The following is a 57671-nucleotide window of genomic DNA, read 5'->3' as shown; positions in this document are numbered from 1 at the left end:
GCAGTAAGTAATCACATAACAGACACAAATGAAGCTGATGGAATCGGAAAATTTTTAGAATCTTACTTAAACCTTGAAGCAAAATCCGTTTGATTCGCAAAATTTTCCTACTATAGAATTCAACGATTGCTGCCATACTAGAAGTGAACGCAAAATGCGTTCGCTTTTTTAACTTCTTATTAAGAGCATGAATCAAAGGATTATGGCCATAGTCCGACCAATACGCTAATTAAACTTTCGATAATGCAGCATGATTCTTTCGAATTGAGGGGGAAGTATCGTGGGAAAAGGAAGTAAATCGAAGCGTTTTAGTCAACAAAGTGCAGATTCAGTAAAAAAACATGATGAACGTTTTCCGTACCGTGATCGATTCTCCGAAGCAGAACGAAAGCGTGCAGAAACAGATACCCATACAGTAGGAGGTTTTTAGGTTGCAAAATAACACAAATAATAACAACAATTTATTCCAACAAGCTAAAAATGCTGTATCCAATTTTATGAATCAGCAAGGAAATACAGCGAATGCACAAGATAAGCAAGCTGCCCAAAATGCGATTCAAGCTGCATATAATGAAGCAACTGCTCAAGAAAAACAGCAATTGCAGCAATTGGAAAATCAATTAAAGCAGCATAATCAATTACAGTAACCTCTGCTAATTTTGTCAACGTAATTTCTATAAAGAACTATGTGAAACAAATAACTACTTCTAGCCTCATGTGACTAGGAGTGGTTATTACATAATTATTTTAAATACGATTATTCGACAAAATGCTTTTGTATGCCTGCTATTTCTGCTAATATAGATGATAAGTATGATCTAGGAGGGATGACGAATGGGAATTCGAGTAGAAGCCACCCCAAACCCAAATGCACTGAAATTCACTACAGACAAATTGATTTTTGAAGGAACAAATAGTGTATCTGTAATGCCAGGACAAACGAGTGATCATGAAATTCTTAACGATCTTATGCACTTAGAAGGTGTCGATAATGTATTTGGATATCAGAATTTCATTACGGTTAACAAACAATTCGATGCTGAATGGGATGATGTGACCCCTAAGGTAACTGAAGTTTTAGAAAAACATGGTTATTAATAGATAATGTATAAAAAAAGGTCAGCAATTTAAATGCATGACCTTTTTGTTTACATCGCTTATTTTCACATATCCACAGGAATATAGTTCGCGTTCACTTTTTCTCCTTGATCATTCTTACCATAAAATGTAATAATAGGAGGCTCGTCTCTCGAAGTCGAATCCTCTGGAAGCTTCATTTTAATGGAGAAGTCTTGCCATTTTTCATCCATATTCTCTAGCTCAACTTCTTGCTCCTCTATCGTTGTTTGATTGTTATATTCAAGTATATAGTAAACATTCGTATTGCTCGCTTGAACTTCACCATTAATGACAGCATTGCCGTTTTCCACTTTTACATCCACATTACGTAAGCTAACTGCCGTTGTATGTTGTATTGTTTCATCTTGTTGATTTTCCGTCTGCGTCGACTTTTCTGATTCTTGGTTACTGCATGCCACCATAATACATGCCAATATTATTACGAAACCAAAATATTTCATTGTAATCCCCTTTATCTTTCATTTAATCTCTACGGAAAAAGCCAAAAATCCCTGTAGTTTGGACGATATTTGTAAACGCATTTGGATCAACTTCATTAATAATTCGTTCCAAATCATATAATTCATATCTGGTAACAACTAAATACATCATATGCTTGTCTGTTTTTGTGTAAGCTCCCTTAGCTGGAAGTATCGTGATTCCCCGAACCATTGTTTTATGAATTTCAGCCTGTAATTCATCTGCTTTATGTGTAATAATCATTGCTGTCACTTTCTCATGTCGAGTATGAAGTGCATCAATTACTCTTGTCGTTACATATAATGTTAATAGAGTATAAAGCGCATTTTCCGGTTGATAAAGAACGCCAGCCATAGCAATAATAACAGCGTTTAGCATTAAGAAATACGTTCCAATTGGTTTATCCTTCATTCTCGACAGCACCATGGCAACAATATCCATCCCACCAGTAGATGCGCCGACTTTTAATGTAAGCCCGACACCTGTACCTGCAATAACACCACCAAACACCGCATTTAATATAATATCTTCCGAAATGACTAACATTGGAGTAAGTTCTAGAAATATAGTAGTAAAGAGCACCGAAATAATACTGTAAACAGTAAATCCTCTTCCGACTTTAAACCAACCTAAGATAGCGACTGGAATATTAAGTAATGCTAGCAAAATACCTGTACTGACTCCAATGCCTAGAAAGTCATTAAATACACTGGAAATTAACTGTGCAGCTCCAGTAAAGCCACTAGCATAAACATTTGCTCCTTCTAAGAAAAAGTTCAAAGATAATGCATTTAATAGTGCACCAAAAATTACAACAATTATCCGTTTAGCTTCAAATATAAACAAAGGTGTCCCTCCTTCGATTGTGACAATCATCAATTATTTTTCCATTTTTAGAAATTTTACATCAATATACTTTGACTATCTTAACAAATCGCTTTAAACTAAAAACAAGACTAGTTTATGAAATGCAGGTGAAATTTATGGCGATTAAAATACTTGCGGATTCCGCATGTGATTTATCCAAAGATTATTACAACAAATACGATATAGAAATGGTATCTTTGACTGTTCATTTAGATAACGAGGACTATGAAGATGGAAAATCCATTAGCCCTAAAACAGTTTATCATGCAATGCGTGAAGGGAAAAGCCCTAAAACTTCACAGGTTTCCCCTCAAACGTTTAAATCTATTTTCACATCATACGCTGAAACGAATCAAACACTTATTTATCTTGCTTTTTCATCCGAATTATCAGGTACATATCAAACAGCTAAAATGATGGAACAGGAAGTAAAAGAAAGTTATCCGGATGCCCCCATTCATGTAGTTGATACAAAATGTGCATCCCTAGGTTATGGTCTTGTTGTTTTACACGCTGCTGAACTTGCTAAGCAAAGCGATGATCCCAAAGAAATCATTGCATCGAGTCATAACTATGCGTCGAAGATGGAACACATCTTTACTGTTGATGATTTGGAATACTTATATCGCGGTGGACGTGTCAGTCGTACCGCAGCGTTTGTTGGATCCTTATTAAAAATCAAACCAATTCTTCATGTAGAAGATGGAAAACTAATCCCCTTAGAAAAAATACGGGGCTCAAAAAAATTGTTTAATCGTATGCTTGAAATCATGGAAGAACGCGGTGGTGATTTTTCCAATCATACCATTGGAATTTCCCATGGAGATGATCTCAAGCGAGCAGAACAGTTAGCCTCCATGATTAAGGAACGATTGAATGTAAATGAAGTCGTCATTGAAATGGTAGGTTCAGCGATTGGATCACATTCCGGCCCTGGAACAATCGCTCTTTTCTTTATTAATAAGCAATACGAAGCTTAACCATTTGGGTTAAGCTTTTTTATTATGATATTGTAACCTACTTCTTTCCTTTTCGTCTAACTGACTACGCAAATGAAAATTGGAAGGATTCTATAAAAATACGTGTTTATACCGAAATAAACCTCGAATTATCCATCAATTTTCTAAAGAGAAATTTATCCCCAACAAAATACATACAAGGTCGATCCCTTATTAGTATAGGCCATCGTTCCAAACCAATACGTAAATCAAGTAAAGCAAATTGAAAAAGGACTTTTAATATTCTGCCCTATACTCCAGTTGTACTTCCATTTTCATTGCTGATACCTCCAACAAAATGGATTGAAAATAAGTCTGGGTAAGAGCCACTCGTACAAACCGATGGACTGAACATAAGCCTGTTTTCATTCAAAACCAACCAAGCAAATAGAAAATGGATATAGAAATTATTGGTTTTACTTTTTCTAACATGAATTCTAACAATAACTCATAAACTGATATTAGTAGGTTGTACACTTATTATGAGGAGAGGATGACATGTACATCGATCAGCTCATTCAAATGTATCATCATGAAAAAAATCAACTACCCAATTCGATGAATGATATTCTAGATCATTACCAAAAAAAGTATATAACGGGTGAAATCGATATTGTGAAATATCGGGAAATTTATTCATTTTTAAAAATTCAAGGAGCAATATCTGCCCACGAATTTTCGTATGAGTCACCAAAACAGATATTTCCTACCTCTTTTCACTAACATATTCTAGCGCTTATCAGTTTGTAGAGATTGATTTTCTACAAGCTCTTTTTTTGTTTCTAAGTGAGTACAGGTCTGCTTGCTGTTCAGTCAATTTTACCTTTCCATCTAAATTATAAAGGATTGAATTCCATCATTAGGGGAATATAAAACCAAACATTTCTTGTTGAGGAGGAAGAGAAAAATGAAGATGGACAAAGAAAATGGGAAGTTAACCCCCCCTGCCCAACACCAAACTAAACAACCTGGGATAGAATCTAAAATGGTGCCAGAACCAACATATATACGTCCGAATTACAATGGAAGTAATAAATTACATGGCAAAGTAGCGCTAATAACAGGAGGAGATAGCGGAATAGGACGAGCTGTTAGTGTTCATTTTGCACGGGAAGGTGCAGATGTCGCAATTATTTATCTAAATGAGCATGAAGATGCACAAGCAACCAAACGTCTCGTAGAACAAGAAGGGCAAAAGTGTCTTCTAATGGATGGCGACGTTGGGAATCAATCATTCTGTGAAGCTGCTGTCACGGAGGCCTTAGAAAAATTCAGCAAAATTGATATTTTAGTTAATAATGCTGCAGAACAACACCCACAGGCAAACTTCTTAGACATAACAAGCACTCAATTGGAAAAGACATTCCGCACCAATATTTTCAGTATGTTTTATCTTACAAAAGCTGTTCTCCCTAACTTTAAAAAAGGCAATTCGATTATTAATACATCTTCTATAACCGCATATAAAGGAAATAAAGATTTAATTGATTATTCAGCAACCAAAGGGGCGATTACTTCATTCACGCGTTCATTAGCGGAACAGCTTGCGGACAAAGGTATACGTGTCAATGGTGTCGCGCCAGGTCCAATTTGGACACCACTTATTCCTTCTACATTCACAGAGGACAAGGTCGACAATTTCGGGGGAGATACACCTATGAAGCGTCCAGGACAGCCAGAAGAGCTAGCTCCCGCTTATGTCTACTTAGCTTGTGCTGACTCTAGTTATGTAACGGGGCAAATGATTCACGTAAATGGTGGAACCATAATAAATGGTTGATGATACGTTTAATTTTGTAATTTACATGTTTGCTTCCAATCCTAGGAGTTTTTTCTAATAAAACTTTGTAATTGATTAATTATTTCATTCTTTACTCTGCGATTTACTCTGCAATATAAATAAAAGCTGCTGTCGTGACTTTCGTGACAGCAGCTTTTTATGGTTATCTCCGTGGACGTGGGTGATGATAAACATATTCTGGAAAGTCTGTAATTATCCCATCAACCCCAAGCTTCAATAATCGGTCAGCTTGTTCCTGCTCCCTTACTGTGTAAGGCCAGATTTTTAGTTTCTTATCATGAATTCGCTCAACTAACTCAGGGTTTAAAATGTTTTGATTTGGATTAAAATAATCCGCATATGTAGCAAACTCCTCTAGCTCTTCATCTGTTACATCCTGCCAACTCATCCCTGCTAATACACCTAAAGGAACCCTCGGTAAAAGTGATTTTGTTTTGATTACCGAGTCATGGTTAAACGATTGAATAATAATTTTATTATTTCTAGGTTTATCCATATTTCTATCTTTCAGTGCTTCTGCTACTTTTTCCTCAATACCTGGATAAAGCTCAGGTGACTTCAATTCAATAAGAATTCCAATCTTCCCACGAAATTCATCCAACACTTCTTCCAATGTAGGAATTTTTTCTCCAGCATATTCATTACTAAACCAACTTCCAGCATCTAACTGCTTCATTTCTTCTAACGTATGCTCACTAACTAGTCCAGATCCATCTGTTGTACGATCTAAAGTAGTATCATGAATAATTACTAATTCCCCGTCTTTTGACATTTGGACATCTACCTCGATGTAGTCTGCCTTCATCCAAAAAGCCTTATGAAAAGCAGCCATCGTGTTTTCTGGAGCATGCCCTGATGCTCCTCGATGTGCGATGTTTTCTACATGATGTCTCTTCCCCATTGAATTACTAGCTGCAGACATAGATACGGTGTACATCGCCATCATTACCAATACCATAACAAAAATTAAAAACATGCGTTTCATTCAATCTCCCTCTCCTTTGCAATGTATTTAATTCTATTGTATGGAAACATTATTAATTCGAACTAAAGGCGAGATTAAGAGATTGTAAGGAAAAACACATCGATAGTAATAGGAAAATTTTCATCATTACCATTGGCACGATAAAAAGAGCGATAAAATAAAAAATACTTGCGGTATCTCTTCACAAGTATTTTTTATCGATTATCGATTATTTTGTTTTTCGATGTTTCTGTTTGGCACTAAGTACAATTACTCCGATAATAAATAGAATAAATATCCCAACAACAAATCCGATAAACAGCCAATTCAAACCGTTATCTTCTTCGACAGTATATACTTCAGCAGTTTCTCGTGCCAAACCAAGTTTATATATTCCATCTTCGTCTTCCCTAACTGTGTTGTCACCTAAATATCCTCGTAATTCTACACCCGATGGCAAATCAGATATAGAAACAGATTGAGATTCCTCATCATTGTTAATTGCAATATACATGGATTCCCCTTCATAACTACGTTTAAATACCGTCATGGCTCCCTTCGAAGCTACCATTTGGTAATCACCATGCGTCAGTACTGGAAACTGGATGCGCAGAGAGGATATACGATTATGAAACTCTGTTAAGTCAGGATTTCCACTATTAAATTGAACAAGTTGCTGGACTTCTTCTAAACCTGTTCCATACATAGGTAGTTCGGTTCCTTGATATATTTCAGGTACGCCTGGCAATGTATACATATAGGTTAATGCAAGCTTCCACGTAGTCAGTGCATTCCTCCCATTTTCGGCTAAGGCTTGGGTAAAGCGTTCTGTTGTCTTGTCATCGATAAATATCATCTGAGAAGCATTCCCAGTCCCCAATGATTGGTTTAAATCCGATACAGGGGTTCCTGCTTTAGAAAAAACTTTCGCCATCTTCTCTTGCAAGGAGTAATTATCAACTGCATCGATATGATTATTTTCCTGTAATGACGTCGTATCAGCATGTTGATGTAGCACATCTGCAAGTAAATAAAAATCCTCATTTTTAGCTTTAATTGCCCGCGTTAAGTTCGTAATAAATTCCTGAGATGACTGATCAGCTGCATGTAATTTAAAGCCATCAATATCTGTTTCACTCATCCAATAATTGGCTACATCGATTAAGTATTGTTGAACAGCAGCATTACGTTGATTTAATCTGACTGCCTTTTCTCCCCAAGCTGTATTTATTTGATTATCTTCGTCGATCCAATCTGTTTTGTCACTATCTTCTATAATCGGGTGACTTTCTGCAACATAATTTGTTACGAATTCCATAATTACTTTTATATCCCGTTTATGCGCTTCTTCAATTAGGGTATGTAAATCTTCCATATTTCCGAATTGCTCTTCCACACTATAAAAATCTTCAATCCAATACCCATGATATCCTCCAGACGCATTATTCATTAGCGGGGAAAGAACCAACGTTGTATAGCCAAGTTCCTCAAAAGAATCGAGTTTCGCTGTAATCCCTTCCAAATCTCCACCATGATAAGCGTTTGGATCATCTAATTGAACTTGTTTGTCACGATCATGATCCAGGTTATTATACCGATCAATGATGATACTATATAAGATTTCTTCTTCTATTTCACTAGTTTGAGCTTGAGCATAACTTGGTGAATGAACGAAGAGCACAAATACAGCAATAAATAGTATACCAATTGTTCTTTTCATATTTACTTCCTCCATCATTCCATAATACCTCTTGTACTATTATCAATCTTTCATCTAATTAGTCAACATGGGATAAAGCTTTGTTAGAAATCATTCATAATTTTGAGGCCCTTCACTTCCTTCCAATGATAGCTATTCATTAATTGCTATCATAAGAAATCGTAGCAATGCAATCGGTCATACCTCGTTCTATAGAAAAAAAGATTGCCCTTGTTACGGACAACCTTACACTTCTTGTTCATTTAATTAAGCCCCATTGGTAATCTAAAGAAACCTAATGCTAGCAGAATAATAATTGCGATAACAAACTGCACCCATAACCCCTTTAATGGTTTTTGTTTTGGCAATCTAACGAGCAGCATTTCCATTATGGCAATCATCCAAATTCCAGCTAATCCTTTAACGATTGCTTCAGGCATAAGCGGACTCCCGTTGAAATAAGGAGTGATTAGGCTTCCACCCGTATACAGAATAAATAAGTAATCTAATCGGAGAATCATGTGCGTAATTTTTCCAGGTTTCATCTTTCCTTGTTTGTACATGACGTATGCAATTGCAAATAAAATAAATCCAAGTGCCCATGCAGTGATATGCATATGTGTATTCATTTCTTTACCTCCTGTCCAATATCAGTGACTACAGCTATCATACCATGTTACATCTCATAAATCATTCGAAAAAATCGTGACAAATTTCTGTATCAATTTCTGAATAAAAACTGTTATACTGTTTTTGTAGATTATTTTTAAAATTCGGAGGGATCATATGGTACAGACTAGTCAAGAAATTATTGATCAGACACAGGAATACGGTGCAAAAAACTATCATCCCCTTCCCGTTGTCATTTCAAAAGCGGAAGGTGTTTGGGTAGAAGATCCAGAAGGAAACCGATTTATGGACATGCTCAGTGCCTATTCTGCAGTAAATCAAGGACATCGTCATCCTAAAATTATAGAAGCACTAAAGAAACAAGCTGATAAGTTAACATTAACTTCACGTGCCTTCCATAACGATCAACTTGGCCCTTGGTTTGAAAAGATTTGTAAATTAACGAATAAAGACATGGTCCTACCTATGAATACAGGGGCTGAAGCAGTGGAAACTGCAATTAAGGCAGCAAGACGCTGGGCATATGATGTAAAAGGTGTAGATGAAAACAAAGCAGAAATTATCGCTTGTGAAGGTAATTTCCATGGTCGTACGATGACTGCAGTATCTTTATCATCAGAGGCAGAATATAAGCGCGGCTTTGGTCCAATGCTTCCAGGCATTAAGACAATTCCTTATGGAGATATTGAGGCGTTAAAGGGCGCTATTACCGAAAATACGGCAGGCTTTCTTTTTGAACCAATTCAAGGAGAAGCTGGCATCATTATTCCACCAGAGGGATTTTTGAAGGAAGCTTACGAAGTATGTAAAGAAAATAATGTATTATATATTGCTGATGAGATTCAAGCAGGACTTGCTCGAACTGGAAAAATGTTCGCATGTGACTGGGAACATGTTACCCCAGATGTCCAAATACTTGGAAAGGCATTAGGTGGAGGCGTATTTCCAATATCCTGTGTAGTTGCTAATAAAGATATACTTGGTGTATTTAACCCCGGCTCACACGGTTCAACATTTGGCGGAAATCCACTAGCGTGCGCTGTATCAATTGCTGCTTTAGAAGTGTTAGAAGAAGAAAATTTAGCCGACCGTTCACTAGAACTAGGAAACTATATGATGGATGAATTAAACGCAATTTCCAATCCATTAATTAAAGAGGTACGTGGCAAAGGATTATTTATTGGAGTAGAATTGCATGAGGCTGCTCGCCCTTATTGTGAGGCATTAAAAGAAAAAGGACTTCTTTGTAAAGAAACCCATGAAAATGTGATTCGCTTTGCGCCACCACTAATCATTGATAAAGAAGATTTAGATTGGGCAATCGACCAAATTCGTGAAGTACTAAGCGCATAGACGTAAAGCAGCTTGACTATTTCAAGCTGCTTTTATTTCGTCTTCTAAAAGTCTGTTTCTTTTTATACGTAAGACTTCGCCATACCCATTCTAGTGGACCAAATTGATAGTGTGTAAACCACCATTTGCTATAGACTACCTGTAAGCTGTAAATAACTATAGCCATTACAATCCCTAAAATAGGTGACACTTTTCCATATAATCCAATTCCTATCCCATAAAACAATAAAAAACAAATAACGGATTGTGAAATATAATTGGATAGTGCCATTCTCCCTACATAAACAAAAGGTCTCATACACCATTCACCTACGGATGTTTGAGCTATTAAGGTAACCGATGTAATATAAAATAATGCCGAAAAGGTTCCACCGATATTATCTTGAATCATGGAGAACCAAGCAGGATTCCCGTAAAAGTATGGTCCCAATTTAAGTATCAAAAATAAAATGGATGAATAAAACCATAGTTTAAATAATATCGAACGATGCTGTGTTGGTTGATGCAGCCAACGTTTTCTAGCTACATACATCCCAAATAAGAATAACGGCAAGATAGTTGAAATAGAAAGAATGAGGCCTATGCCTCCATTTGCATACATCCAATCCTGGTAGTTTTGCGATAGGATGGCTGCCATAGATGAGCTTTGATAATTTTCAAAGGCTTGACTTATTAACATTTGATCATACGTATCTAAAAACTGACGGGAACTATATAACATGACTGTGAAAAGGCCGACAATAATTACAAGTAAACTAATTCCAAACCGCCGTATGGTCTTATCCCTTTGGTTTAAAAATAGTAAAGATATTAATCCTATTATGCCATAAGTTAGTAAGATATCACCATGCCAAATCAAAAAAGCATGAACCAATCCAATTCCTGTTAATATAAGCATCCTTCTAATTAAAATTGGATATACGGATACATGTCGGGATGTTAAACGATCCTTCATTAATTGTAATCCAAAACCAAATAAAAAAGAAAATAAGGTGTAAAAGCTAGCTTGAAAAAATATATCAATTACCGCTTGTGCCAAACGATCGATGCTAGAATTCCAAACGATCCCTTCTCCTCCGTAAATAAAAAATGGAGCACTAAATGCGCCGATATTTACAACAAGAATTCCAAATAAGGCAAATCCACGAGCAGCATCGATCCAACGAAGTCGGTCTTTCTCATTAACTGGTGTCATTGTAGTCATTTCCTTAATTCCTTTCTGTATTTTTTCTACCCTTTATTCTAGAAAAATTGCATTATTCCTGCCAAACGTTTCAACAAAAAACCTTATATACATAAACTAACATAAAGGGGGAATCTATATGCCCGCAAAAGTCGGTGCAGTGAAAGTAATTAACTTATCTTCCTCCAGTATTTTTAATATTGGGGATGTCTATTCTATGTCCCCAGATAGCTCTGCAAAAACTTATGCTGGTGGTGGATCATTTAACACAGGAGACGGAATTCGCGTCCACCTTGGAAATTCTAAAACATATGTGTATGATCCAGACAAAGTCGACCAGCCAGTGAACTAGCTATTGGAGGGAAAAACATGAATTTAACTGTCCATCAATCCATTAGTATATATATGATTAAAGTTGGAGCAATCACCAATTCATCTGTATTACAAATAGGAAGTACTGGAAGCCTTCAATCCCAATCAGATATTTATAACACAGGTGGATATGCAGAGCCTGTAGAAGAAGCTGAAGCAATTGGTGATACAACTCCGCTTGTCCCACTAGCCCCTTAACACGCACATTTTGGGTAGAAGTGCATAAATTAAACATAGGCATTCGTCTACCATCCATGGGAGGGGGTTTATTTTCATGAATTCAACTAATTGGTCTAATTATCTTAACGATATACATGAGTATATGAAGCAACAGGAAACCATTATCCAAACATTGATGTCACGAGTAAATCAACTTGAAGAGAGCCTACAACATACTAATTCGAATAAGATTGAAAAAGTGGAATACCATTTTGATCAATTAAAAATCGAACATTTAGATGGAACACTTCATATTGGTTTGTCGCCACAGGATTTAGTAAATCTAGAAGAAAATGGATTCCCTAACCAACCAGGTACGCCGCCTAATTATCAACCACCTCTAAAACAAACCTTGCAATCAGAATTAAGCAGTTATTTAAATGATTCAGGACCAACTATTATTCGTCAACTCGCTTCAGATCATAATGTAACCTTGGATGATGGTTATCCTTCTATTCTCATTAAGGATATCGAAAAACAACTACCCGGACGGATTGCCTATCATGAAAATGAAGCAACAAAGCACAGAAAAATACAATCAAGAGAAGAACTTCATGCCTATATAACAAATAAGATAAAGAGCGAAATTAATCAATCACTAGCAAGTTACATGCAATCTAGTAATCAAAAAGGAGAATAAGTATGAACATGGAAGTTCATAATTGGGGTTTAAATGTTGAAAATGTATCCATTGATAATGTTTCTGCATCATCTGTTTTCTTAATTGGGGATAACGACGAGATTAGCCTGTCATCCTTCTTTGATACCCCCCCAGAAGCATTTACAATCAGCAATATTGTACCTTTGGGACCTACGTAAGGAGTAAAACGTATGAATAAACGAACAGCAGATGTATGTGATATCTATACGAATTCTGTTTCCTTTAGTGGGATTGTAGCGATTGGAGATACCGTCGATGCAAACTTGGAATCAAGAGGAATCGCTGTACAAAAAGAAGGTGCAAGATTTACCAGAGAAGATGAAAAGTACTTTAACAATTATGCTTTATTTACACAGCAAGCCAATTGGATCCCTTCTTCAAAGAAAGTAAATAAAACTACCTTTCACCATGATGATAGCATTCAAGTAAACCATGTACGTACAATAGGTATAAGCTCCTCTTCCTTAATGCAAATAGGGAGTGTCAGTCATATTAACGCAGACGCAAGAATTAAACATTTTAGGGAATTAAGAGATTAGGATCTACACACCATTAGCTTACTTTAAACATAAGCTAATGTATGAAATACTTTTGTTAGAAGGTGGTAAAATGCCCGCGATTGTCGGACCGATAAAGATTGTTAGTGTAGGGGGAGGGGTCGTTAACTTCGGAGACTCCTTTTATTTATCTCCGAAGGATACAGCAAAAACAAATGCTGGATCAGGTTCATTAAATACTGGTGACTTTATCTGTACAAATAATGGAATTAGCTCAACAAATCCATTCGACCCTGATGGCTATGATCAAAATATTACAGCAAACGCATAAGACAAAAGGCAAGACCACAATCGTAATGGATTGTGGTCTTCGTCCCTTTCCTATAAACAACGCATTCAAAATTACTATTTGTTTCGGTTTACTTCCACCATGAGGTAGTAGTCTATTCATTTGACTTGTTAACATCGTTCTTGCATCGCACTTTTATCCAAGTATCACTCATTTGGAACTTCTACAAGCGCATTTTTAGCGAAAAAGTATAGATATGTCGCCTTGACAGGCTGCTTCCAAATTACTTCAATTGCATATCGGTATAACTTCATCTGTGTATAATACCGGTCAAGCATTTTTTGTTTTGTTTCTTCAGTCCAAGCTTCTTCGATAGCATCCGTCTTATAATCAATGATTATCCAACCCTCATCTTTCGGTATAATCCCATCAATAACCCCTTGAATTAACACATTCTCTTCTTGATTGCTCTGCCATGACGGATAAACTTCACTGGCCGGCAGTGCTAAACTGAATGGAACCTCACGATACAAGTTTGGTACTTCCCTCATATATTCGGCTAACTCTGTATCATAAAATTGTTCAATTGTTTGGAGATCAATACGTTCTACTTCTTCTTTGCTTAGAATCTCTTTCTCTACCATTTTTTCTAATTCTTCTTCGATTTCAATTAGAGTCAATCGGCGATTCATAGGCAAATGTTGCATAGCAGTATGGATAATCGTTCCTTTTTCCGCAGATGTGATTGTTTTTTCTCGCTGCATGAAAGCTGGTCGTTTAACGATCGGCTTTTGAAAAGGTGTTACGAGCTGTTCAGCACTATATTCATCTTTTAATTCCTGTTGCCGTTTTATTTCGGTAACTGTCTGTTTTGCTCTGGATATAGCTGCTTCCTTATAAGGATATATAAAACGCAGACGGTGATTCACTAGCTTACTAAGTTCGTTGTCTTTTAGTCCCTCCATTGGCTGCCATGTAGAGATATGGTTGAATAATTGTTCATCTTCATGTTCTTGTAACTGATCGGTATTTACCAATTCGCTTCCATGAATAAGCGTTACATCCCAATGTGAAGAATCATGTTGTACTGCAGAACTAATTATTTCCTGGAATTCATCTGTTCGAAGCAACTGATTTTCACGATGACGAAGCAATGCAGGGCCAACCCAGTCAAGATATGTTTTGGACTCCATTCGAAAATAAGCGGGAAGAACCCATTCTTGATGGTCACGAATTTTTTCCCATTTGTCAATTTTTTTTGTGAATGAAGCAACATTCCCGACCATAACCAGCTTTTCCTTAGCACGAGTTAAAGCAACATACAGGACACGCATTTCCTCAGCTAACTGCTCGCGTAATTTTTCCCTTTTTAAGGCATGATAGAAAAGCGTCGGATAGGTAATTCGTTTAACTGGATCAATATATTTACTAGCAAATCCGTAATCTTTGTGTAGTAAATACTTCTGATTGAGATCCATGAGATTAAATTGTTTGTCCATTCCCCCTAACAGGACGACTGGAAATTCTAGGCCCTTACTTTTATGAATCGTCATAATTCGTACGACATCCTCCTGCTCACTTAAGGCACGTGCTGCCCCAAGATCATCTCCTCTTTCTTCCATTCGTTCAATAAACCGAAGGAAGCGGAATAACCCACGGAATGAAGTTGTTTCATACGTTCTTGCTCGATCATAAAGTGCTCGTAAATTAGCTTGACGCTGCCTCCCGCCTGGCATCCCTCCAACAAAATCATAGTACCCAGTCTCTCTATAAATTTGCCAAATCAGTTCCGACAACGCCCCTTGTCTAGAGGAGATTCGATACGTTTCTCGTTTATCTATAAACCGTTGTATTTTTTCAGCCGTTGTATTTATATGTTGTTTAACGTATTCCTTTAACGCATCATAAAAAGCAAAATTTTTACCAGCAAGTCGAATAGCAGCTAATTCCTCCTCATTTAACCCTACAATTGGGGATCGCAGTACAGAGGCCAGCGGAATATCTTGTCTTGGGTTATCCACGACTTTCAATAGACTTATCATGACTTTTACTTCAATTGCTTCGAAGTAACCTGAAGTTAACTCGGCATAAACAGGAATTCCTTGTTTCTTTAATTCATCACTAATTGCAGGTGCCCATGTCATCGAGCGTAATAAAATGACAACATCGCGATATTGCATATCTCGCTGCATTTGTGTTTCCTTATCGACAACTTGTAATGGCGCATCTCCTTTCTGTCCAATCCACTTTTTAATCTTATCTGCATATGCCCTAGCTTCCAATTCTGCTTTTTCTAAATCTCGAAAGTCCTCTTCCTCTAGCGTCTCTTGTTCTTCACTATCTCGATCAATAATCAATAATTCTGGATTTGGTTCAGAATAGGGTAATTCATCATACATCTTATTCCCATAAATCAGCTCCGCATTTTCGTCATAACTAATTTCACCCAGTGTTTCATCTAAAATTTGTCTAAATATATAATTAGTACCAGTTAAAACGGGTGCTCTGCTACGAAAATTACGAGCTAAATCAATTCGTTTCCCAGGATGATTCATCTGTTGAAACCTTTTGTATTTTCCTATAAATAACGTTGGTTCTGCATGACGAAATCGATATATACTTTGTTTTACATCCCCTACCATGAACCGATTCCCCGAACCAACCTGGTCACTGATCAATTGGAGAATTGTCTCTTGAACTAGGTTGGTATCCTGATATTCATCGATCAATAACTCAGAGAACTGCTGCTGGAAGCCTTTAGCAACTTTTGACGGTACAGGCGACTTGAAATCAAAACCATTTGTTTCATCAATTAATAGTTGAAGACAGTAATGTTCCAAATCCGTAAAGTCGACCATGGCTCGCTCACGTTTCTCGTCAATAAAGTGCTGTTTGAATTCCTTAACCAGCTCAACTAATTTTTTAATAACCGGTGTCATTTCCTGCATATCTTCTACATGGCTAGTTAAATCTCGGCTAAACCATTCTTGTTTCATATCATTCCAGCGTTTTTTATAATTGTTTCGTAGCTTTTGAACCTGCTTTTTTTTATCTTCATTGACATCAGACTTTTTACTAGGAAGCTTTCCAAAAGCGAGACTATTCATCATCTCATGTAATTGATTCCAGTCATGAACCGCATCCAATGCCTGCTGTAATAAATGCATATCATTTTCAACGGTTTCCACATATTGATAAGGGCCATCATTTTCCTTTGCAATGTTCCATGCCATTGCCATTTCTTGTTGAATCGCTTCAAACTTATGTTGAACTTCCCGCTTTAAAATGTCTAACCAAAATAAATCCTCTTGTTGATAGTCTTCCGGTATATAATACGCTTCAGCTAATTGGTCAAGCCATTGATCAGGCCATGGATTCTGTACAGCAAATGAATAAAGGGAAAGAATTAAATCCTCTACTTCTGCATCACTTCGGTCACTAGAGAAGCGATCAACGACTTGGAAGAATAATTCCTGCTCTTCTCCTTGCGAACCATACCAATTCTCAAATAATTCATCCATTACTTCCTGCTTAATTAAATCAGCTTCCATATCATTTGCAATTCGAAAAGCTGGATCGATATCTAATAGATAAGCATATTGTTTTACTACATCTAAACAGAATGAATGTAAGGTTGAAATCGAAGCACGCTGCAATAAAGATAATTGCTTTTTCAAATGAAGGGAAGAAGGATCATTTGCCAAAGCTTTTTCTAAAGCTGTACCAACTCGATTTCGCATTTCCTGTGCAGCAGCGTTCGTAAAGGTAACAACAAGTAAGGAATCAATATCTACTGGATGATCTTTATCTAATAACTTTTGAATAATCCGCTCTACCAAGACTGCCGTTTTTCCGGATCCCGCTGCTGCCGCTACGAGCACATCACTTCCACTAGTATAAATTGCTTCCTCTTGCTCCTTTGTCCAATTTACCATCCGTTCCCCTCCTCTTCTCGTAAATACTGTAATATCTCTTCTTCTTTCATATCCGTTAACTTTCGATAATCATTCGTTATCAAATCTGGATCAAATTGGCAAACGGAATGAAACGGACAATATGTGCAAGCTACGTGCTGTTTATATTGATATGGATTTAAATGGACTCCTCCGTTAGTAATATCCATTCCTGCTCCTGCCATCAGCTGATGCATATGGCTTTGTAAACTTGCAAAGGTTTGCTCATCTGCAATTTTTGAATAACTATAGAATCCTCCTTTTTTCTTCACACCAGCAGGTACAATTTGGCTTGATCCAGAATCTAATGCTGTATCCATCCATCTGACAATCTCTTCATCAGATAATAACAATCCCTGCATCTTATACTTTTTAAACAATTCTTCTTGAATCGTGACATCATCCATTTTTTCTTTTCCAGCTATCATTGGGTTGTGCACGTGGAAATATAAGACTCCAGCTGGTGTGGCCTTTACACCTAACCAGTTTTCAGAATGAGTTAACACTACATCTAAATACGTAAGCATCTGTAATGCTAATCCATAATAAACTTCGATTAGATTCAGTCCTTTTGCACTTGATTTATAATCAATAATTCGAAGGAACAAGGAGTCGTCTTTTAAGGCACGATCAACTCGATCTATCCGTCCACGCAGCATTAATTCGAACCCATTGTCTAATGGAATTGTTAATGGCGGTAGTTTTTGGTTTTGTCCAAATCCCAGTTCCAAGCCAACTGGTGAGAAATTACTTTGCCTGGCTTGCTCGCTAAGTACAAAGGCAGCACGTGCAATTACTTCTTCCAATTTTTGTTGAATGTATTTATATCGGTTTGAACTGTGTAATATTTGATGTTGTAAAACCGGCGCTAAGGATTTCACTGCTTTAGATGCATAGTTATTTGCATCCGTCTGGTTTAATTGTGCATAATCTTTTCCGTCTGATTGAATCCATTCCGTAATTGTTTTTAATGCCTCATGGAATAATTGTCCAATATCTGGAGCATCTAATTTATATGTTCTGCGCTCTTCCAGTCCTAAACTATATTTAGCAAAATGCTGATAAGAACAGCGGTAATAGGTTTCCAGACGAGAAACACTTGCTCTCACCTGTTTAGGATAAAGCTCTTCAACCGTTTCTTCTGATAGATTGATAGGTAAATTTTTGTAATATAAGCTTTGTAATACTTGATAAGTTGTATGATACTTCGGATCATGCTCAATATACCAATTCAGAACATACCACCAAATGGATTTAACTGGATAGCCTTTGCGATGCCTTGCTAATTGAGCAGTTAAGGCTGCCCTCGTTTTCGTAGGCGTTGTAATAAACCGATCTGCATCCAATAATTCATCTGGATCTTGCAAAAATAGATGATTACTGCAACTTGGGAATAAGTCTTCCATTCGTTTGATTAACTGAGATGGCATTTTTGTTTTGCCTTCTTCATCACTAAGAGCATAGCTAATCCATAATCTATCTCTTGGCACTGTAAAGGCAATATACATGTAGAACCAATCGTCTAGAAGCTGTCGTCTACTACTTTCTGCTAATTGCAGACCGTGACCTGCCAATATTTCTCTTTCATGTTCATTAATGAGTCCGTCTGAAGCAGGTTTCATTGGCCATACTCCTTCGTTAACTCCGAGAAGAAATGCGCAAGCAATTCCACTTATACGTGAACGATCGATAGAACCAACAATCACATGATCAATACTAGGAGGTACATGCGCAAATGTTAATGTTTCAAACCCGGCATCCAATGTTTTTCGGAATGTTGTTAGGGATATTGTTTCATCTCCAGCCATTTCAACCATTTCATCAAACAATTGGATTACAGCTTCCCAAACTTGCTCCTGTTCTCTCCCTTTTTCTAGCTCATTATTTTCATCGAAATCTGCACGCATTTGTTCCAAACGGGCCGGAACTTGTAACTCTTCTAATAATAAGTAAATAACTTCACATTTTTCTTGAATCGTATTCGCTTGTCTAATCCTGTTATCAAATGATCCTAATGCCTGTACAACTTGTTTACGATATTGATTTATTCTTATTTGTGCTGTTTTCTCTGCATCGGTTTGTGCTGATTGTTCAAAACCACGAAATCGCTGAAACACCCACTCTTCATCACTAAGCCAGCGCTCTCGTGAGCGAATACCATATTCTAAGACATAATTCTCTAGCTCATCAATGGCATCTGCAGTTAATGGATATTCGTTATTCTGAATGGGAATAAAACCTGTTTTTAATACACGAAAAACAGCATCATAACGCCAATTGCCTTCCACTATATCTAGCACTGATCGGATAAATTCAATTAATGCATGGTTCAACATGGTACGCTTTTCATCAATAAATACCGGAATTTCGTAATCACTAAAAATGGTTGTAATCAAATCATGGTACGTATCCGTTTGTCGAATAAAAACTGCGATATCCTGATATCTATAGCCTTCATCACGAACAAGCCGAGTAATTTCCTGTGCAGCTCCTTCGACCTCCGCACGAGGGTGGACAGCTTCAGCAATTTGTAAAGGAACCTCTCCGCGATATTCCGGTACAGGGCGAATATCAAAATTCCGTTCTAAATGAGCAAAATGAGGGCGATCTCGAAACCTCCCATTTTCCGGATCTAATTCAATATTCGCTTCAATATTCACTTGATTTACTTCTGCTGTCTGTTTCAGCATAAAATATGTCTCGGTTGTTTGATAAAATAAATCTAATTCAGAAGCCTCGTATTCTTCTGGCTTTTCCACTGTTAAAGCTACCGTGACCGTTTTACATTTTTTCATAAGCGCTTCTACTACCATCATTTCTGTTGGTGTAAAACGGTGAAAACCATCGAAGTAAATTTCGGCTTCACTTAATAAAGAAGACGCTGGGATTTTATCTGCTAATAATTGCAGTTGATCTTCTCCATCTATATATTTCCCTTGCAAGGCAAATAATAGCTTTTCATATATATAGACTAAATCTTCTAGCTTATTTACCAGACCTACTTCCCCAGGTTCTTTATGTACATAGTGCTCAATTTCTTCAATTTGCATATGCAACGTCTCAGGGGTGATTGTATAACGTTTAAACTCAGTTATCATCGTTTCCAGCTGCTGGAGAAATCCTTGTTTCTCCATCGCTTTTTGAAATACACGCCAATCTCCCTGCTTTTCTTCAATTATCTTACGAAGCATCATTTGGATTCCGATGGTACTAATAAATTGTTTCGTTCCCCCACCTGTTTCCTGCAGTACTCTCCAAGCTAATCGAGAGAAACTTGCAACTTGTGCGCGAATACTTCCGGTAATCTCACTATTATTAAACAGGGTATACTCCTGTTGAAATGTCATCTGATCTGGTACAATATAAAAAATTGGTGGACCTTGTGGATCCTCCAGTAGTTTTGCTTTTATTTCGTCTAAGGAACGACCACTCTTCCCCGTTCCTGCTCGTCCTGTAATAAAACGGAGTCCCATTCTGTTTCCTCCATTCAGTTATTAAACAATTATTAATAAGATATATTTACTGCATAAAGAAGCTCTTATCTTTTATTTTATCAAAGATAAGAGCTTCTACATAACTATTTGCCAAGGCTTAAACTTGCTTGTGAAAGCGGCCAATACTTCACATCTACTTTGCCAACGAGCTGTGTCTGTGAGATAAAACCAAAAGACCTGCTATCTAAACTATCTCCGCGATTATCGCCCATTACGAATAGCTTTCCATTCGGCACGGTTTTTTTACCAGTAACCTCTTTTAAATTGAAATTCTCTGTATATGGTTTTTCTCCAGTTGTCGCTTTTGCATAATCATTTAGAAATTCTTCCTCTACATATTTCCCATTGATATATAATTTATCGTCTCTATATTCTATTTCATCACCTGGTATTCCAATAACTCGCTTAACATAGTCTTCTTGTTTATTCGCATGAAACACAATGACATCAAAACGATCAACATCTGCTAAATCATATACTACTTTATTAACCATTAGCAAATTACCATCATTTAATGTCGGTTCCATCGATTCTCCATCTACCACATAGCTTGCAAATATAGCTGTACGGAATACAATTGCAAGAATGACTCCAAGTAAAATAACTGGAACCACTTTCCGATATTTTATTTTCTTCATGTTCATCTTCCTCCAGAGTAAGTTCTCTTAACATCTTACCCTGGTTTATCCCGTCTTAATCGTTCTCAGAGCCCATTTTATCCTTTAACAGCGCCTTTTTTTGCAACCGTTTTTCAATATATTTACCAATCATCCAAAATAAGACAATACATCCACCAACTACAATCGTCTTAACTGGATTTTTGGCGAACTCCATAATACTTGAACCTACATAAGCAATTGAAAAAATCATTACTGATTTCCCCATGATCACAGCCAATATAAACTGTTGCGTGCTTACCTTTGATAAACCAGCAACAACATTAATCACTGCCGATGGAGAAAATGGAAAGCACATAAGCAAAAATAAGGGTCCAAAACCATGTCTCTCTAACCAGCTAGTTACTCTCTTCACTTGTTTATTTTCCCGAACCGCTCTAAACACTTTCCTATTACCAAGCTTACGAATAACTAGAAAAACAAGGATAGCTCCAAGTCCAGCTCCTAACCAAGATAATAAAAATCCCTCCATTAGTCCATAAGCAGCCGCATTCGCAAATACAAATACAACCAGTGGGAGAAATGGCAGAAATGCTTCCACAAACGGTAACAATATCCCTGGAAGCGGTCCTAGATTCTCATAGTTATTTAGTAATTGCATGATATATTCATCAAAAGTGTCATTTTCAATCATCGTTTTCCAATCTGATAGTTGAACGTCTAATAAAAACATGCAGTAAATCTCCTCAATATGTAAAAGATCAAGATATTAGATATATGTATATTTTAATGTAATCCAATAGATATGCATAGTAATATCACTATTTTGCCACTTTCTTTTCATTTTTAAGCCTTGTCTATTGAATATTTTATATGATTTAGCATATACTAGATAAAGAACAAATGTTCTGTTTAAGGAGGGAATTATCATGCGCTATCTAAATGAAGAGGAATTTACCATTGCCTCACGTTTTCTATTTCTATCGATGGCCATGGTCGTGATACAACAAGATATCCAGCATATCCAAAACGGAGGATTTAAAATAAAAGAGCCATATATGGAACTGTTAAAGAAAATGGAAACAGAAGCATTAAATGAACGAAGAAGCTTGCGCAAAACAATGCAAACCATGCAATTAAAAGTAGTTACCTTAGAAAAAAATGATTCCTTTTCTTCTTATCTGTTCCTTTGCCGAGGGCGTGAAGAAAAACGAAATTATTTTAATCCTGCTATTCGCAAAAAAGTACAGCTTATTATTCGGGAATTGATGCGAAAAACTCTGCAGTCCGACCCCCAATTTGCTTTTGTAGAAACTTAATCCGATTGTCCAACAAGTAGCGAAATTGAGCTGTTCGCTGAATCTGATTTAAAGCAGATCCATATGATATATCAATCAATATACGTTTTCCATTTTTAAATAGGATTTCTGTACCATAGTTATCTGCTTTTAAAACTTGATCAATATGGGAATGGGCAATCCATGAACAATTTGAGCTTGTGGGAGAAGTGGTAGGGAAGAAATACATACCACTAATTGGATCAATCGTAATTGGAGCTTTATGGGTGATGCCGCAAATGTCTTTTGTCCCTTCTTGCCTGCCTTTTAGACTTGAACCGAAAAACTTGCACGCATGATCAACAATTTTACTAGGAGAATAATTAACAGGATACTCTGCTTCTTCTTCCAATACCATAGTAATTGGTTTATTGCTAGAATTACGTTGAGCTACAAGTGCTACGGTTAGAGGAGTAACTTCTGGAGATTGCATATAAAGATTTATCAAAAATTTTCATCCTTTCTATAAAAATAGAAAAGAAAGTGGCTTATTTACTAATTTAACAAATTTATAGGTAAAATGGAATATAAAATCTATATTTTCTAAAAATTAGATGATGTAGTGTCTTTTTCTTTTTCCGTTATGACGTCCCCTTCGCTGCTATACAATCTTTCTTTATGTTCGAATACATCAAATTGCGGGTTTAACAAAGTAAATGTATCTAGTTCTTTTGTTGAACGGTTAGATTCAAAGCCCATTTTTATCCCTCCTTCTTCTACTCATTCTCCCCCAGGATTAATATGTTATTCATACACAAAAAAGCTTTAAGGTGTAGTTAATACCTCAAAGCTTTAGGGAAGTTAATAGCGAACTTTATCTCTTAAATTTTTACGCAGAATCTTACCTGTTGTGTTTTTTGGTAATTCCTCTAAGAAATCAATGGACGTAGGGACTTTATATTTCACTAAATGGGCTTGGCAATATTCAATTAAGTCTTCTTCTGTCAGTGAGGGCTTATCGATGACTACAAAACTATGTACCGCTTCACCAGTCTGTGGATCTGGGACACCAATAACCGCAACTTCAGTCACATTCGGATGAGCATATAGTACCTCTTCTACTTCACGTGGATAAACATTATACCCGCCGACAAGAACCATATCTTTTTTTCGATCTACTATATAAAAATAGTTTTCATCATCCATACGAGCCATATCACCAGTATAAAGCCAACCATCCTTTAAAGCAGCCGCTGTTTCTTCTGGCATTTTATAGTATCCCAACATGACATTTGGTCCACGCACAATTAGTTCGCCTATTTCTCCAATAGGAACTTCTTGACCTAGCTCATCCACGACTTTATTTTCAACATTTAAAATGCTACATCCAATTGATCCTGGCTTTCGCGGACGATCCAGCGGATTAAAACAAGTGACAGGAGAAGCTTCTGATAATCCATAGCCTTCGGAAACTTTAACATGAAATGCTTCTTCAAACGCTTTTAATAATGAAACGGGCATAGAAGCGCCCCCAGAGATGCACAAGCGAATACTTGAAAAATAATCGACTTTCGCCTTCCCACCTCGCAATAAATAGTTATACATTGTCGGCACACCAGCAAAAATGGTTGCTTCATTCTGTTTGCTTATTTTAAATACTTCTGTTGGAGAAAACTTAGGTAAGATAAGCACTGTTCCCCCGTTCATTAACGGCGCATTAAGCGATACGGTCAAACAGAACACATGAAACATTGGCAACGCAGCAATAACGCGATCATGTTCGTTTATCTGCAAATAATCTGCTGTATCTTTAGCATTGGAGTATAGGTTCTTGTGGGAAAGCATAGCACCCTTAGGTGTTCCTGTCGTCCCTGATGTGTATAGAATAATTGCCATTGAATCCTCTTCTAATACTGGACCGGTAAAGTGGGGAGATCCTAATTTTAAAACCGCTGTGAATGATTTTGAATTTTCTTGGAGAAAGGAAACAGGTTGTTGATTAGAATGAGAATCACAAACGATGTAATGGTTAACCTTTGAAAATTGGTCATTGATCGTCTTAAATTTCTCAAGTAAATTATCCATGGTAATAATGGCTTTGACATCTCCATTTTTAATAATATAGCTCATTTCAGTTGATGTATATAACGGATTGATTGGAATGACAACTAACCCAAGCCGTAACGCGCCGTATAATCCAACAATATAATAAGGACTATTTCCGACAATCAAAGCAACATGGTCACCTTTTTGATAACCTAAAGACATCAAACCAGAAGCAAACTGCGTGATAGCACGATCCAACTCAGCATAGCTTGTTTCTTTTCCTTGATATACATAAGCTATCTTTTCCGGATACTGTTTAGCAGTCTCACTTAATTGATCACTTACATTCACTATTATTCCTCCCTGAAAAAATATGAATGAATGATCATTCATATTTTAAGATTTAAAAGAAGATGTACACGAAACAATCTTCTATCCGTCAAAACCATATGAATTATTTTACTATTCCAAGTATAAAGTACTGGTATCTTCTTTTCAAGTGGAAGCGCTGCCAAAATAATTATATAAACCTAATCAAAAAGCAGCCCCAAATAAAAGGCTGCTTTTACTTAATATATCAAGTTGACAAAATCCTCTTTTGAAATCCTTCCTAGATAGTGTGGAACATCCACACCAGCAAGTGCTTCTTCTATTGCTTGTCGATTATGGCGGACTCCAGTTAGCTTGTCCTCAATAACACTAATTTCTCCAACTCCAAAGAAATCCCCGTAAATTTTGCAATTCTCAATAATTCCTTTTTTGACATCAAGGCGAACATCTACAAAGCCAGCATCAAACTTATAAGATTCTTGAATATTAAAGGATGGAGACTTCCCATAGTTCCATTCCCAATTTTGATAGCGCTCTCTGGAAATTTGATGGACATTTTCCCAATCTTCTTCGGATAGTTCATAACGAGGTACGTCTATTATATCGTCTACATGGAAGACATATTGCAATATAATTTCTTTAAACTGCTCTACTGTAATTTTATTTTCTAGAAACTCCGAAATGTTTGCGACACGGCTACGAATGGATTTGATTCCTTTAGATTCTATTTTTTCTTTTCTTACATTCAATGCAGAAACAACGTTCTCAATTTCAGAATCAAGCATGAGTGTGCCATGACTAAACATTTTACCTTTTGTAGAATACATGGCATTTCCAGAAATTTTCCTGCCTTCCACAGTAAGATCATTCCTCCCTTTTAATTCGGCAGGTACCCCAAGTTTATTTAATGCATCTACCATTGGTTGTGTAAACTTAGCAAAATTTTGAAAGCTATTCCCGTCATCCTTCGTTATAAAGCTAAAATTCAAGTTTCCTTCATCATGGTAAACAGCGCCTCCACCGGAAAGACGACGCACTACCTTTATTCCATTCTCATCCACATATTGCGTATTGATTTCTTCTACAGTATTTTGGTTACGCCCAATAATAATAGATGGTTCATTCACGTAGAATAGTAAATATGTATCCTGTTCGCCAAAATTTTTCAACACATATTCTTCTAAAGCAAGATTAATTGCTGGATCAGTAATACCTTTATTATCAATAAACTTCATACGTTTTTACTCCCTTCAATATAAATAGGTCTTTTGTATAGTTTAAGTTTAATGTAAATTAAAGGAGTAATCAAAAGATAAACCTAGCTTTCCCAAATAAAACCGGCATGAGCTAATTGAACCGTTCTAGAAAAGACTTCCTTCGTCTCTTCAATTAATTGGTTACGATCTCCATATTGTGGTAAGTGGCTAAGCAGTAATTGCTTTACATTTGCTTCCTCTGCAATCTTACCACCTTGTTTACTTGTCATATGTCCAGCATTTTCTCCATCTTGATCGGCATAAAAATTACAATCCGTGATTAATAAATCTGCATTTTTTGCAAATGGTATCCACTCCTTTCGGTAACTTGTATCAGCCGTATAGACAATACAATTTGTTCCATCAGTAATACGCATTCCATAACAAGGTACGGGATGTTTTGTCTTTAAAAAAGAAATGGTAAAGGCTCCCACTTCCAAAGATTCTTTTGGATCATATGCCACTCCCTTTGTATATGTATGCGTCAAAGATTGAAATCCAGCTTCATCTTCCTCATGTCCATAAATTGGTAATACTTTATCCTTTCCTGTTATATAATAGGTAACTAATCGGGCATATTGCAAAACACCAATATCAGCAACATGATCAAAATGATAATGAGAAAGAATGACTGCATCAATCTCGGTAACTGTCTTATATTGCTGTAATTTTGCCAAGGCACCACTCCCCATATCAATGACAAGGGAAAAGCCACCTGATTCAAGTAAATAACAGGAAGTCGCTTCATTTGGAGCAGGATAACCTCCCCAATAACCAATAACCGTAAACTTCATAGGTACACACTCCTAATTTTAGTTTTTGTTGTAACACAGTATTGACTGATTGAATACTGTTATATTACAATAAAAATAATTCAAACTAGAGGAGGAGAAATCACATGATGAACGTCATCGAATTTTTTCGTAATTTACCTAAGAAAAAGTGTAGTAAATGCGGAAATGAAATGATAGAGAAAGCCGATTGCTATGGTAATTTATGTGACGATTGTGATCATCCAGCTAGGTAACACCTTCTTTATTCTTCTTTCTACTGTACTATACGCATATCCAATGTTCTACCAACAGCTATCCATTGATAGCTGTTTTTTTCTGAAAAAACATACCATTATTACTATTTTTATATTATAATTACTTAGAGTTACGAAATAGTTAAGAGAAAGGGGTATACATACGTGGTAACAAGACCTAAACGTTCGGAAGTGCCAATGGAACTTACCTGGGATCTACATGACTTATTTCCAACTTATCAAGCATGGGAAACAGAATTAGAAGCTATTCAGCAAGATGTACATAAAGTCACCCGTTTTAAAGGTAATTTAGGAGAGAATGCTGAGACATTAGATCACTGTTTAACTACGTTTGAGGATTTTCAAAAGCGTGTTATTCGAGTAGCAGTATATGCTAATTTACGCTCAAATGCAGATGGAACAAACCCAATCAATCAACGTGATTCTTCACGCGTTGCGAAGGCGATAGCCTTGATTAATACAGAACTTGCATTTATAGAATCTGAATTATTAGATCTTCCTGCACACACCATTGATTTATTTTTACAAGAGCAGCGTTCCCTGCAACCCTATCTAAAGATGCTCAAAGATGTGATGGAAAAGAAACCATATGCACTTGCACCGATCGTAGAGAAAACCATTGCTGCTTTATCAGAAATTCATGATGCTCCTTATATGATTTACCAACGAAGCAAATCCTCTGATCTGACATTTGATTCGATAACGGATGATGCAGGAAATGAACTTCCCATGTCAGCTGCTTTATATGAAGACCGATATGAGCTTGCCGCAGAAGAAAATACACGAAGGAAAGCATATAAATCCTTTGTCAGGACATTAGATCAGTATAAACATACTTACGCAGCTGTATATGCAACAGAGGTTACGAAGCAGGTAACCATGGCCAAACTAAGAAACTACTCATCTGTTACTGAAATGCTGCTTCATCCACAACAAGTAACATTTGAAATGTATGAAAACCAGCTCCAACTATTACAACAAGAGTTAGCTCCTCACATGCGCCGGTTTGCTAGGCTAAAACAAGAGAAGTTAGGTTTACCTGAATTACATTACTATGATCTCAAAGCACCTTTGGATCCTGACTTTAATCCAGTAACAACATACGCAGAAGCCACTTCTACTATTTTAGATGCTCTAACGATTATGGGAGAAGAATATCGTGGCATTACCAAACAAGCTATTGATAATCGCTGGGTAGATTTAGCTGATAATGTTGGGAAAGCAACAGGCGCTTTTTGCTCTAGTCCATATGGGGTACATCCCTATATTCTCATTACATGGACAGATACGATGAGAGGAGCCTTCGTCTTAGCCCATGAATTAGGCCATGCAGGACATTTTTATTTGGCGGGAAAGAATCAATCCCTTTTGAATACACGTCCATCTACTTACTTTGTGGAAGCTCCATCCACCTTGAATGAATTACTCCTAGCCAACCATTTATTAGGTAACACAAACGATAAACGAATGAAACGTTGGATTATTACCCAACTACTTGGAACATATTATCATAATTTTGTTACGCATCTTTTAGAAGCAGAATTTCAAAAAAATGTATATCAATCAGCAGAAACAGGTACTCCACTAACTGCTGATGTATTATCTGAATTAAAAAGAGGAGCGCTTAAAAATTTTTGGCAAGACACTGTCACTTTCGACGATGGTGCAGGACTAACTTGGATGCGACAACCTCATTATTATATGGGATTATATCCATACACCTATTCTGCAGGGTTAACAGTATCTACGGCTGTTGCAAAACAAATTCAAGAAGAAGGGCAGCCTGCAGTCAATCGCTGGCTTGACGTGCTAAAATCAGGTGGAACGATGAAACCATTGGATCTGATTCAAAAGGCAGGTGTTGATATGTCAAAACCAGATGCAATTAAAGATGCTGTTGCTTTCGTCGGTTCACTGATTGATCAGCTCGAAGAAAGCTACAACTAAATTATTAAGCACCTGTTATTTCATCCATGTTTGAAGTTATAAAGTTTTAAAAAGCTTGAGAATCATTTTCTCAAGCTTTTTTAAGGGTCTTTTTAGTTAAGCTTTAGCGTTAGGTTTCATAAATTAATCTTGTAAAAAACGCAATACTTCGCTTACCGTATTCTCCCCTTGTTCAATACAATCAGGGATGCCTGCACCATCATAAGAGCAACCTGTTAAGAAGACACCTGGAAGATATCTTTCGGTCTTTCTTCTTACTTCAGCTAGCCGTTCGACATGACCGACAGTGTACTGTGGTCTTGCATTTTTCCAACGCGTTATGACACAAAACTCAGGATCATCCTTGATTTTCATTATTTTATTCAAGTCATTAAGTACAATATCTGTCAGCTCATCGTCTGATAAGTCTACTATATCTTCGTTTCCAGGTCTGCCAACATAACAACGCAATAAAATTTTTCCTTCAGGAGAAGTCGTTGGCCACTTTTTATGGGTCCACGTACATGCAGTAATTTGATAATTACTATTTCTGGAAACAAGGAAACCAGTACCATCTATATCATTTTTTATCGCCGATTGGTCAAATGCTAAGACCACATTTGCGGTTGATGTTGCTGGGACACCTTTAAACACATGGAAGAAATCATATTGACTAAAAATTTTTGGAACAGTAAGGTGAGGAGTCGACACAATAACGGCATCTGCCTGCAAAACATTTCCATCACTTAATAGAAGATGATAACCATGATTCTTTTTCTCAATATGATCAACTGCCGTTCCCTTATGAAGCATTCCTAGATCTAATTTATCCTCAAGCCGGTGTATTAATGTCTCCAATCCATTTTTAAATGAGAAGAAGGCTCCAGAAGATGGTTGGTTACGCTTCGTTTTCGTCGGCTTCGGCATTGTCTTGGATAACCCTTTCATTACACTGCCATAGGTTTGTTCTAGTTCTAAAAAGGTTGGATATGTTGCTTTCAAGCTCATCTGATCAATATTTCCAGAATGAATCCCAGATAACAGTGCTTCCACTTGGTTCACTAACAATTCATTACCAAAACGACGTCGAAAGAAAGCGCCTAATGATTGATCCGTATCTGCTTTTCCTTTTGACACCATGATATCAGCTAAAGCACGTATTTTACCTTTAGAAGATAAAACTGTTGATGATAAAAGGGAACGAACATTTTTCGGGACTCCCATATACGTTCCTTTTGGCATCTTATGTAATTTATTATCAACTAAAAGATAAGATTGGCCAGTTGCATTACGAATAACTTGATCTTCTAGACCTAATTCTTTCACCAATTTCATAGCTGTAGGTTTGCGGGATAATAACGAATCAGGACCTTGTTCAATCGTAAACCCATCACGCTTTAAGGTTTTTATTTTTCCGCCTAAGCGTTCACTTGCTTCTACCAGCTTTACTGTATAAGGAAGCTTTTTTGCTTTTATTTCTCTTTGTATGTAATAGGCTGCGGATAACCCAGTTATTCCGCCACCTATAATCACTATTTGTTTGCTCGGTTTCATCTAACCTCACGCTTTACCTTTTTCATAACCACTTCAGCTAATGTTTTAATAAATTGTGGATGAACATTTGGCATTTCCGGACGATAATACGACGCACCTAATTCATCACATACCACTTTGCATTCATAATCATTGTCATATAATACTTCCAAATGATCTGCAATAAAACCAACTGGGGCATAGACAAATGCACGATATCCTTTTTGCTCAAACAGTTCTCTTGTTAGATCCTGAACATCAGGTCCTAACCATGGATCTGGCGTATTGCCTTCACTTTGCCAACCAATTTCATAATGCGTAATACCCGTTGCCTCAGAGATTAGCTGTGCCGTTTCTGCCAATTGTTGTGGATAAGGGTCGCCATTTTGCAATATTTTCTCCGGAAGACTGTGAGCAGATACTATTAATACTGCTTTTTCTCTATCTTCATTGGGCATTCCATTATAAACAGCATTAATCTGATCAGCCCAGTATTGAATAAATCTAGGCTCATTATACCAGCTTTCTACGGATGTGATAGAAGTTACACCATACTTCGCCGCCTCATCATTCGCTCGTTGGTTATAAGATTTTACACTAAACGTAGAATAATGTGGAGCTAACACAATAGACACAGCTTCCTCGATTCCGTCCTCAGCCATTTGTGCAACTGCATCTTCAATAAACGGCTCAATATGTTTCAGTCCGATATATGCTTTAAATTCGATTTCATTCTGTACTTCATTTAATGTTGCTTCTAAGGTTTCAGCTTGCTGTTCTGTGATTTGGGCTAATGGAGAAATTCCACCGATTGCTTTATAACGATCTTTTAAATCTTGCAATGCTTCTTCATCTGGTTTCCTTCCATGGCGAATATGTGTATAATAACGCTCAATATCTTCTTCCTTATATGGTGTTCCATATGCCATTACTAATAATCCCATTTTTTGTTTTGCCATTTTCAAAGCACCTCTTCACTTAATAATTTATTAATCTTTCCCTGTGTATTCATGAATAAAGGCTGTTAATCTTTTAAGTGTAGCTGGTGTAATATCTGGTGTAACACCATGCCCCAAATTAAATACATGATTTCCATCTGCACGACCTTCATCCAGAATGGACGTTGTGCGTTTCTCAATTGTCTCCCAATTTGTAAGTAATATCGTTGGGTCTAAGTTTCCTTGAATTACTTTAGTTACACCCATTTGTCTTGCTTCCATAATAGATGTACGCCAATCCAGGCCGATCACATCTACTGGCAGGTCATTCCATTCCAGAAGAAGATGTCTTGCTCCTACACCAAAGATGATTAACGGAACATCATGTCGTCTTAATTCAGAAAAAATGCGGGTCATGACAGGCTTAATAAAGATACGATAGTCCATAACATTTAAATTTCCTACCCACGAATCGAAGATTTGAATAGCTTTCGCACCAGCTTCGACTTGTGCATCCACATACGAAATGATCATATCAGCTAGCTTATCCATTAACGCAAACCAAGCTTCAGACTGTCGATACATAAATGCTTTTGTTTTGTTGTAATTCTTAGAAGGACCACCTTCAATCATATAACTTGCTAATGTAAATGGTGCACCACTAAAGCCAATTAACGGTACTTTCAATTGTTCTTCTGTCAGCAAGCGAATGGTATCGAGAACATAAGGAACATCCGATTGTGGATGAATGGTTCCCAATTTCTCAACATCCTGTAGGGAAGTAATTGGATTATGAATTACTGGACCGATACCAGATTTAATCTCCACATCAACTCCGATGGAAGGTAATGGCGACATTATGTCCTTGTACAAAATCGCGGCATCAACATCATAATTTTCAACAGGAAGCCTTGTTACATAAGCACATAATTCCGGTTCATGCGTAATTTCAAATAACGAATACTTTTCTTTTAGCTCACGATATTCTGGCTGCGATCTACCTGCCTGCCTCATAAACCAAGTGGGTGTATAATTAGTAGTTCCTCCTTTATATGCTCGAATTATCGTATCATTTAGTTGCTTTGACATACCATCCATCCTTTTCACGTACTACTTTTGCCACTAATAACTATATCGATTTCAATAGAAACTGTATAGTAATGGTTATTGATTGTCATGAATTTGTCTAAATTACCAAGAAAGCTTGACAGATTCTGAGCGCTTTCCTTCTGTTTTGGTTAATGGATTGTAAGGAACGATATAATAGCTCTTTGAATGAAATAGAGCATTATCGATTACAAACTCTCTCTTTCCTTCGACCTCTCCAATGCGTTCATCAATCCCCTCTTTCTCTCGGTAAATACGATAGATGACACGCTCGTCATTGGATCCCTGCCAGGTTAATTTTCCTTTTCCAAAAGGTAGGCTTCCAAACTGATAACTTACTTGTACGTTTTTTATTTCTGGAAGTTGAATTGGTTTTGGTAAGGCCGATACCGCTTCAGGTTTAGCAAATGTCTCTGTTAGGGCTTGTTCTTTATCTACCTCTGTTAAAATCGATTTTACTAACCTAGTTGGATATTCACTTCCTCCTGTTAGAAAATGCGCTTTATCCGATGTATCGTATCCCATCCACAATGTCATTACATATTGTGGTGTGTATCCAGCGAACCAAGCATCCTTGGTTTGCCCTTCTACTTGCGGGTGTTGTGTTGAACCTGTTTTTCCTGCTAATGCTTTTGAATAGTTTCCTGAACTTGCAGTCCCACTTGCAACGGTTTCCTCAAGCATTTCTGTCATATTCCAAGCCACCTGGGGGGTGAACACTTCTTTCATCTCTGGATTAGCTTTGAAAAGGGTTTGTCCATTTTGTACGATTCGTTCAATTGAATGCGATTCAACCATATTACCATTTGTAGCAAAAGAACTATAACTTTCCATTAATTTAGCAGGGGTAACACCTTTTGATAATCCACCTAAAGCAATTGCTAATCCATCATCTTCTACTGATAAATTCATATTATCTAAGTATGCCTTTCCAGTTGAGATTCCAATCTCATTTAATAACCATACAGCTGGAGCGTTTTTCGAATGAACAATCGCTTCATAAATTGAAACCGCTCCTGTATATTCGTTATCATAATTTTCGGCTGTATAACCATCATAATCAATTTTCTGATCTGGTATAAGTGTGTAAGGCTGATATTTTTCATTTTCCATCATTGCGGGCCCATAAACCGCTAATGGTTTCATGGTTGAACCTGGTTGTCTTGCAACGGTAGCCCGGTTTAAATCACCTAATTGGAAATCCCTACCACCGATCACCGAAACAACTTTGCCCGTTCCATGATCCATCATCATAAAAGCCCCTTCGACCCCTTCTGTATTCCCTGGGAAATAATCAGCATTTTTAAACTGTTCATAGGCTTTCTCTTGCACGTGATTATCCATATTTACAATGATACGATAACCACCTCGCTTTAACTCTTCTAAGGACATATCGTGCTTACTAGCTGCCTCTTTCATTACATAATCGACATAACTAGCTGTCCATGGGGACGGATTCCACTTATTCACTTCTAATCCAAGCGGCTTCTCTTCCTCTGTAGCCAGTTGTTTTGACGTTAATACCCCGGTTGCTTCCATAGCATGAAGCACTGTGTTTCTACGACTTTTTGCTTTTTCAGGATGATTAATTGGCGAATATCCATTAGGCGCTTTTGCCATTCCAGCCAACATCGCTCCTTCATCTACAGTCAGATCTTTAATATTTTTTGAAAAATAATACTCTGCGGCTGTAGCTATCCCATATACCCCATGTCCAAAATAAATTTCATTTAAATATAATTCTAGAATCTTATCTTTAGATAATGTTTGTTCTAGATAAACAGCTGCCATTACTTCCTTTGTCTTTCGCAACCACGTTTTATCATTTGTTAGAAATAAGTTCTTAGCAAGCTGCTGGGTTATTGTACTCGCCCCTTCAACTTTGGCCATAGCTAGAATATCTTTATAAACAGCACGAAACACAGAACGAAAATCAACACCTGCATGTCCATAAAAGCGTCTATCTTCAATGGCAATAAACGCTTGTCTTACATGTTCTGGAATATCACCAAGTGTTGTCAGTTTGCGATTCTCATTATATAATCGGCCAATTATCTGCCCTTCTTCTGTTTCAATGGTCGTAGTTGCATCTAAAAGAAATTTATCGTCATCAACAACGAATCGTCCTCCAAAAACAATAGCAGCATATCCAATGAACCCAAGAAATATAATAAGTAAACAACTGAATGCAATTATTTTCAATCTGCCGATCAAGTGAGAACGCTTCTGATTCCTTCTTTCTATTCTGCTCATTTGTTCACCTCTACACATTCACCCCTACATTATACGACATATATTTACAATCTTAAAGCTTTATACTTCATATTAATTAATAATTATTACAAATTATTGAACAACCGAAAATCCAACTTGTTAAATAAACGTTTCAGGTTATCTAGAAAGATACAATTTAAGTTCAGGAGTTAAGGTTTAGAATAATTTCATATGTATTCCAAAAGTCGAATCCGATTTTGTCTGTTTAGGAAACCATTAGACATATACTTGATCTTACCAATATTCACATAACGTTTTTTTGTTCACTTTTAATTGGAGAAAATTTGATTTGTATGTCCACTGTCATCCACTTCTGTTTTTATACGGGTTTCCGTCCAAATAGTAAATTCAACATTCGCTTGGGCGTTCGTTGATACGTATTGCTTGATGATAGCGCTTGTTTTATAAGATACCCTCCCCTATTCATCCATGGTATGAATGGCTTTATTTTCCATATTATCTCCAATATAAAACATTACATTCGGATTACTTACTTCATAAGCAAACGCAGGATAAGTTCCATACATCACATCAAATGATAGTCGGTCAAGCTTAAAGTCCTATTGATAACTAACTCCCCAATCTATTTAAGTATCTTTGTAACTATGAAATGATAAGTTTTTCTAAATAATAGTTGACTACCCTATCTACACATCGGTTATGATGAAAATAGGAAGTCATATGAAAGGGGAAAACAATGATGAAAGCTTTTATGACTAATGGAACGATAGATTTTCTGCAAAAACTGGATGACAACCATCCCGATAAACGAATTTGGATTATGCGTTCTAATTCAGGAGCGCTGGCTTATTACGAAGATAAGAAAAAAAGCATATTTGCATCTGGAAGAGAATACGACATTATAATAGAGAATGGAAAGATTCAAGAAGAAGGATATGTCGTTATGAATAATATACCCGTAACAGAAGAAGGGCAGCCAGTCTTTGAAGATCGTTTTAAAAATCGCAAACATGATGTTGAAATGATGCCGGGCTTTCAAGCATTTCGGTTATTAAAACCAAAAAAGGGGAATACGTATATTGTTTTTACACAATGGCGTTCCGTTCAAGATTTTGATAACTGGAAGAACTCGGACGCATTCAAAAAATCTCATAAGGGGCAATCATCCGGAAAACCTCCTGCGTATTTTGCTGACCAACCATTTCTTACCACCTATCATATGGTAACGGAAGAATAAGATGCCTTTGCCACTTCTGTACCTTTAAACATAGTGTCCCAACTAGTCGATCATGATAAAAGTAAAAAGCCAACTGTCCTGCAGTTGGCTTTTTTTCATTTAATTATTTACATATTGGTCAAAAAAGGATTGAAAATTTTCTTCTCCCTTATCCCCTACAATTCGAGCAACTTCTTCACCATTATCGAAATGGATTAATGTTGGCGTAGATTCAATACCATAAGCGTTCCATTGATCTTGAAATTCTAGTAAATTCATCTTTTTCATATCGATATTATTTTCTTCTGCTAATGGAACAAGGTATGGTGTTGTTTGCTGACAATGCGGGCATAATGGATCATAGAAATACACAGTAACCGGTTCACCACTCTCTACTTCATCTGACAACTCGTCTGGCATGATTTGATTTTGATAATTAGGGTCATCAAGCTGATCAATTGTTGCTTGTTCAAGATCTTTATCACCATAGGGGTTGTCATTGTTCTCCACTGCTTGATTATTCTTATAATCAATTACAAAATATAACCCTGCGAATAATAAAACAATAATACCAATAAAAATCAACATTTTTTTCTTCATTTATTTCATCTCCCTTTGGTGCTTCCTTAGAATTACATGCAATACAAATATGATAATGAAGGCGATACCTGCTAGAAATGGAATGGTAATGAATCCAAAATAATCAATATATGTAAGATTACAAGGAACCGTACCACAAGAACCTCCTGCCTCCTGTAATGCAGGTAATTTCTGAACAGCGTAATGATAAATGGAAACCAACGCGCCTATCCCGCTCAAAAACAACCCCGGTAATGCAATAGAGAGATTTCTCTTATAGGCTGCAATACCATAAATAATAACTAAAGGATACATTAAGATCCGTTGATACCAACATAACTCACAAGGTTCATACCCAATAATTTCTGAAAAAAACAAACTTCCTAGCATTGCAATTAAAGCTTGAGCCCAGATTAACATTAGCAAATTCTCTGCTTTTTTCGATAGATTCGCCATAGAAGAAGTCCTTTCTTTTTTAGTTACATCTGTATTATACAAATGTGGGAGATGAAAGACAAAGGGTGACGCTTTATTCATTTTGTTTATGTGACAATTTTATGAAAATCTATACGATTAATTACCTGTCAATTTATTTCGATGTACATAAACTGCTGCTTGGGTCCGATCATTCACCTCAAGCTTCGATAGAATATTACTTACATGAGTTTTTACTGTTTTAATACCGATATATAATTGATTGCTTATTTCTTGGTTTGTCATACCATTTCCAATACAAAGCAGAACTTCTAATTCTCTTTCTGTTAAATCATCATGTGATTTTCGATCGATCGTTCGGAAGCTAGACATCATCTTTCCAGCTACTTTCGGTTCAATGACGGTTTCCCCTTTGACAGCCTTTTTGATTGCATCTGTAATTTCTGTAGCGGAGGAGGTCTTTAATAAGTAGCTGAAAGCACCAGCTTCTATTGCTGGGAATACTTGTTCATCATCATAATAGCTTGTTAATATAATAATTTTACATAGTGGATGAGATTCCATTACTTGTTTCGTTGCTTCTATCCCAGTTCCATTATCCATAATTAAATCCATAAGTACAACATCCGGTTTTTCTTGGATAATTAACGCAGCTCCATCATTCCCATTTGAAGATTCACCTACAACTTCAATCTCGCAATCTGTTTGTAAATATGCGATAATCCCCTTTCTCACAATTTCATGATCGTCTACAACGATAACTCGTATCATTCTACTACCCCTTCTCCTTTAACATGGAATACGAATATCTATATATGTTCCTTCACCTATGTTTGAACGGATGGCAAAAACACCTCCTAATTCTTCACTACGTTCTTTCATTGTTTTTAAGCCATAAGACGTTTTGCGTTCTTGCTCCATATCAAAGCCCCTCCCATTGTCTTGCACATGAAAATATAATTCTCCTGGGCGTTCCTTTATCATGATCTTTACTTCTGAAGCATTTGAATGGCGTAATATATTCGATAATGATTCTTGAGCAATTCGAAACATATGGTCTTCTATTGTTACCGAAACCGAAAGATCCACTGGAATAGTAAGATGAAAATCTATTTGGCTTTTTTGTTGTAATTCTTTTATTAGCTTTGTTAACCCTTCTGATAAGGATTCTCCTGATAAATGAACAGGACGAAGATGTAATAACAACGCCCGCATTTCTGATTGAGATTGTAAAGCTGCTTTAGCTACTTCTTGTATTTGCAATTTGGCTTTTTCTGGATTGTTTTCTAATTGCCTTACAGCTGCCTCGGATAACATGGTGACTGCAAATAATTGTTGACTTACAGCATCGTGTAAATCCCTTGCTAATCGCTGTCTTTCCTCGATAACAGCTGCTTTATGTGCTGACTTTGCAAAATCTGATTTTTCATCTGCCATTCGTTGTAAAGATTTCACTTGATTTTGTAATTTCTCTCCTAAGTCGTTCATTTCATTGGCAATACGCTCCATTTCATCCCCTTCATTAAAATAAAGTCGTGATTGGTAATTTCCATTTGCAAACTGGGTAATTTGGACGGATAAATAGTCTAATCGATTTTTAATATCTCCACCAGATTTAAATCCCGCATAGACGGTAACAATGAAACCAATACCACTATATAACGAAATAAACAGAAATATACTTGCTGCAGATAACCAGTCTGGTTGAATGAATACATAAATAGTGAGTAAGATAGAGAGAATCGTAACAACAGTAAGAAATAGACCTTGAAAATGAGAGCGAATATAACTATAACGAATACTAGCAAATCGTTTATTCATACGCCCTCCTCCCTATACATAATCGATTTTGATAGATCCTGCTTTTAGGATAATTGTAAAATTAATTTTTCGAATTGAAGCGTCATACTCATCACTTGTAAATGCTAATGATCGATTTACCCCTTCTGCCACCCTGCCAAGAATGTTAATTTCCCCGGCTTTCATTGATGCTTCTACGTGAAAAGGGATTGTTTCAGGCATTAATATAGTTACATCTCCTGCTAGAGAGCGAATGCTAATTGGGATTTCCTCCTCTGGGATAAAAGCCTTAGAGAAATCGAAATAAAAATCCCCAGCCATGTTATTTAACTTCATTGGTTCCGCCTTCCAATTTTCTTCGGTATAATCATAACTCCCAATAGAAAAAAGCGAACCAGTCCCATTTTTTGCCCCTGGCTTATCTCTTCCTGCATTAATAATATTATAGTTTCTTCGACTAATTAACATGAAGCCAACATAGATAATTAATAACGGCCATAGCTTTAGTACATCCCAAAAGGAAAAAGCGATTATTTGAAAACGGTCCAACAGTAATAACAATCCAAACAGGATAAAGAAACAACCCCAAAACCAACTTCCACCATCTTTTCGGACATAATTAATCAGCCATCTGCTGCCGAAAATAACCAAGATTACCGGATATATATAGGCCCATAAAAAAGCAACATCAAACGATATTACATTGATATTCGCTAATATCCATAGCAAACCAATAATAATTAAAAAAATTGCGACAACAATGCGTGCAAATTGTTTCATTTTTTTCACCCTTTACGAAGTTCCAAGCGTACGAAGCGGTTTATTCTTCAAATTATAGAGAGCAATAAATAGAATTACCAGTCCAGAGACCATAATAATCGTTAGAATCGATAGCCCCATAGCTATTAATAAAGAAGTTGCGATATAAGAAACCGGGATAAGCCCTGTAGATACAGTCATAAGCAGACTCATCATTCTCCCAAGCATACGTTTCTCTGTCGTTTCTTGCAAAACTGTAGTAATTGGAATATTAATTAGCTGCAATAAAAATGCCATCATCGCTACCAATACTGTTGTGAGATAAAGATAACTGGACATGCCAATACTAGTGTAAATACATCCCAATAATGCTAAACTTGTAAGCATAGTTATCCCAGGTTTTTTTAATTTTTTTGATGCTAAGAAGATCGCACCGATTAAGGCTCCTACCCCCATCGCAGTTTGTACGATAGCCAGACTAATCGAACTACCTTGAAAGATATCCTTTACAATGATTGGTATACCAATGGTATATGGACCTGTAAAAAAGAAGTTAATAAAAAATCCCATACTTACGATAGACAAAATGAGTCGATTCCTGCGAGCATACCTATATCCTTCTTTAAGATCTTCCCATGGCGAGGATACGATAGGTGTCTCTTCTGGTTTTAACCGGATAAAGATAACGGTAACGGAAGCAGCTAATAACATGACACAAGCTACAGTAAAAACCCCTTTGAACCCTAAGACTGCAATTAATGTCCCACCTAAGGCGGGACCAAAAATCGGACTAATTTGCATCGTCATTTGAATAAACGAATTCCCCCGCTGTAATTGATTCTCCTCTAGTACCATTGGTGTTAATGAATTTATAACTGGATAGCTGAACGCATCTGCAATACCAAATAATGCTGCTAAACCAATTAAATGCCAAGCAGATACTGCATCGAGATATAGTAAAACCAATAAAATAACAATTAAAAGCGCACGGGATAAATCCGAAATAAATAATACTGTTCGCTTATTATAACGATCTGCCACAATTCCACCCATTGTTAATAACAGCAAACGAGGAATGGAGGCAGCAAAGAATAACATGCCAAAGTAAAAGCGATTATCATTTAAAGAAAGCATTAACCATTCCGCTCCAATTAAATAAACATAATAACCAGGAGCAGAAAAAAGCGACCCTATAAATAAAAGTAGAAAATTCCGGTTTTTTAATATTGGTATTACCTGCTTTTCTTGAACAACAGCATCCATGACAAAAATCTCCCCCCTCGATTGATATAATGTTAGTGTTAGCTTACCTATATCCCAAAACGAGGGAAACCTACCAAGGGATGCTTTTCTATCCGCCCCTAGACTGAGCGTTGCTTTCTCATTAGAAACTGAAATAAATATATGCATGCAATTAAACATAAAAAGCCAATAAAGAACCCTGCCAAAACATCTGTCAAATAGTGAACATTAATGATATATCGACTAACTCCAATTAATAAAATAAGCAATGCAAAGAAACACTCAATAAACAATTTCTTCTTTGATGATTTAACCTTTTTTGAGAAAAAATAAGCTAATAAACCATAGCATACCATCGATATCATTGCATGCCCGGAAGGGAAACTATGTCCTTCTGCATTAGCTGCAGCTAATATACTGGGACGTTCTCTATTGACTAGATGTTTTATTGCTACATTTAAATAATGTGTTGCTAATGTTCCTCCGCTAAAAACCAATGCAGGTAGCCAATTTTGGTACATCCGCCATAAGATCATGCCCATAATAATTACGAGCGGTATGGTAAAGGTAGATGATCCTAATTCGGTTATCCAACGGAAGATGCTGTACATCCCTGTGTTTGCTAATTGCTCAACCGGTTCTCTTGTCCATTGATCCACATAAGGAACTGCATTATTCATAATTCGGAAAATCCAATAGCCAATTATTCCAATCATAAATAATAAAAGAAGGAAAAGGCTAAAGCGAATTTTATCAGTCATTATACGGTCCCTCCTATTTCTTATATAATACCTTATTTTATGTTTCAAAAAAACCGAATAGGGAATGGATGAATAGATATACAATAACGATAAAAGGGTGAAGACAAATGGAAAAGGATTTACAAAACTTAATTGATGGATTAAATGAGGATCTTTCTAATGAATATGGCGCAGTAATTCAATATACTTACAGTGCCTCTGTAGTTTATGGGTTATACCGTTCCGCACTTAAACCATTTTTTGAAGCTGAGATTAATGATGAATTGGGACACGCCCTATACTTATCTGAAAAAATTAAATCACTTGGCGGAACTCCTACTACGAAAGCTGCTGAAATTCCTCAACCAACAGAGGTTAGAGAATTATTACAAGCAACCTTACAGTCTGAATCTGCTACAATTGAACGGTATGAAAAGCGTAAAAGACAGGCTGAAGACTTAGGATATACCGAGTTAGTAGTAAAATTAGAGGATTTAATAACAGATGAAACGCAGCATAAAGAGGAGATAGAGCGCCTACTTGCTGACCCTCGCTTATCTTAATCAAAAGACAGTTCGGTTTACGAACTGTCTTTTGATTTTAAAAGAATAAATAATTGTTTGTATTTTACTAATATATACTTTCTTCGCAGTCTTCTGGTGTTATAATAGTTAGAAAAACAGCTAGGAGGTCTTTTTGTGTTAGATCAAATACATCAATCCATTGATAAGCTTTATTCAGAAATGGTAGAAATCCGTAGATATCTACACCAATATCCAGAAATATCCTTTCACGAAACAAAAACAGCTGCATTTATTGCCGGTCATTATAAAAAGCTAGGTATTCCTTATGAGACAAAAGTTGGTGGCAACGGTGTAATCGCTACGTTAAAAGGGGGAAAACCAGGAAAAACAATTGCATTACGCGCCGATTTTGATGCATTACCTATCCAAGATGAAAAAGATGTTCCATATAGATCCAAAATTGACGGAGTCATGCATGCATGTGGGCATGATGGCCATACAGCTACATTACTTTCGCTTGCAAAAGTAATGAAGGATTACCAGTATGAATTACCAGGAACCATCGTCTTCTTACATCAACACGCAGAAGAATATGCACCGGGTGGAGCAAAACCAATTATTGAATCTGGAGCCATTGATCATGTCGATGCTGTATTTGGCACACACCTTTGGGCTACAACCCCACTTGGGGTACTGCAAACTTCAAAACAAGCATTCATGGCAGGTGCTGATCGCTTTGAACTAACCATTCAGGGTAAAGGGGGGCATGGCGCTTATCCTCACGAGACCAAAGACGCTATTGTTATAGGCTCACAACTTATTTCGCAACTACAGCAAATCGTAAGCAGACGAGTCGATCCACTCGACACGGTGGTCGTAACCGTTGGTATATTTGAAGCAGGTGAAGCTTTCAATGTCATTGCAGATAAGGCTAGACTAGTTGGTACTGTCCGTTATATAAATCCGACATTACAAGATAAAATCATATCAGAGATGGAAGCAATGATTAAAGGTGTTTGCACTAGTAATGATGCAACCTATTCATTTGACTATATTAAGGGTTACCCACCTCTAATTAACCACGCCAGTGAAGCTGAATTATTACTAGAGATCGCACGAAATATAGAGGATATAAAAGAAACACAGGAGGTTAATCCATCTATGGCTGGAGAGGATTTTGCCTATTATCTTTTAGAAAAGCCAGGAGCATTCTTTTTCACAGGTGCACAAAAACACGAAAACCCTTATCCTCATCACCACCCTAAATTTGATATTGATGAACGCTCGATGCCAATAGCAGCAAAAACATTAATTGAAGCCTATTATGCGTATCAGGAAAAATAGGCTTTTAAAAAAGCACATGAGCCAATGCTTCATGTGCTTTTAATTAATTTTTGCTTGACATATCCACGATGAAACAAAAAGCTAAATAAAACTCCTCCAACAAGTGTGAGCACGCCTCCGCTCCACTCCATCATTCCAAAAAGCAAAAGCGCATATAACATAGTCTGGATAATGGTTAATTGGAATAATAATTTTATAACCGATTCTTGCCTAATAGAAGTCTTGACTGGATATAGCTCAATCCACATAACCGTTCGATGATGATGATAAAGTGCCATCATCTGAAAACTGCTCAAATACAAAAACAAAATAGCGAACACAACTTTAAGCCACATCGGGGGTATAAAATAAATGATTAGCGCCCCAATAACAATTAGTCTGACATACATTCCTAAGTAATCGCCACTTCTAATAAAAGTAATTCGGAACAAGTAATCATAAGTATGCTTCTTTAGAAACGGGACATTGTTTACAAGCTGTACTAGCCATTGCCGTTTTTTGACTCGGCTTTTTAAATGAGGGACATCTGCGAACATATTTGCTAAACGATAAAACGCCTGCATTCTCATTTGATCTTTTTCAATTAATAAATCCCATACGATGCCAGGTTGTTTTCGTGAAACTTGATAATCATATAAAAATAAAGCGGCAAACAAGATAGAGATCATACCCGCTAACCACATACTGCCATCTACCATGACATAAAAAACGGCTATATTAAGAACCGTTCGTACTGTTATATCAATCCTTCTTATCCCTGGTTCTCTGACCTTTAACATCCACCAATTAGCAATTAAATTTCCTAATTTGAACATCAATAGGACAACGACGGTTAGTAAATAAAAACTACCTTCACGCTCTGGATAAACGGTGGTGTATAAAGGGCCTAATGCAGCAGCAACTAATAAAACAAGATACAGCTGAATGATAAAGCTATAGATAAGTGTATTCCTAAAATACCTTGTCATTTTATGTTCCGCAGCTATCAAAAAAACAAGATCCGGCTCTTTCAGCAGCGTGCGAACAGGACTATAACTTGCTACCATCCCAAATAATACTCCAATAATAAATGCGGTTGGAAAATTTTCAGGTATTTCTAGTAGCCATTTTTGATAATAAAATGCGAGAGCAGATACAAAAAAAAGCATAGCAATAGCAATATGTCCATTAAAGATATACCTTAGATAACGGCTTGTCTCTTTTAAGTGTGCAGAAAATCGTTGTTTAAAGAATAGATGTGAATCAAACATGATTATCTTCTTCCTTTGTTAATTGAACGTAAAGGTCATCAAGTGACGCTTGGGGCATTGAAAAACTTGCCCTCAGCTCCTCAAGTGTTCCTTTTGCACGTATTTCACCTTCGTGAAGGATAACAAAACGATCACAGTAGCGTTCTGCGGTCGCTAAAATATGCGTGGACATTAAAACACCCGAACCATCTTTTTTCATCGACTCCATAAGTTGTAAATAAGACTGAATACCAAGGGGGTCTAGTCCTACAAATGGCTCGTCTACAATATATAATGGCGGTTCAATTAAAAATGCACACATAATCATTACTTTTTGACGCATCCCTTTTGAAAAATGAACAGGAAACCAATTTAATCGCTTCTCCATTCTAAATTCCTTCAAAAGTGGCTGTAATCTTTTTTCGAAAATGTGTTCAGGAATATCATATGCCATTGCTGTTAAACGTAGATGTTCATATAGCGTTAATTCATCATATAAAATAGGCATTTCTGGAATATAGGCCATTTGATTACGATAATTTTCATTATTCTCTTGAAAGGTTTTCCCATTCACCATCACTGTCCCTTTTTTGGGATGCATTAATCCAATTATATGCTTAATTGTCGTACTTTTCCCTGCACCGTTCAACCCAATTAAGCCAACAATTTCACCAGGATGAACATCAAAAGAAATACCATGTAATACATTTTTATGGGTATACCCACCAAAGAGATGGTTTATATGTAATAATGCTTCCACAAGTCGCTCCTCCTCTTCATCTAATCTTTATTTTATCATTTGTCTTGTTGAAAACCAAAATAAACTTTCCACTATTTTTCGACATCCTTATACGATTGAATTTTTTATAAATACCTTGTATAATCTCATCTATTTCGTACAAAATAATCGTGAAGGAATGAAGATGCAACAATGTTCACTTGAAACAAACAATTTGCGTGTAAAAACACAAAATGAGGTGTCAGCGATCGAAAATCTAATGTAAATGCGTGTATGCTTACACAAATGAGGTGTTAGTGATCGATATCTAACTGAATTTCGTGTACAAAAAACACAAAAATGAGGTGTTTGTGAACGGCAGTCTAATCAATGACCATTTTGAAACATATCTCTAAGAACGGAGATATGGAACAAAAAGGTTTTTGTAAGCATTTATGAAGCAATGCGCTTATGTAATGTTTACTTGTCCCCGCATTAGAAAATTGCATCTCATTCCTTCCAAGGGCTAGTCCATATGGGCTAGCTCGTTTTTTGACATAAATAATTCTTAGATGGATCCCTTTACAATAAGTTACATTACTATATACAATGAAAGAAAAAATGTATGAGAGGATTGGTGATAGAATGAGTCATGGAGATTGTGTTTTTTGCAAAATCATCGATGGAGAAATTCCATCTGCTAAAGTATATGAAGATGAACACGTATATGCTTTTTTAGATATTAGCCAAGTTACCAAGGGGCATACATTAGTTATACCTAAGACACATGTTAAAAATATTTATGAAACCCCTCCAGAAATAGCAGCAGCTTTATTTGAAAGAGTTCCTAAAATCGCAAAAGCAATCAAAGAAACATACCAACCAATTGGCATGAATTTATTAAATAATAATGAAAAACCAGCTGATCAATCCGTTTTCCACTTACATATACATTTATTACCTCGTTATGGAAAAGAAGACGGCTTTTCATCGAATTGGACTGTTCATTCTGATGACTATACATCAGAGGATTTACAGGAGATTGCAAGTAAACTAAACCAAGCAATGAACTAGTGTACAACCCTTGAAAAATCCACATTCAACTCTTTTTATTCCGTAAACTTTTTGATATAATAGTACTATATTTCCGCAACTGACAATAGTGTACAGTTGGGAACTTTAGTTGAGAAAAGCTGAGAAGAGGAGAGTTGACAAATGAATACGCGGATTTTAATTATTTTGTCTCTTTTGGTGGGGATAGGTGCAGTACTCCATGCAGTAGTGCCACCAGTATTATTTGGAGTTAAACCTGACATGTTGCTGGCAATGATGTTTCTAGGTATCCTTCTATTCCCTAAAATTAAATATGTAGCTATACTTTCTATTGCTACGGGTGTTGTATCAGCATTAACAACGACAGCTCCAGGGGGACAAATTGCTAATTTAATTGATAAACCATTAACAGCGATGTTATTTCTAGCAATGTTTATTGTAATAAAGGATCGAATGAACCCTTCGTATAGTGCACCAGCTCTGACAGCAGTTGGGACAATGATTTCCGGAGCCATTTTCTTGAGTACTGCCCTATTTTTAATAGGTCTAATGGATGGATCATTTATTGCATTATTTGGGATAGCTGTTTTACCAGCTGCTCTATTAAATACAGTCATAATGGCTGTTGTCTATCCGATCGTACAAAAAATTCTAAAGAGGTCACAGCCACTCATCATTACGTAATGAAAATCCTCTGACATGCTTGTCGGAGGATTTTTTAAAAAATACATAAGCTGTGATAAAAGGTTTAATATTACACTCTAAAGAGGAAAAGATATAATATGTGTAGAAAGGAGCGTATGATAAATGGCGAATAATAAGTCGTTATTTTTAGGTTTAATGGTTGGAGGTGCTGTAAGTGCAGCAGTTACATTATTAAGTACACCCGCTTCTGGGAGAGATTTACGTATGCAAATGAAAGATAGAAGCATCGAATGGAAGGATGTCCTTTTAAACTTAAAACAAGATGGATTACGCTTGAAAAAGCAAATTAAAGAAACTTCTCAAGAGGGTGCAGTTTTAATTAAAGAACTTACACAAGATATGAAACAATCGGTTAGTGATTGGAAGGCTACAGTAGAGCCGCATCAAGAAAGCATTCACCAATATTTAGAACAAATTGAATTAAGTTTAAAAGACTTAGAGGATAAAGTAAAAAAACATTAATAAGCTTGTAAGCATTCTTCCATCAGAAAATGCTTTCGTTTATTCAATAAAACAAGAAAAGAGCATCTCTATGCTCTTTTCTTGTTTTATTTTGCCTGTAAATCTTCAATTGAATCAATATCCATATACTCTGGTACTACAATTCCAATTTTTGCTCCTTCGAGATTTGGTCCCATATCGACAAAGTCATCTTTGAATTCATCATAAAAATCTTTATGTGTCATTGGCATCCATGCTGCTAACGTAGCATCAGCATCACCATTTGCGATCGCTTCAAAAACAACTGCTACGTCCACCGGAGTGATCGTAACTTCAAAACCTTTCTGGCGTAATACTTCTGCTACAACATTAACAGATGCTCGCTCGGAATCCCAAGGCGTAGACACAAGTTCGATTGCCACACCATCAACATCTTCGACGCCTTCGGTCCAACTAGCTACTTTATCGGGGTTATCTTTCACCCATTGTTTAGCAACTTCAGCGATATCTTTTCCAGTTTCTGATGATTCATACATAATTCCTTCCATATCGTCAACGCTCCAGTTAAATTGATCAATTAATTTATAAGCGTTTGGCTTTTCCTCTTTCAATCCTTTTCGAGCTAATGATTTGATAACCTCAACATCCCCATAAACATTTTTCGGATCATCTAAATATTTAATGTTATCAAATTTAGCAAACATCCAATGTGGATTCCACCCTGTAACTACAATTGGTTCTTCATTAGCAATAGCATCTTCCAATTCTGTGACCATTGCAGCTGTAGACGACTGTTCTAGTTCCCAGCCTGAGAGCGAATCATATTGTTCAATTGCTTTTTCAGTTGTAACTGTAATTCCAGCTCCAGGCTCAATACCTGTAATTGTATAATCGACTGCCTCACTATAATTGGTTTGTTCTGTTGATCCTTCTGTATTCTCACCTTCAGAATCATTTGAACCACATGCTGCCAGTATACATACAACGATTAAGCTAAATAGTAAACCTGCTGTCTTTTTTACTTTGCTATTCACATAAACATCCTTTCTTTTGTTCATTGAAAGGCTGATACAAAAAAGTATCAGCCCTCCATCCATTACTCTACACCTTTTGTCCACGCATCAACTTTATCTTGATTTTCTTCAACCCATGCTGCTGCAGCATCTTCAGGTGTAGCTCCATCTGTGATTTCTAGCATAACTTCTTCCATATCTTCAGAGGTCCAGTTAAATTGGTCTAAAATTTTATATGCATTTGGCATATCTTCTTCTAAATCTTGACGCACCATTGTATCAATGGTTTCAGCTTCACCAAATGAACCTTTTGGATCTTCTAGATATTTCAAATCGTATTTAGCGAATTTCCAGTGTGGTGACCAACCTGTAACAATGACGTCTTCTTCATTTTCAATCGCCTGACCTAATTGCGTAGCCATAGCACCACTTGAAGAAGTTTGCACTTCCCAACCTTCAAGGTTTTCATATTCTTCCACTGCATCCTCCGCCGCTGCTACTACACCAGCGCCAGGTTCAATTCCAGTAATTGTTTGATCTGCTTGAGAATCTAAATCTTCAATACTATTTACATCCATGTATTCTGGTACAACTAAACCAATTTTTGCACCTTCTAGATTTGTACCTAAATCAACTACTTGATCGCCATAGTTTTCATACTGGTCAGCATGCGTACCTGGTAACCATGCAGCTACCATTCCATCTGCTTCGCCGTTAGCTACGGCTTCCCACATTACTGCATTATCTAATGGGGTTAACGTTACATCAAACCCTTGATCTTCAAGAACTTTACCAATGACATGTGTAGAAGCAACTTCCGTATCCCATTCTACATATGCTAGTTCAATTTCTTTTCCTTCTGATGAAGCTCCTTCATCAGAACTAGTAGATTCTTCATCTGACCCACATCCTGCTGCAAATAATGACAATGCAAGTCCGGCAGTTAAACCCAGACGTTTCCAGTTATTTCTAAACATAATACTAATCTCCCCTTTTAAAGTTGATATATATGGAAACTTTTCCTTAGAAAAGATACCAACAACGATTAATCTTTTTGTTTATTCATGTTTTGTGTAATACGATCAATTACAATTGCCAGGATAACAATTGCTAGTCCGGCAACAAATCCAGCACCTGCCTCTGCACGTTGTAGTGCTGAAAGAACATCTCTTCCTAAACCAGGTGCCCCAATCATTGAAGCAATTACTACCATAGATAATGCCAGCATAACGGTTTGGTTAATACCGGCCATAATTGTCGTTTTTGCCATAGGTAACTCTACTTTAAATAACTTCTGTGCACCGGTACTACCAAATGCCTCCGATGCTTCAACTAACTCATTTGACACCTGACGAATCCCTAGATTGGTAAAGCGTACTGTTGGCGGTGTTGCGAAAATTAATGATGCAAATACACCTGGAACCATACCAATTCCAAAAAATGCTACTGCCGGAATCAAATAAACAAACGCCGGCATTGTCTGCATAAAGTCAAGAATAGGTGTAATAATTGCAGAAGCAATTTTGCTTTTCGACATTAGAATGCCGAGTGGAACACCAACAATGACTGATAATAGACTAGCTAGAAGCACAAGTGTAAATGTGCTAATTAATTGCTCCCATAAACCTTGGTTATAAATTAACCATAATCCCACAATAGAGAAGGCTGCCAATCCAAATTTCTTACCAGAAATAAAGAATGCAATAATTGCAACGATAAGAATAATAATGACTGGTGGAATAGTATTTAAAGTTTCGGAAGTCATCTCCATGAAATTCCCGAAGTGTTCCTTGATAGGGTCGAATAAAAAGGAAAATTTATCCGTAATCCAATCTGTAGCAGAATTGGTCCATTTTGCAATTGGCATCTCTGGAACTATTTCTAATATGTTATTAAGCATCTAGATTCACCTCACCCTCACTGGATAATGCAGCAAGTACTGCCCCACGTACAATAATTCCAACTAATTTTTCATTTTCAACAACAGCTACAGGTATTGGCGAATCATAAATCAAATCAAAGATCTCATGCATTGGCGTTTCTTTATTTACACGTGGGATATCATTTTTCATGATATCTTGGAGATCTTTAATTTCTTTTTTCCGTGCTTCTGATGCATCGTCCGCTGTAATATACCCTTTGAGATTTCGCTTCTTATCAACGACAAAAATGCTGGAAAGTCCTTCTTCACGCATTCGTTCTAACGCAACGCGCGGCCCATGTTTTTCAATATTAATTGTTTCTGGACGCTTCATAATATGCTGTGCTGTTAAAACTTTGGAGCGATCGACATCTTCAACAAATTTTTCAACGTAATCATTTTCCGGATTAACTAATATTTCTTCCGGTGTACCAATTTGAACAATCGAACCGTCTTTCATTAAAGCAATTCGATCGCCAATCCGTAATGCTTCATCTAAATCATGCGTGATGAACAGGATTGTTTTTTGCATCTTTGTTTGTAAATCTAATAGTTCATCTTGCATATCTTTACGAATTAATGGATCCAATGCTGAGAAAGCTTCGTCCATTAAAAGAACTTCTGGATCATTTGCTAAAGCACGTGCAAGTCCTACACGCTGCTGCATACCACCAGATAGCTGATTTGGTTTTTGATGCATATAATCACCTAAACCTACCAATTCTAAAGCTTCCTGAGCTTTTTTTCGCCTTTCTTCTTTATCTACTTTTTGAATTTCTAATCCGTACTCGGCATTTTCCAAAATTGTACGATGTGGAAATAACGCAAATTTTTGGAAGACCATACTTAGTTTCTGACGACGAACTTCTCGAAGCGACTTCTTATCTAAAGTTAATAAGTCATCCCCATCAATTAATATCGTTCCTTCCGTTGGTTCAATTAATCGATTAATCAGCCGTACTAATGTTGACTTACCACTTCCTGAAAGCCCCATAATAACGAAAATTTCCCCTTGTTCGACGGAGAAAGACGCACGATTAACACCTACTGTGTTACCCGTTTCCTTTAAAATGTCGTCTTTTGATACCCCTTTATCCAAAAGCTTTGTTGTCTGCTTCGGATTTTTACCAAAAATCTTTGATAAATTTTTCGCTTCTATTACTGGCACTACTTTCACCTCTATTTTTCTATTTCAGCTTCTGAACATGATTATAGAACTACTACTTTCAGATCAGTACTGATACATACAAAGACGCATGAAAAACTATTTTCATTGATACATAGATTTTCACGAGCTCCGAACACAGTTTTTCATTTACTTTATCTACTATAACGGTTTTATTAATTCAATACAAACTTTAAATTCTTTTGGTTTTGTATGTATTTTTTATACAGTTAATTCTGTATAAAAAATACATACAATATCCTTTGTTTAGCTCTAAATTGCTTTAAAATTCGATATCATTACCTATTTTTAATAGATTAGGATATAGTGTAACCTTGATATATCAAGGCTTTAGGAGGATTTTATGAACAGACCTCAAAAAGAAACAATCATCAATGAAATTATGCTGGAATTATCAAAAACGGTAGAAATGTTTGGCCTGACCCCCTTAGAATCAAGATTATTTGCTTACCTATACTTAACTGAAAAACCAATGACGTTAGATGATATGGCAGATGCTCTTGGAAAAAGTAAAACATCAATGAGTACAAGTATTCGCGCTCTTTCAGATCAAAATTTAGTTACTCGTGTTTGGAGAAAAGGTGTTCGTAAAGATCTATACGAAGCAAATACGCAATTATTTAAATCATTTATGAATTCTTATATAAACAAATGGATTGATGCCGCAAATCAACAACGTGTTTCTCTAGAAGAAATTGAAAAACAAATGCATCAGTTACGATCATCTGAAGTCACAACGATTACACCTCGACTTAAGCAAATCATTTTATTTCATCAAGAAGTTGAGGATGTATTTAAAGAGATGAAACAGGATTAAAAAAGGAATAGAAAAGAAGATATGTGCTGATTACCTTCTTTTCTATTCCTTGGTTTGTTTTAAGATAGTTATAAATGTTTCCATTAAAGAAGGATAAACTCCTTCTTCTTTTAATGCATAAATGGTTTGATTTGGTTCTAGTTTCTCCGTAAGCATTCCTGCGAAATGAAGAAGCAAAGATGAAAAATCTAACAACCCTTCCTTTGTTTGCACCTCAAACTGTTGATTTAATAAGTATAGACGATCCATTAACTCAATGTATTCTGCTTTGGTTAGATTCCTTTCAATAATTAACTTTGTAAATGGGTATTTATCCATATCCATAATTTTAGACAGTAAATGTAAGTGAAAAGAAGCTGTTTCTGCTTCGTGATAATCTTTCATTATAAATCTTCACTCCTTCATCATTTCACACCTTTATCAACTTTTACATACTGTTGATAATAACTGGCAAACCCTTGCTTGTATAGGGATCCCACCCTCATTATTTTAAACTTTTCTTTACGTCAAAAAAAAGTATAAAAAAACTATTGATTTTTACCATTAATCGTACTATTATTCATGAAGGATAAAACTTCTAAGAAGCTTGGTTGGAGGGATCAAAAATGAATTGCTGGAAATCAATTAATCTTACAAAAGAATTCGGTCGAAACCGTTTATACCTTGTGTCTTTGCTAGTTGCACTAATCGCTTTTATCTTTCTATATGTTTCATTAACAATGGCTCAAGGGACGAATGATGTAAATGAATCAGGAATCATTCCATTCTTGCTTTCATTGGTTCTTTTACCAACCATTCATTCGTGTATGCATATCTTACCTTTGATCCTAATGAATAAGCGCATTAAAATTGTATTTAAATTAAGGCATAAAATTTTTCCTGTATTTTATTATTATACGAAATATCACCTAACAAAAAAAGCATATTTCATTGTAAAATTAGCTCCTACCGTCTTGCTTACAATTCCTGGAGTAGTTGCTAGTTTCTACTTTACAGCGTATTCCGTATATATTCTCTTATTAACATCCGTAAATATTGGAATTGCAGTTATTGATATACTGTTTATTGCATATCTTTGGAATGCACCAAAACGGTCTTTAATCGAAAATAGAGAAGATGGAAATGGTTTTGATATACTTGTAAGAGCACATCAACATTAAAGGATTTGGTTCCATCGAACCAAATCCTTTCATTTTTTCTAATACTCTGCTCTGTTCATAATGTTAATCTTTTGATACAGTAGTGAATAGGATATTCTAGAGAGCTTAACTAATTATACAACAAAGACGTTATATAGAGAGCTTTAGTATCAGGGGGGATATAATGAATATTATCTTTCTATTATATGGATTTATTATTTTACTTATTTTTAATTCATTAACACATCAATTCTGTTTAAAAATGGAAATGGAATCTCTCAAGCAAGGAAAGATGTTCCGAATCATTAATATTATGATAACTGTACTGCTTGTATGTTCGTATGTAAGAGTAATGAATGTCATGGTATAGTTTTAAAAATACAGTTTTAGTTAGAACTGTATTTTTTACTTATTTATATGTTATATTTATTGTTAGGGGAGAATTATTGTACAAGCAGATTAGGAGTGTTCAAGTATGAAGAAAACAGCAATTGCTGTCACATTAACGGCAGGGTTAATTACGTTAGGTGCTTGCAGTTCAGACGGAGAAGAAGCAGTTGTAGAAACTGGTTCTGGTAATGTAACAAAAGAAGAATTCTACCAAGAATTAAAGGATCGTTATGGTGAAGGGATTCTTCAAGAGATGGTTACTATTGAGGTATTGGAAGATAAGTATGAAGTATCAGATGAACAAGTTGATGAAGAAATACAGAAAATGAAAGATCAACTTGGTGAACAGTATGATATGGCAGTACAACAACAGTTCGGTAGTGAGAACGCACTTCGTAGTGTTATTAAAATCAGTCTTCTACAAGAAGAAGCAGTTGCTGAAGATGTAGAAATTAAAGAAGAAGAAATTAAAGAATACTACGATCGAAAAAACACTGAAATTAAAGCTCAGCATATTTTAGTGGAAGATGAAGAAACAGCCAAAGAAGTAAAACAAAAGCTTGATGATGGTGGAGATTTTGCGGAATTAGCTAAAGAATACTCTACAGACGGGTCTGCTGAACAAGGTGGCGACCTTGGCTACTTCACAGCAGGCGATATGGTTGCTGAGTTCGAGGATGCCGCTTACAGTATGGAAAAAGGTGAAATCAGCGATCCTGTTAAAACAGAACATGGTTTCCATATTATTAAAGTAAATGACAAGCGCGAAAAAGAAGAAAGTATTGGTAAATATGAAGATGTAAAAGAAGATCTTCGTCGTGAGTTACTAACTCAAAAAATGGATCCTACCAAAGCTCAGGAAAAAATTGATAAAATTCTTCAGGACGCAAACATTGATGTAAAAATTGAAGAATACAAAGATATGTTTAAACAAGAAGACAGCAGTCAATCTGGAGAATCAAACGGTGGATCAGAAGATACTGAATCTCAAGAATAAACAATGAACTAAAAAGGCTAGCCACAATCAGTGGACTAGCCTTTTATTATGAAGTTTCTCTTGTTTGTTTTCGTTGTGCTTTCTTTTTTTGTTCCTCTTGTATTCGTTTCATGTATACTTCTCCTTCTTTCTCAATGAATTGTTGCTCAATTTTCTTTTCAGCGAGCATTCCACGGAATGCCATGAATCCACTAAGAAATATAAGAATAATCATGACGAATACCCACCAAGGCACTCCTAATATCATGGGTTTTATGCCTCCTTGTCCATCTCTCTAGTGAATATATATGAGAGTAGAAAGCAAAAAATACCCGTTACTTTTCGTTAATCTTCAAATAATGGTTTATAAAATGCCCGATTGTCCATTGCGAATAATCGCTCGGTAAACTCTCCTGGTTTCACTTTTTCGAGTGATCGATTTAACATATTTAATTTTGCATCCAATAGGTCAATTAAATGAAGAATCTCCGCTTCACGTACAAGAGGAGGTTTAGGACTACCCCACTCTGCTTTTCCATGATGGCTTAAAACTAAGTGCTTTAATATCAAAACTTCTTCTTCCTCTTCTACTTGTAACTCTTCAGCCATCAGACCTATTTCTTCAATCATCATGGGAATATGTCCAAGTAACTTACCTTCTAATGTATAAGTGGTTGTTACCACACCTGATAGCTCTTTTATCTTACCTATATCGTGAAGAATAATTCCAGCATATAGTAAATCTTTATTTAGCTGTGGATATAATTGATGTAGTTCCTTAGCAATTGCAAGCATACTAACAATATGATGAGCTAAACCAGAAGCATACTCATGGTGATTCCTGGTTGCAGCAGGATATGTTAATAGTGCCTCCTGATATTTCTTAATAAAAGCTCGAACAATCCGTTGTAATGTGGCATTTTGCATTTCAAAAATGGCTTCTGTCAATTTCTCTATTAGCCTATCTTTTTCGATTGGTGCTTTTTCCACAAAATCAGAAACATGTACGTCATCTGTCGGTTGCGAAGGTCGTACAGATAATATTTTTAATTGTGGTTTACCTCGAAATTGACCAACTTCTCCAGCTAGTTTCACAATCTGTTCAGGGACGAATAAGCTTTCGTCTTCTTTACTAGCATCCCATAATTTGGCTTCAATCTCTCCAGATGCATCACGCAGCATTAATGTTAAGAATGGTTTCCCGTTACTGGTTAGCCCTTTGGTTGCTTCTCTTATTAGTAAGAAACCGTCATAAGCGTCACCAACACTTACATGTCCAATTCCTTTTTTAACATCATTTTTCATATTTACTCCTCCCCGTTACCAAATAATTCAATCCAACTGTAAACAAAAAGAGATTGACATCAACTAATTATAGTCAATTTAACTGCCAATCCCTACCGTTCCTTAGTTTTTAGGAATATAATCGAAGATTTTTCCAGATTCAATGACCTGAATGAATTTCATTAACCAGGTATAATAATTCTGCGCATACCGTAATCGATCAATGTCCCGAGTAATCTTCAGCTTTAGCTCTTCATCTGTTGTTTCTTCATAAAGTTTCTCCAATTCGTAAATAGCTTCATCTGCTTCTTCAATATTTGTTTCTGTATGATGACGCCAACGGTTACCAAATAAAGAGGTAAAAGATTTATACCAATCTTCTTCTGATTGATATAAATCCTTCCGTATGCCCCGCTTAAATGTTGATTCAACCATCTTCATATCGGATAATGATCTTACTCCTGTTGACATACTTGTTTTACTCATTTCTAACGCATCTCGCATATCATCCAACGTCATTGGCTGATCTGCAAAATATAATACACCATATAACCTTCCGACTGATGAAGTGATACCATATAGGTTCATATTCTTCGCGATAACTTGTATAAACTTCTCAATCGTTTCATCATATATTTCCCATTCTTTTGATTCTTTTTTCTCTGGCAATGGATGTCCCTCCACCTGCATTAATAATCTGCAAATAGTTTATCATTATTTGTTAATGAATGCGAATAGAATTTTGTAGCTTTATAAAACTTTTATTATCTGCAGTATCAGCAACTTCCTTTTTACATGTAAAAATAATAACCTGCTGATCATTCGCAATACGGTTAAGTAAGTGAACCATTCGCTTTGTACGTATCGAATCAAAATGAACAAATGCATCGTCAATAATAAATGGCAATGCATGCTTTTCACTCATACTTTTACTTACAGCTAAACGTAAAGAAACATACAATTGATCAACCGTTCCTTTAGATAGTTCACTTAAATGAAATCGAGTGCCGTTTTCATTCTCGACTATAAACGTTGAGTCATCTACAGGTGGAAAAACGTGAACATAAATTCCTCCTGTTAATTCTTGAAAGTAATCCGTTGCTAATTCCATCACTTTATTTAAATACTTGTTACGATAAGTTCTTTTTGTTTGTAAGAGAATTTCCTTTGCTGATTTCACTACTGCCCACTGCTCTGCCTGCTGTTTCAGTTTTTCTTTTTCAAACTCCAACTCATGCATCAATTGAGAAATATTATCCGAACCTTCT

64 protein-coding genes (2 of these 64 running past the window's edge) are annotated in these 57671 nt (G+C 36.3%); 27 read left to right on the top strand and 37 right to left on the bottom strand.

From position 1 onward, the window contains the following. The 4 genes from JKP73_RS16860 to JKP73_RS16845 all read left to right on the top strand — a co-directional run. Nucleotides 1-93, top strand: the end of a protein-coding gene (locus JKP73_RS16860) for a Cof-type HAD-IIB family hydrolase (RefSeq protein ID WP_187370471.1). 741 nt of this gene lie to the left of the window's left edge; 93 of the gene's 834 nt are visible here — the last part of the coding sequence; its start codon lies beyond the left edge, outside the window; the stop codon is at nucleotides 91-93. A 187-nt stretch (nucleotides 94-280) separates the two neighbouring features. Beyond that, entirely contained in the window at nucleotides 281-430 is a 150-nt protein-coding gene (locus JKP73_RS16855; protein WP_021292261.1) for a hypothetical protein, read from the top strand. A gap of 1 nt (nucleotide 431) precedes the next feature. Beyond that, on the top strand, nucleotides 432-647 hold the full coding sequence (locus JKP73_RS16850) for a DUF3813 family protein (RefSeq protein WP_021292260.1): 216 nt from the start codon (nucleotides 432-434) through the stop codon (nucleotides 645-647). Nucleotides 648-834: 187 nt separating this feature from the next. Next, on the top strand, nucleotides 835-1098 hold the full coding sequence (locus tag JKP73_RS16845; RefSeq protein WP_021292259.1) for a NifU N-terminal domain-containing protein: 264 nt from the start codon (nucleotides 835-837) through the stop codon (nucleotides 1096-1098). 65 nt (nucleotides 1099-1163) lie between these two features. Here JKP73_RS16845 and JKP73_RS16840 read toward each other — a convergent pair whose 3' ends face one another. Next, the gene (locus JKP73_RS16840) at nucleotides 1164-1580 is read right to left on the bottom strand and encodes a hypothetical protein (RefSeq protein WP_021292258.1); all 417 of its coding nucleotides are present in this window, start codon (nucleotides 1578-1580) and stop codon (nucleotides 1164-1166) included. A 22-nt stretch (nucleotides 1581-1602) separates the two neighbouring features. Beyond that, entirely contained in the window at nucleotides 1603-2445 is an 843-nt protein-coding gene (locus JKP73_RS16835; protein ID WP_021292257.1) for a YitT family protein, read from the bottom strand. Nucleotides 2446-2582: 137 nt separating this feature from the next. Here JKP73_RS16835 and JKP73_RS16830 point away from each other — a divergent pair, with 137 nt between their 5' ends. The 3 genes from JKP73_RS16830 to JKP73_RS16820 all read left to right on the top strand — a co-directional run bounded on the left by JKP73_RS16830 (nucleotide 2583) and on the right by JKP73_RS16820 (nucleotide 5244). Continuing rightward, nucleotides 2583-3446 (top strand): DegV family protein, encoded by an 864-nt coding sequence (locus JKP73_RS16830; protein WP_038245631.1) that lies wholly within the window; start codon nucleotides 2583-2585, stop codon nucleotides 3444-3446. A gap of 516 nt (nucleotides 3447-3962) precedes the next feature. Further along, nucleotides 3963-4187, top strand: coding sequence for a YppF family protein (yppF, locus tag JKP73_RS16825; protein ID WP_021292255.1), 225 nt, complete (start codon nucleotides 3963-3965; stop codon nucleotides 4185-4187). A 184-nt stretch (nucleotides 4188-4371) separates the two neighbouring features. Next, nucleotides 4372-5244 (top strand): SDR family oxidoreductase, encoded by an 873-nt coding sequence (locus tag JKP73_RS16820; protein ID WP_021292254.1) that lies wholly within the window; start codon nucleotides 4372-4374, stop codon nucleotides 5242-5244. A gap of 163 nt (nucleotides 5245-5407) precedes the next feature. Here the strand turns inward: JKP73_RS16820 and JKP73_RS16815 are convergent, their stop codons facing one another. The 3 genes from JKP73_RS16815 to JKP73_RS16805 form a co-directional block, all read right to left on the bottom strand. Beyond that, complete coding sequence (locus JKP73_RS16815; RefSeq protein WP_200411565.1) at nucleotides 5408-6250, bottom strand: glycerophosphodiester phosphodiesterase; 843 nt, start codon at nucleotides 6248-6250, stop codon at nucleotides 5408-5410. A gap of 208 nt (nucleotides 6251-6458) precedes the next feature. Continuing rightward, on the bottom strand, nucleotides 6459-7949 hold the full coding sequence (locus JKP73_RS16810) for an alpha-amylase family glycosyl hydrolase (RefSeq protein ID WP_200411564.1): 1491 nt from the start codon (nucleotides 7947-7949) through the stop codon (nucleotides 6459-6461). A gap of 242 nt (nucleotides 7950-8191) precedes the next feature. Beyond that, on the bottom strand, nucleotides 8192-8557 hold the full coding sequence (locus tag JKP73_RS16805) for a YisL family protein (RefSeq protein ID WP_160807339.1): 366 nt from the start codon (nucleotides 8555-8557) through the stop codon (nucleotides 8192-8194). Nucleotides 8558-8714: 157 nt separating this feature from the next. Here JKP73_RS16805 and JKP73_RS16800 point away from each other — a divergent pair, with 157 nt between their 5' ends. Then, nucleotides 8715-9911 (top strand): ornithine--oxo-acid transaminase, encoded by a 1197-nt coding sequence (locus JKP73_RS16800; RefSeq protein WP_021292250.1) that lies wholly within the window; start codon nucleotides 8715-8717, stop codon nucleotides 9909-9911. A 16-nt stretch (nucleotides 9912-9927) separates the two neighbouring features. Here the strand turns inward: JKP73_RS16800 and JKP73_RS16795 are convergent, their stop codons facing one another. After that, nucleotides 9928-11115, bottom strand: coding sequence for a DUF418 domain-containing protein (locus JKP73_RS16795; protein WP_200411563.1), 1188 nt, complete (start codon nucleotides 11113-11115; stop codon nucleotides 9928-9930). Nucleotides 11116-11233: 118 nt separating this feature from the next. Here JKP73_RS16795 and JKP73_RS16790 point away from each other — a divergent pair, with 118 nt between their 5' ends. The 6 genes from JKP73_RS16790 (at nucleotide 11234) to JKP73_RS16765 (ending at nucleotide 13174) form a co-directional block, all read left to right on the top strand. Next, complete coding sequence (locus JKP73_RS16790; RefSeq protein ID WP_021292248.1) at nucleotides 11234-11446, top strand: spore germination protein; 213 nt, start codon at nucleotides 11234-11236, stop codon at nucleotides 11444-11446. Nucleotides 11447-11463: 17 nt separating this feature from the next. Beyond that, nucleotides 11464-11664, top strand: a complete 201-nt coding sequence (locus JKP73_RS16785; protein ID WP_021292247.1) for a spore germination protein GerPB — start codon at nucleotides 11464-11466, stop codon at nucleotides 11662-11664. Nucleotides 11665-11740: 76 nt separating this feature from the next. Beyond that, nucleotides 11741-12325: a spore germination protein GerPC gene (gerPC, locus tag JKP73_RS16780; RefSeq protein WP_021292246.1), complete on the top strand. Its 585-nt coding sequence runs from the start codon at nucleotides 11741-11743 to the stop codon at nucleotides 12323-12325. 2 nt (nucleotides 12326-12327) lie between these two features. Continuing rightward, entirely contained in the window at nucleotides 12328-12504 is a 177-nt protein-coding gene (locus JKP73_RS16775; protein ID WP_021292245.1) for a spore germination protein GerPD, read from the top strand. Nucleotides 12505-12516: 12 nt separating this feature from the next. After that, nucleotides 12517-12885: a spore germination protein GerPE gene (locus JKP73_RS16770; RefSeq protein ID WP_188943847.1), complete on the top strand. Its 369-nt coding sequence runs from the start codon at nucleotides 12517-12519 to the stop codon at nucleotides 12883-12885. A gap of 70 nt (nucleotides 12886-12955) precedes the next feature. Then, entirely contained in the window at nucleotides 12956-13174 is a 219-nt protein-coding gene (locus JKP73_RS16765; RefSeq protein WP_021292243.1) for a spore germination protein, read from the top strand. A 164-nt stretch (nucleotides 13175-13338) separates the two neighbouring features. Here the strand turns inward: JKP73_RS16765 and addA are convergent, their stop codons facing one another. The 4 genes from addA to JKP73_RS16745 all read right to left on the bottom strand — a co-directional run bounded on the left by addA (nucleotide 13339) and on the right by JKP73_RS16745 (nucleotide 21929). Continuing rightward, entirely contained in the window at nucleotides 13339-17067 is a 3729-nt protein-coding gene (gene addA / locus JKP73_RS16760) for a helicase-exonuclease AddAB subunit AddA (RefSeq protein WP_200411562.1), read from the bottom strand. Beyond that, nucleotides 17061-20558, bottom strand: a complete 3498-nt coding sequence (gene addB, locus JKP73_RS16755; RefSeq protein ID WP_160807342.1) for a helicase-exonuclease AddAB subunit AddB — start codon at nucleotides 20556-20558, stop codon at nucleotides 17061-17063. The genes addA and addB overlap by 7 nt, the downstream gene beginning before the upstream one ends. Before the next feature lie 104 nt (nucleotides 20559-20662). Then, a complete protein-coding gene (gene lepB, locus JKP73_RS16750) occupies nucleotides 20663-21217 on the bottom strand; it encodes a signal peptidase I (RefSeq protein WP_021292240.1) in 555 nt (184 codons plus the stop codon). A gap of 55 nt (nucleotides 21218-21272) precedes the next feature. After that, a complete protein-coding gene (locus tag JKP73_RS16745; RefSeq protein WP_021292239.1) occupies nucleotides 21273-21929 on the bottom strand; it encodes a TVP38/TMEM64 family protein in 657 nt (218 codons plus the stop codon). Nucleotides 21930-22125: 196 nt separating this feature from the next. Between JKP73_RS16745 and JKP73_RS16740 the strand changes: the two genes are divergently transcribed. Continuing rightward, nucleotides 22126-22515 (top strand): YhjD family protein, encoded by a 390-nt coding sequence (locus tag JKP73_RS16740; protein WP_021292238.1) that lies wholly within the window; start codon nucleotides 22126-22128, stop codon nucleotides 22513-22515. On the opposite strand, the gene JKP73_RS16735 is transcribed toward JKP73_RS16740, so the two are convergent. The 5 genes from JKP73_RS16735 to JKP73_RS16715 form a co-directional block, all read right to left on the bottom strand. Next, on the bottom strand, nucleotides 22451-22981 hold the full coding sequence (locus JKP73_RS16735) for a competence protein ComK (RefSeq protein WP_021292237.1): 531 nt from the start codon (nucleotides 22979-22981) through the stop codon (nucleotides 22451-22453). The two genes, JKP73_RS16740 and JKP73_RS16735, sit on opposite strands and share 65 nt — an antisense overlap. Nucleotides 22982-23076: 95 nt before the next feature. Then, the gene (locus JKP73_RS16730) at nucleotides 23077-23232 is read right to left on the bottom strand and encodes a hypothetical protein (RefSeq protein ID WP_021292236.1); all 156 of its coding nucleotides are present in this window, start codon (nucleotides 23230-23232) and stop codon (nucleotides 23077-23079) included. A 102-nt stretch (nucleotides 23233-23334) separates the two neighbouring features. After that, on the bottom strand, nucleotides 23335-24870 hold the full coding sequence (locus JKP73_RS16725) for a fatty acid--CoA ligase family protein (protein ID WP_021292235.1): 1536 nt from the start codon (nucleotides 24868-24870) through the stop codon (nucleotides 23335-23337). Between the two features lie 218 nt (nucleotides 24871-25088). Next, nucleotides 25089-26084, bottom strand: coding sequence for a lipoate--protein ligase (lplA, locus tag JKP73_RS16720; RefSeq protein ID WP_200411561.1), 996 nt, complete (start codon nucleotides 26082-26084; stop codon nucleotides 25089-25091). Nucleotides 26085-26167: 83 nt separating this feature from the next. Further along, a complete protein-coding gene (locus JKP73_RS16715) occupies nucleotides 26168-26899 on the bottom strand; it encodes an MBL fold metallo-hydrolase (protein WP_021292233.1) in 732 nt (243 codons plus the stop codon). A gap of 104 nt (nucleotides 26900-27003) precedes the next feature. Between JKP73_RS16715 and yhfH the strand changes: the two genes are divergently transcribed. Together yhfH and pepF are read left to right on the top strand one after the other, a co-directional pair. Beyond that, a complete protein-coding gene (gene yhfH / locus JKP73_RS16710) occupies nucleotides 27004-27132 on the top strand; it encodes a protein YhfH (RefSeq protein WP_021292232.1) in 129 nt (42 codons plus the stop codon). Between the two features lie 165 nt (nucleotides 27133-27297). Then, entirely contained in the window at nucleotides 27298-29100 is a 1803-nt protein-coding gene (gene pepF, locus JKP73_RS16705; RefSeq protein ID WP_267903273.1) for an oligoendopeptidase F, read from the top strand. Nucleotides 29101-29223: 123 nt separating this feature from the next. On the opposite strand, the gene hemY is transcribed toward pepF, so the two are convergent. The 4 genes from hemY to JKP73_RS16685 form a co-directional block, all read right to left on the bottom strand. After that, the gene (gene hemY / locus JKP73_RS16700; protein ID WP_038245641.1) at nucleotides 29224-30633 is read right to left on the bottom strand and encodes a protoporphyrinogen oxidase; all 1410 of its coding nucleotides are present in this window, start codon (nucleotides 30631-30633) and stop codon (nucleotides 29224-29226) included. Continuing rightward, a complete protein-coding gene (gene hemH / locus JKP73_RS16695; protein WP_021292229.1) occupies nucleotides 30630-31571 on the bottom strand; it encodes a ferrochelatase in 942 nt (313 codons plus the stop codon). The genes hemY and hemH overlap by 4 nt, the downstream gene beginning before the upstream one ends. A gap of 30 nt (nucleotides 31572-31601) precedes the next feature. Then, nucleotides 31602-32639 (bottom strand): uroporphyrinogen decarboxylase, encoded by a 1038-nt coding sequence (gene hemE / locus JKP73_RS16690; protein WP_200411560.1) that lies wholly within the window; start codon nucleotides 32637-32639, stop codon nucleotides 31602-31604. A 102-nt stretch (nucleotides 32640-32741) separates the two neighbouring features. Further along, nucleotides 32742-34910, bottom strand: coding sequence for a transglycosylase domain-containing protein (locus JKP73_RS16685; protein WP_200411559.1), 2169 nt, complete (start codon nucleotides 34908-34910; stop codon nucleotides 32742-32744). A 718-nt stretch (nucleotides 34911-35628) separates the two neighbouring features. Here JKP73_RS16685 and JKP73_RS16680 point away from each other — a divergent pair. Then, nucleotides 35629-36129, top strand: a complete 501-nt coding sequence (locus JKP73_RS16680) for an antibiotic biosynthesis monooxygenase family protein (protein WP_231378706.1) — start codon at nucleotides 35629-35631, stop codon at nucleotides 36127-36129. Between the two features lie 99 nt (nucleotides 36130-36228). Here JKP73_RS16680 and JKP73_RS16675 read toward each other — a convergent pair whose 3' ends face one another. From JKP73_RS16675 to JKP73_RS16645, 7 genes are all read right to left on the bottom strand, one after another. Next, nucleotides 36229-36708, bottom strand: coding sequence for a thioredoxin family protein (locus JKP73_RS16675; RefSeq protein ID WP_021292224.1), 480 nt, complete (start codon nucleotides 36706-36708; stop codon nucleotides 36229-36231). Further along, nucleotides 36709-37143, bottom strand: a complete 435-nt coding sequence (locus tag JKP73_RS16670; RefSeq protein ID WP_021292223.1) for a disulfide oxidoreductase — start codon at nucleotides 37141-37143, stop codon at nucleotides 36709-36711. It lies immediately after the preceding gene. Nucleotides 37144-37260: 117 nt separating this feature from the next. Beyond that, nucleotides 37261-37893 carry a response regulator gene (locus JKP73_RS16665; protein WP_021292222.1) on the bottom strand — a complete coding sequence of 211 codons (633 nt, stop codon included), beginning with the start codon at nucleotides 37891-37893 and terminating at the stop codon, nucleotides 37261-37263. Nucleotides 37894-37911: 18 nt separating this feature from the next. Continuing rightward, the gene (locus JKP73_RS16660; protein WP_021292221.1) at nucleotides 37912-38943 is read right to left on the bottom strand and encodes a sensor histidine kinase; all 1032 of its coding nucleotides are present in this window, start codon (nucleotides 38941-38943) and stop codon (nucleotides 37912-37914) included. Nucleotides 38944-38955: 12 nt separating this feature from the next. Beyond that, nucleotides 38956-39702 carry a cell wall-active antibiotics response protein LiaF gene (gene liaF, locus JKP73_RS16655; protein WP_021292220.1) on the bottom strand — a complete coding sequence of 249 codons (747 nt, stop codon included), beginning with the start codon at nucleotides 39700-39702 and terminating at the stop codon, nucleotides 38956-38958. A gap of 12 nt (nucleotides 39703-39714) precedes the next feature. Beyond that, nucleotides 39715-40944, bottom strand: coding sequence for an MFS transporter (locus tag JKP73_RS16650; protein ID WP_200411558.1), 1230 nt, complete (start codon nucleotides 40942-40944; stop codon nucleotides 39715-39717). Between the two features lie 98 nt (nucleotides 40945-41042). Continuing rightward, nucleotides 41043-41684 carry a phosphatase PAP2 family protein gene (locus JKP73_RS16645; RefSeq protein ID WP_160807348.1) on the bottom strand — a complete coding sequence of 214 codons (642 nt, stop codon included), beginning with the start codon at nucleotides 41682-41684 and terminating at the stop codon, nucleotides 41043-41045. Nucleotides 41685-41791: 107 nt separating this feature from the next. Between JKP73_RS16645 and JKP73_RS16640 the strand changes: the two genes are divergently transcribed. Together JKP73_RS16640 and JKP73_RS16635 are read left to right on the top strand one after the other, a co-directional pair. Further along, nucleotides 41792-42226 (top strand): ferritin-like domain-containing protein, encoded by a 435-nt coding sequence (locus JKP73_RS16640; RefSeq protein WP_021292217.1) that lies wholly within the window; start codon nucleotides 41792-41794, stop codon nucleotides 42224-42226. A 135-nt stretch (nucleotides 42227-42361) separates the two neighbouring features. Further along, on the top strand, nucleotides 42362-43531 hold the full coding sequence (locus tag JKP73_RS16635) for a M20 metallopeptidase family protein (RefSeq protein WP_038245646.1): 1170 nt from the start codon (nucleotides 42362-42364) through the stop codon (nucleotides 43529-43531). Between the two features lie 29 nt (nucleotides 43532-43560). On the opposite strand, the gene JKP73_RS16630 is transcribed toward JKP73_RS16635, so the two are convergent. Next, nucleotides 43561-44781: an ABC transporter permease gene (locus JKP73_RS16630; RefSeq protein ID WP_200411557.1), complete on the bottom strand. Its 1221-nt coding sequence runs from the start codon at nucleotides 44779-44781 to the stop codon at nucleotides 43561-43563. Continuing rightward, a complete protein-coding gene (locus JKP73_RS16625) occupies nucleotides 44774-45520 on the bottom strand; it encodes an ABC transporter ATP-binding protein (protein ID WP_188943855.1) in 747 nt (248 codons plus the stop codon). Before JKP73_RS16625 ends, JKP73_RS16630 begins: the two co-directional genes overlap by 8 nt. Nucleotides 45521-46123: 603 nt before the next feature. On the opposite strand from JKP73_RS16625, the gene JKP73_RS16620 reads away from it, so the two are divergent. The 3 genes from JKP73_RS16620 to JKP73_RS16610 all read left to right on the top strand — a co-directional run bounded on the left by JKP73_RS16620 (nucleotide 46124) and on the right by JKP73_RS16610 (nucleotide 47698). Beyond that, nucleotides 46124-46552, top strand: coding sequence for an HIT family protein (locus tag JKP73_RS16620; RefSeq protein ID WP_031335769.1), 429 nt, complete (start codon nucleotides 46124-46126; stop codon nucleotides 46550-46552). 141 nt (nucleotides 46553-46693) lie between these two features. Next, nucleotides 46694-47215, top strand: a complete 522-nt coding sequence (locus tag JKP73_RS16615) for a tryptophan transporter (RefSeq protein WP_021292212.1) — start codon at nucleotides 46694-46696, stop codon at nucleotides 47213-47215. Nucleotides 47216-47338: 123 nt separating this feature from the next. Next, nucleotides 47339-47698 (top strand): YtxH domain-containing protein, encoded by a 360-nt coding sequence (locus JKP73_RS16610; protein WP_021292211.1) that lies wholly within the window; start codon nucleotides 47339-47341, stop codon nucleotides 47696-47698. Between the two features lie 86 nt (nucleotides 47699-47784). Here JKP73_RS16610 and JKP73_RS16605 read toward each other — a convergent pair whose 3' ends face one another. The 4 genes from JKP73_RS16605 to JKP73_RS16590 form a co-directional block, all read right to left on the bottom strand. After that, the gene (locus tag JKP73_RS16605; RefSeq protein WP_200411556.1) at nucleotides 47785-48735 is read right to left on the bottom strand and encodes a glycine betaine ABC transporter substrate-binding protein; all 951 of its coding nucleotides are present in this window, start codon (nucleotides 48733-48735) and stop codon (nucleotides 47785-47787) included. 38 nt (nucleotides 48736-48773) lie between these two features. Next, complete coding sequence (locus tag JKP73_RS16600) at nucleotides 48774-49667, bottom strand: glycine betaine ABC transporter substrate-binding protein (protein ID WP_038245650.1); 894 nt, start codon at nucleotides 49665-49667, stop codon at nucleotides 48774-48776. 68 nt (nucleotides 49668-49735) lie between these two features. Continuing rightward, the gene (locus tag JKP73_RS16595) at nucleotides 49736-50590 is read right to left on the bottom strand and encodes an ABC transporter permease (RefSeq protein WP_021292208.1); all 855 of its coding nucleotides are present in this window, start codon (nucleotides 50588-50590) and stop codon (nucleotides 49736-49738) included. After that, entirely contained in the window at nucleotides 50583-51779 is a 1197-nt protein-coding gene (locus JKP73_RS16590) for a quaternary amine ABC transporter ATP-binding protein (RefSeq protein ID WP_038245651.1), read from the bottom strand. Before JKP73_RS16590 ends, JKP73_RS16595 begins: the two co-directional genes overlap by 8 nt. 361 nt (nucleotides 51780-52140) lie before the next feature. On the opposite strand from JKP73_RS16590, the gene JKP73_RS16585 reads away from it, so the two are divergent. Further along, nucleotides 52141-52614, top strand: coding sequence for a GbsR/MarR family transcriptional regulator (locus JKP73_RS16585; protein ID WP_021292206.1), 474 nt, complete (start codon nucleotides 52141-52143; stop codon nucleotides 52612-52614). 42 nt (nucleotides 52615-52656) lie between these two features. Here the strand turns inward: JKP73_RS16585 and JKP73_RS16580 are convergent, their stop codons facing one another. Next, the gene (locus JKP73_RS16580) at nucleotides 52657-52998 is read right to left on the bottom strand and encodes a DUF1878 family protein (RefSeq protein WP_188943857.1); all 342 of its coding nucleotides are present in this window, start codon (nucleotides 52996-52998) and stop codon (nucleotides 52657-52659) included. Between the two features lie 221 nt (nucleotides 52999-53219). Here JKP73_RS16580 and JKP73_RS16575 point away from each other — a divergent pair, with 221 nt between their 5' ends. From JKP73_RS16575 to JKP73_RS16565, 3 genes are all read left to right on the top strand, one after another. Further along, nucleotides 53220-53774 (top strand): DUF3267 domain-containing protein, encoded by a 555-nt coding sequence (locus JKP73_RS16575; RefSeq protein ID WP_021292204.1) that lies wholly within the window; start codon nucleotides 53220-53222, stop codon nucleotides 53772-53774. Nucleotides 53775-53937: 163 nt separating this feature from the next. Next, the gene (locus JKP73_RS16570; RefSeq protein WP_021292203.1) at nucleotides 53938-54123 is read left to right on the top strand and encodes a hypothetical protein; all 186 of its coding nucleotides are present in this window, start codon (nucleotides 53938-53940) and stop codon (nucleotides 54121-54123) included. A gap of 105 nt (nucleotides 54124-54228) precedes the next feature. After that, a complete protein-coding gene (locus JKP73_RS16565; RefSeq protein WP_021292202.1) occupies nucleotides 54229-55140 on the top strand; it encodes a peptidylprolyl isomerase in 912 nt (303 codons plus the stop codon). A 46-nt stretch (nucleotides 55141-55186) separates the two neighbouring features. On the opposite strand, the gene JKP73_RS16560 is transcribed toward JKP73_RS16565, so the two are convergent. The 4 genes from JKP73_RS16560 to JKP73_RS16545 form a co-directional block, all read right to left on the bottom strand. Beyond that, entirely contained in the window at nucleotides 55187-55387 is a 201-nt protein-coding gene (locus tag JKP73_RS16560; RefSeq protein ID WP_021292201.1) for a sporulation YhaL family protein, read from the bottom strand. A gap of 77 nt (nucleotides 55388-55464) precedes the next feature. Beyond that, nucleotides 55465-56424: a 3'-5' exoribonuclease YhaM gene (gene yhaM / locus JKP73_RS16555; RefSeq protein ID WP_021292200.1), complete on the bottom strand. Its 960-nt coding sequence runs from the start codon at nucleotides 56422-56424 to the stop codon at nucleotides 55465-55467. A 102-nt stretch (nucleotides 56425-56526) separates the two neighbouring features. Next, complete coding sequence (locus JKP73_RS16550) at nucleotides 56527-57072, bottom strand: GbsR/MarR family transcriptional regulator (protein WP_021292199.1); 546 nt, start codon at nucleotides 57070-57072, stop codon at nucleotides 56527-56529. A 52-nt stretch (nucleotides 57073-57124) separates the two neighbouring features. After that, nucleotides 57125-57671, bottom strand: partial view of an ATP-binding protein gene (locus tag JKP73_RS16545; protein ID WP_200411555.1) — the 3' end only. Its footprint extends 2423 nt past the window's final position; the window shows 547 of its 2970 coding nt (coding positions 2424-2970); its start codon lies beyond the right edge, outside the window — the gene reads right to left on this strand; its stop codon occupies nucleotides 57125-57127.

Origin of the sequence: Virgibacillus salexigens (assembly GCF_014905415.1) — a bacterium.
GTDB classification, from domain to species: domain Bacteria; phylum Bacillota; class Bacilli; order Bacillales; family Amphibacillaceae; genus Virgibacillus; species Virgibacillus salexigens.
The sequence above is the reverse complement of the archived record's forward strand: the minus strand, read 5'-3'. Positions and strand labels throughout refer to the sequence as shown.

Coding starts and splice junctions, on each gene's coding strand:
- JKP73_RS16770 (WP_188943847.1), top strand. CDS start 12,517: ATGAATAAACGAACAGCAGATGTATGTGATATCTATACGAATTCTGTT.
- hemY (WP_038245641.1), bottom strand. CDS start 30,633: ATGAAACCGAGCAAACAAATAGTGATTATAGGTGGCGGAATAACTGGG.
- JKP73_RS16575 (WP_021292204.1), top strand. CDS start 53,220: ATGAATTGCTGGAAATCAATTAATCTTACAAAAGAATTCGGTCGAAAC.
- JKP73_RS16830 (WP_038245631.1), top strand. CDS start 2,583: ATGGCGATTAAAATACTTGCGGATTCCGCATGTGATTTATCCAAAGAT.
- JKP73_RS16670 (WP_021292223.1), bottom strand. CDS start 37,143: ATGGCGAATCTATCGAAAAAAGCAGAGAATTTGCTAATGTTAATCTGG.
- JKP73_RS16600 (WP_038245650.1), bottom strand. CDS start 49,667: ATGTTTAGAAATAACTGGAAACGTCTGGGTTTAACTGCCGGACTTGCA.
- JKP73_RS16685 (WP_200411559.1), bottom strand. CDS start 34,910: ATGAGCAGAATAGAAAGAAGGAATCAGAAGCGTTCTCACTTGATCGGC.
- JKP73_RS16820 (WP_021292254.1), top strand. CDS start 4,372: ATGAAGATGGACAAAGAAAATGGGAAGTTAACCCCCCCTGCCCAACAC.
- yhaM (WP_021292200.1), bottom strand. CDS start 56,424: ATGAAAAATGATGTTAAAAAAGGAATTGGACATGTAAGTGTTGGTGAC.
- JKP73_RS16775 (WP_021292245.1), top strand. CDS start 12,328: ATGAACATGGAAGTTCATAATTGGGGTTTAAATGTTGAAAATGTATCC.
- addA (WP_200411562.1), bottom strand. CDS start 17,067: ATGGTAAATTGGACAAAGGAGCAAGAGGAAGCAATTTATACTAGTGGA.
- JKP73_RS16645 (WP_160807348.1), bottom strand. CDS start 41,684: ATGACTGATAAAATTCGCTTTAGCCTTTTCCTTCTTTTATTATTTATG.
- JKP73_RS16795 (WP_200411563.1), bottom strand. CDS start 11,115: ATGACTACAATGACACCAGTTAATGAGAAAGACCGACTTCGTTGGATC.
- JKP73_RS16730 (WP_021292236.1), bottom strand. CDS start 23,232: ATGGGCTTTGAATCTAACCGTTCAACAAAAGAACTAGATACATTTACT.
- hemE (WP_200411560.1), bottom strand. CDS start 32,639: ATGTCAAAGCAACTAAATGATACGATAATTCGAGCATATAAAGGAGGA.
- JKP73_RS16585 (WP_021292206.1), top strand. CDS start 52,141: ATGAACAGACCTCAAAAAGAAACAATCATCAATGAAATTATGCTGGAA.
- JKP73_RS16805 (WP_160807339.1), bottom strand. CDS start 8,557: ATGAATACACATATGCATATCACTGCATGGGCACTTGGATTTATTTTA.
- JKP73_RS16595 (WP_021292208.1), bottom strand. CDS start 50,590: ATGCTTAATAACATATTAGAAATAGTTCCAGAGATGCCAATTGCAAAA.
- JKP73_RS16675 (WP_021292224.1), bottom strand. CDS start 36,708: ATGAAGAAAAAAATGTTGATTTTTATTGGTATTATTGTTTTATTATTC.
- gerPC (WP_021292246.1), top strand. CDS start 11,741: ATGAATTCAACTAATTGGTCTAATTATCTTAACGATATACATGAGTAT.
- lplA (WP_200411561.1), bottom strand. CDS start 26,084: ATGAAGTTTATTGATAATAAAGGTATTACTGATCCAGCAATTAATCTT.
- JKP73_RS16605 (WP_200411556.1), bottom strand. CDS start 48,735: ATGAACAAAAGAAAGGATGTTTATGTGAATAGCAAAGTAAAAAAGACA.
- JKP73_RS16745 (WP_021292239.1), bottom strand. CDS start 21,929: ATGTTTTTATTAGACGTTCAACTATCAGATTGGAAAACGATGATTGAA.
- JKP73_RS16630 (WP_200411557.1), bottom strand. CDS start 44,781: ATGTTTGATTCACATCTATTCTTTAAACAACGATTTTCTGCACACTTA.
- JKP73_RS16565 (WP_021292202.1), top strand. CDS start 54,229: ATGAAGAAAACAGCAATTGCTGTCACATTAACGGCAGGGTTAATTACG.
- JKP73_RS16560 (WP_021292201.1), bottom strand. CDS start 55,387: ATGATATTAGGAGTGCCTTGGTGGGTATTCGTCATGATTATTCTTATA.
- JKP73_RS16615 (WP_021292212.1), top strand. CDS start 46,694: ATGAATACGCGGATTTTAATTATTTTGTCTCTTTTGGTGGGGATAGGT.
- JKP73_RS16790 (WP_021292248.1), top strand. CDS start 11,234: ATGCCCGCAAAAGTCGGTGCAGTGAAAGTAATTAACTTATCTTCCTCC.
- JKP73_RS16840 (WP_021292258.1), bottom strand. CDS start 1,580: ATGAAATATTTTGGTTTCGTAATAATATTGGCATGTATTATGGTGGCA.
- yppF (WP_021292255.1), top strand. CDS start 3,963: ATGTACATCGATCAGCTCATTCAAATGTATCATCATGAAAAAAATCAA.
- JKP73_RS16815 (WP_200411565.1), bottom strand. CDS start 6,250: ATGAAACGCATGTTTTTAATTTTTGTTATGGTATTGGTAATGATGGCG.
- lepB (WP_021292240.1), bottom strand. CDS start 21,217: ATGAAGAAAATAAAATATCGGAAAGTGGTTCCAGTTATTTTACTTGGA.
- hemH (WP_021292229.1), bottom strand. CDS start 31,571: ATGGCAAAACAAAAAATGGGATTATTAGTAATGGCATATGGAACACCA.
- JKP73_RS16680 (WP_231378706.1), top strand. CDS start 35,629: ATGATGAAAGCTTTTATGACTAATGGAACGATAGATTTTCTGCAAAAA.
- JKP73_RS16610 (WP_021292211.1), top strand. CDS start 47,339: ATGGCGAATAATAAGTCGTTATTTTTAGGTTTAATGGTTGGAGGTGCT.
- JKP73_RS16800 (WP_021292250.1), top strand. CDS start 8,715: ATGGTACAGACTAGTCAAGAAATTATTGATCAGACACAGGAATACGGT.
- JKP73_RS16640 (WP_021292217.1), top strand. CDS start 41,792: ATGGAAAAGGATTTACAAAACTTAATTGATGGATTAAATGAGGATCTT.
- addB (WP_160807342.1), bottom strand. CDS start 20,558: ATGGGACTCCGTTTTATTACAGGACGAGCAGGAACGGGGAAGAGTGGT.
- JKP73_RS16845 (WP_021292259.1), top strand. CDS start 835: ATGGGAATTCGAGTAGAAGCCACCCCAAACCCAAATGCACTGAAATTC.
- JKP73_RS16650 (WP_200411558.1), bottom strand. CDS start 40,944: ATGGATGCTGTTGTTCAAGAAAAGCAGGTAATACCAATATTAAAAAAC.
- JKP73_RS16765 (WP_021292243.1), top strand. CDS start 12,956: ATGCCCGCGATTGTCGGACCGATAAAGATTGTTAGTGTAGGGGGAGGG.
- JKP73_RS16785 (WP_021292247.1), top strand. CDS start 11,464: ATGAATTTAACTGTCCATCAATCCATTAGTATATATATGATTAAAGTT.
- JKP73_RS16660 (WP_021292221.1), bottom strand. CDS start 38,943: ATGAATAAACGATTTGCTAGTATTCGTTATAGTTATATTCGCTCTCAT.
- JKP73_RS16810 (WP_200411564.1), bottom strand. CDS start 7,949: ATGAAAAGAACAATTGGTATACTATTTATTGCTGTATTTGTGCTCTTC.
- JKP73_RS16740 (WP_021292238.1), top strand. CDS start 22,126: ATGCGCTATCTAAATGAAGAGGAATTTACCATTGCCTCACGTTTTCTA.
- yhfH (WP_021292232.1), top strand. CDS start 27,004: ATGATGAACGTCATCGAATTTTTTCGTAATTTACCTAAGAAAAAGTGT.
- liaF (WP_021292220.1), bottom strand. CDS start 39,702: ATGAAACAATTTGCACGCATTGTTGTCGCAATTTTTTTAATTATTATT.
- JKP73_RS16580 (WP_188943857.1), bottom strand. CDS start 52,998: ATGAAAGATTATCACGAAGCAGAAACAGCTTCTTTTCACTTACATTTA.
- JKP73_RS16665 (WP_021292222.1), bottom strand. CDS start 37,893: ATGATACGAGTTATCGTTGTAGACGATCATGAAATTGTGAGAAAGGGG.
- JKP73_RS16570 (WP_021292203.1), top strand. CDS start 53,938: ATGAATATTATCTTTCTATTATATGGATTTATTATTTTACTTATTTTT.
- JKP73_RS16715 (WP_021292233.1), bottom strand. CDS start 26,899: ATGAAGTTTACGGTTATTGGTTATTGGGGAGGTTATCCTGCTCCAAAT.
- JKP73_RS16620 (WP_031335769.1), top strand. CDS start 46,124: ATGAGTCATGGAGATTGTGTTTTTTGCAAAATCATCGATGGAGAAATT.